Raw genomic sequence first — 46,311 nt, 5'->3', positions numbered from 1 at the left:
ACCCAAATCACCCCACCCCATAACTCAATCACTCAATCACTCCCCACTCTTCACTCTTCACCCTCTACCCTCTACCCAAATTCGCTAAGCTGAACCCATGACCCCCATCCATCCCCTGTCCCCAGAGATCGTCTCCCTCATGGCCGCGGGCGAAGTGATCGACTCTCTAGCGGCGGTGGTGCGAGAGCTAGCCGAGAATGCGCTGGATGCCGGAGCCACCCGAATTGCGATTAGCCTGAACCCAGAACGCTGGCAGGTGCGGGTCGCCGACAACGGCAGCGGGATGACTCAGTCCGATTTGGCCCTGGCCGCAACGGCTCACAGCACTAGCAAAATTCGCACCCGCAGCGACCTAACCCAGGTGCAGAGCCTGGGCTTCCGCGGCGAAGCCCTGCACAGCCTGGCCCAGCTGGCCCAGCTGAGTATCTGTAGCCGCAGCCCGGGAGCGGCAGGATGGCAGGTGACCTACAGCGCCGAGGGGAATGCAGAACAGATGACGTCTGTCGCGATCGCGCCCGGCACCATCGTCACCGTCTCCGACCTGTTCGCCCGCTGGCCCGCCCGCCGCCAGACGCCCGCCCTGACTGCCCAGGTGAAAGTGGTGCAGGCAGTTGTCCAGGCGCTGGCCCTCTGCCACCCGCCGGTCACCTGGACAGTGGAACAGCGAGACCGCCCCTGGTTCACCCTATGGCCTGGAACGACGGCCAAGACGGTTCTGCCACAGCTGCTGCGGGCGGTGGATGAGACGGACTTGCAAGAGCTGCACTGGCCTACCGCACCGCCGCAGTCGTATCTTCTCGTTGGCCTGCCCGACCGCTGTCATCGCCATCGGCCCGACTGGGTGCGCACGGCGATTAACGGACGACCGGTGAATTCAGCTGACCTATCGCAGAGCCTAATCCAATGTTTCCGTCAGACGCTGCCGCGCGATCGCTTTCCGGTTTGCTTTCTGCATCTGACGGTGCCACCCGAGCAAATTGACTGGAATCGCCATCCGGCTAAAACCGAGATTTATTTGCAGGCCCTAGAGCAGTGGCGTCAGCAGATTGCCGCTGCCGTCGAACGCGGCCTACGGCAGTCAGACATCGGCTGGCAGCCCAATGCCCAAACCCAGCAGGCTAGTCAGGTCATTAAGGCGGCCGAGCAGACCGGTGTTTACGCTACCCCTCGGTCGGTAGAACCAGAAGAAACAGATCGCCCTGCTTTGCCCCAAAGCTTGACCGCGATCGCGCAGGTCCACGGCAGGTATATTCTGGCCGAGCACGCCAGCGGCCTCTGCTTAATTGAGCAGCATATCGCCCATGAGCGGGTGCTCTACGAGCAGCTCTGCCAGCGCTGGCAGATGGTCGCTGCCGAACCGCCGATTATTCTTAGCCAGCTTCTAGATGCCCAAGTTGAGCAGCTCCAGCGGCTCACCCTCCAGGTCGAACCCTTTGGTGAGCAGCTTTGGGCCGTTCGCAGCATTCCAGCCCAGCTGCGCGATCGCGCAGACTGTGCCGATGCCCTGCTGGAGCTGAGCCTGGGTGCTGACCTAGAGTCGGCCCTAGTCGCTACGGCCTGCCGCACCGCCCTTCGCAATGGGATGCCCCTGACCCAGCCAGAAATGCAGTCTCTGCTCGACCAGTGGCAGCGATCGCGCCGTCCGCGCACCTGTCCCCACGGGCGACCGATTTGCCTCGTGCTGGAAGAATCCAGCCTCGCGCGCTACTTTCGACGCCACTGGGTAATCGGCAAAAGCCACGGCATTTAATCGAGCTAGCTTTAGGCCATATAGAACAGCGTTGTAGTCCTTACAGTTCGCTGTGATTGTCTGCTGCGGGATGTGATCGCGCCTTCAGCCAATCCAATAGCTCATCAACCGCTGTAAAATCAGCTGCCGCTTCATTTAGCTTAGCCAGCGAGCTTGAGGACAAGGCCTGCACCTGAGCCCCCACTGCTTCATCTAGTTGACCAAACTTATCCGCTAGCTGCTGCAAAACTTCAGCCTGCTGCGCCTCTAGCTGGCTTAGCCATTCATTCAAGTCACTCAGCGCAGCAAAGTCAAGCAGCGCTTCGCTCAGGTCTTCCAGCTGGGACGGTGACAGATTGCTGATCTGAGAACGGGTCTCGACCGGCAGCGTACCCAATTTGCGACTGAGCTGACGCAAAATCAGCTCCCTACGCTCCTCCTTGGCCCCCTGCTGACGACCGCGCGCTTCAGCAAAGCGTTCGATGCTCATCACATACTTCATTCGCCGTTCCTCCTGATAGGACAATAGTGCTTGCCAGAACACCTGCTCTAACGCTTCGGGTAGGTTCACCAGCCAGTCGATGAACCGCAGCAGGTCGATAATCGCCTGGCGGTCATAGCCTTTCTGGTACAGCCCTTTCACCAGCCTCAGCTTCCACTGCCCTTGCTCGGCTGGGTCATTCCGGGTCTCCAGGGTCTTAAAGTTTATTTGTACTATGCTAGCTTGACCGTAAGCTCTAAGGTCAAACCAGCCGCTGTGGGCCATTCGCTTTAAATCGCAGGTTAGAATTTAGGCAATATCAAAACTTGACTTATTGCCTGGGGCCAAACATCCCAGAGCGCAAAACGCTATGAACACCGCTGAACTCCTGATTCGCTGCTTGGAAAACGAGGGCGTGGAGTACATATTTGGCCTGCCGGGCGAAGAGAATATGCAAATTTTGCAGGCGCTGAAGCATTCGTCGATTCAGTTCATCACTACCCGCCACGAGCAAGGCGCGGCGTTTATGGCCGATGTGTATGGGCGACTGACGGGGAAGGCTGGGGTCTGCCTATCGACGCTGGGACCGGGGGCGACCAATCTGATGACAGGCGTTGCCGATGCCAACCTGGATCGAGCGCCGCTGGTGGCGATTACGGGCCAGGTCAGCACCGACCAGATGCACATTGAGTCGCATCAGTATTTAGACCTGGTTGCCATGTTTGCGCCGGTGACCAAGTGGAATACGCAGATTGTACGACCCAGCAATACGCCGGAAATTGTGCGTAAGGCGTTCAAGCTGGCCCAGACGGAGAAGCCCGGCGCGGTACATATTGACCTGCCAGAGAATATTGCCGATATGCCAGCGGAGGGCGTGCCGCTGCGCCGGGACGATAAGCAGCAGACCTTTGCCTCGTTCAAGAGCATTCAACAGGCGGCGGTAGCCCTGTCTCAGGCCAGCCGACCGCTAATTTTGGTCGGCAACGGCGCAATTCGCAACGACGCCAGCGAGGCGATTACCCATTTTGCCCATCAGCTCCAGATTCCGGTGACCAATACCTTCATGGGTAAAGGGGTGATTGACTATGCCGACCCGCTGTCGCTGTGGACCTTTGGCCTGTCGCAGCGAGACTATATCTCCTGCGCGATTGACCAGAGCGACCTGGTGATTGCCATCGGCTACGACCTGATTGAATATTCGCCCAAGCGCTGGAACCCAGACGGCAAAATCCCGATTCTGCATATTGGACTGACGCCAGCCGAAATCGACAGCAGCTATATCCCCGCCGTCGAAGTCGTCGGCAATATTTCCGATTCGCTAAATGAAATTCTGCGTCGGGTCAGTCGGCCCACCTACGAGCACAATCAGTTTGCCTCGCTGCGAGACCAAATCCGAGCCGACTATGAGCAATATACAGACGACTACAGCTTTCCGATTAAGCCCCAAAAGCTGCTATACGATCTGCGGCAGGCCCTTGACCCCAACGACATTATGCTGTCGGATGTGGGCGCTCATAAAATGTGGATCGCCCGTCACTACCACTGCTCGCGGCCCAATACCTGCCTGATTTCCAATGGATTTGCTTCGATGGGGATTGCCATACCGGGCGCGATCGCGGCCAAACTCGTCAACCCGGGCCAATCGGTTGTCGCGGTGACGGGGGACGGCGGCTTCATGATGAACTGCCAGGAGCTGGAAACTGCCCGCCGCATCGGTACGGCCTTTGTCACCATTATTTTTAACGACGGCGGCTACGGCCTGATTGAATGGAAGCAGCAAAGCCACTACGGCGAGTCGGCCTTCATTAAATTCAACAATCCCGACTTTGTTAAATTTGCCGAGAGTATGGGGCTCAAAGGCTATCGGATTGAAACGGCAGAAGACTTCGTGCCCATCCTCAAAGAGGCGCTGGCTCAGTCCGTCCCGACCGTGATCGACTGCCCGGTTGACTATCGCGAAAATTTGTTATTCACTCAGCGCACCAGCGAGCTGAGCTGCCCGCTTCCCGACGCATAGACCGCCTATTGATGGACAGCGCTAACTTTGTTCCAGCCCATTTTGCAGTTCCGGCCCAGCTTGAAACTAATCGGTTTCGGCTACGAATGCTGTCGATCGCCGATGTTGAGAAAGACTATGAGGCCGTGATCGAAAGTGCTGAACGGCTGAGAACAGAATTTCCCCAGTGGGACGGCTGGCCCAGAGAGGGATTTACGATAGAAGAGAATTTGAGGGATCTCCAAAAGCATCAGCGAGAATTCGAGCAGCGAGAGGCGTTTGCCTACACCGTCGTCAGCCTAGACGAAAGCCGAGTGCTCGGCTGCTTGTATCTCTATCCCAGTCCAGAAGAAACGATCGATGCCGAGGTGCTGATGTGGGTAAGGGAACAAGACTATCATCAGGGCCTATCCCTAATCCTCTACTCCACCGTCAGGGATTGGATCTCAGAAGCATGGCCCTTTCAACAGGTCACCTACCCCAACTGGCCAGAGTTGACATAAACCTATCAACTGCTTTGAAACGGAGTCTCGATGGCCATCAAATTTCACCAGCATCTTTGAGGATTCGCTGATAGAGAACAGGACTGACCCAAAAGCCAGCTTGCTCTATAAGCTCGTCCAGGATCGGACGTAGAGCAGATATCATACCAAGGGCTTTGGCATTCGCTAAAATACCTAATATTCCTCGAATCTTAAGCCCGTACTCAATCGCAGTTTGTCTGCCGAGACGCTCATCGATAAGTAGGCGATGAGCTTTGATCTCAATAGCTAAGCTAATTGCAGCCGCCTCTCCCGGATCAAGGCGATTACTGAGAATCTTCAGCATTGCCTGATTTTTAACGGGTAGGACTTTCAACCATCCGCACTGAACCAATGCTGATAGTTCTCCCTGAATAGTAGGAAATTTCGCTAATTCTTTGTAAACAGCAGAAGGAACAATCAGCTTTGGATAGATCTGTCGGAGTAAAGGTAGTTTCCCAATAACGCCCAAATTGCTGAGAGGTGAAGTGTTACTGACAACGAGCTTTACCATCCTTCCGCTTGAATACTTTGCAAATCTGCCTCATAATCTTCTAAGTCGTAATGAACAGGGATATTTCGGCTCGCCAGCAGTTTTTGAAACGCAATTTGGTTCATGTTGCACAAAAGACTAGCTCGTCCCAGAGTGATTCGCTCTTGCTCAAAAAGCGCGATCGCAATTTCTCTTAAAAGTTCAGTTTCCGTAATTTGAGTTGACTGAATCAGTTCATCAGGTAGTTCGATGGTGATTTTCATTGCATATATACTTTATTCTGCTTGAGTATTTAGATTCTAACTTCGTTAACGCTAGCTCGACATAGGTAGCGATACCGTAAAGCAGGTCCGGCCCGGCTCTGAAGATACCATCAGGCTGCCCCCATGACGGTTTTCTACCGTTCGCCGCACCAGGTCGAGCCCTAAGCCCGAGCCTTTGCCCATCGGCTTAGTCGTGAAGAACGGCTCTAGAATTCGATTTTTGACTTCTGGGGGAATGCCCGGGCCGTTATCTTCAATTTCTACCAGCAGGCGATCGCGCTTTTCACAGGTGCGAATGGTGATGGTAGGCGGGGCATCGTCAGGCGGGCCTTCGTTCAGCGCGTCGATGGCGTTGTCGATTAAATTGGTCCAAACCTGGTTCAGCTCACTGCCGTAGGCCATCATCGTCGGCAGATCTGGCCCATATTGTCGCTTCACTTCAATGCCCTGCTTGAGTTTGAAGGCAAATAAGCGCAGGGTATCCTCGATGCCGTCGTGAATCTGGACTTCCTGGAGGACGGCCCGATCCATATAGGAGTAGGACTTCATCGACTGCACTAGGTTAGAAATGCGCTCAGCCCCGTGCAGGCCGCTTTTGAGCATCGACATCACGTCAAAGGAAAGCGCCAGCCAGCGCAGCCCCATATCCCGCAGCTCGGTTGGGTCGTCTCGCCAAGGTGCCATTAGGCGATCCAAGGTGGCTAGTTCGGTTTCACCGGCGGCTAGGGGTTCGGCCAGCTTCCAGGCGTCTGCTACGCCATAGTCTTCTAGCCAGTCGGTGAGCGCATCTTCGCGATCGCCTTGGGCCAGCGGGTTATTTTTGGGATTGGCGATTGCCGCGAAACCGCGATCGCGCTCGTCCAGCCATTGCTGAGTATGCGCCTCGTTGACCTGCTGCTGGCCATAGACTAAGTTCATTCGCTGTAGCTCAAGCACGGCGGGCTGAATATCTTTGAGCACGCGCACCAGCGCAGCGGCAGGATTGTTCAGCTCATGAGCCAGGCCCGCAGAGAGGGTACCCAGAGCGGCCATCTTTTCACGGGTGCGGATGAAGGATTCCAGCCCCCGCAGCCGCTGGCTCACGGTCCGAAAAATATCCTTTTCAAATTCCCGACAGCTGTGAACCAGGTCGAGAAAGTCTGGGCAGCTGAGGCGATAGAGGTCGGTATGGATGTCGGCCACCAGCGTGACCGGAACGACATCTTCGGTCAGGACCTGAACCTCGCCAAAAAAGGAAGGGCTTTCGTGCCGCCCGACGGGCATATCGACGCCGTTGCTGCGTCGATTGACGGTAATCTGACCGCTAATTTGAATAAAGAAACCCTGGGAGGGATCGCCTTCCCGCACCAGAATTTCGCCTGGACTGAGCTGGATATGTTCGGCGCGATCGCAGATCCAGTCCAGCCGCTCGACCGGCAGGGTCTGAAACGGCTTCATCTGGGACAGCGATTCTGCACAAAGCATGGCTAAGCCCTCGGAATAAGCGAATTGGCCAAATTCAGTAATTGGATCGACTAACTCATCAATCAGATCGACTAATATCGTTATCTCGAATCAGCTGCCCTAGTTAGCGCGTTCCTATTTTGGTTAGTCTAAACCTTCCTCCAGATTTAGAAACTGAGCTGTCCATCGAGGCATCAAATCTCAGATTGTCTTTGCCTGAATACATTCTACGGATTCTTTCATTCCGCCCTTACGCACCTAATCTTCCTAAAACCGGCTCTGAGCTAGTTGCTTACTGGGAAAGTATGGGCATTATCGGCTCGCGCCCTGATATCGCTGATAGTCAAATTCACGCTAGGCAGCTGCGTCACCAAGCTGAGATTCGCGAATAGATAAAATAAAGCATGTATTTGCTTAATTGCCGTGGGACGAAATATTACGCTTTGCACATTCAATATTAGGCACTATCAGGTGGTTCCGAATCTGAAAATTGAGCAGCCTTACAGCCGCTAGTCCCATAGCGCTGTCTACGTAGCAGCATCAGGGGATTAGCTTTCGATAAAGCTAATCCCCTGATGCCTCGAATACCATAAAAATGGTGCTTAGCCACTCAGATGGTTTACCGAACCTCGTCAAAGGTTTGGTACAGTCTCTCTTCGTGGTAGAGATGGCAGCGGGTAACAATCTCTTTCATCAGCGCCCAGGAGAACTGGCGTTCTTGTAGATAGCCGCCCCAGTTATCTTTCAGGCTCTGATGGGCCAGGCGAAGATTGTAGGACGGCACAGCGACAGAGATGTGATGGGGGATATGGACGTTGATATCGTGGCAGAGAATTTCAACCCAGCGGGGATAGGTGCAGTGGACGGTGCCCGCCAGCTGCGCTTCGCCTTCGCTCCAGCTGTCTGCCGGGCGAAAGGGAATGTCTGGATCGGTGTGGTGAACGAGGGTGAAGGTGCTCATCCAGAAATGGTAAAACAGCCAGGGCATTAGCCAGAACTTTACCAAACCCCAGAGCCCGGCGGTAGCAATCAGGGTCGGGAAGAAAACCGCCGCGAATAGCGCTACGACGGCGATAGAGAACTTTGCCTTAGGCCGATTGCGGTCCGAAAAGTTGCGCAGGTCAAAATGGAGCAAAATCCAGTGGCCGATCGAGGCCGTCCACCAGAAGCCGCCTCGGGCCGCCTGGTAGAGCCGCTGCAAGATGGGGTTCATTGCGGCGTAGTCTTCGGCATACCAGGGATGCCAGGCATTGTCTACGTCCATCTTATTGGTGTGGAGGTGATGATGGTCGTGCAGCAGTCGCCAGCAGTGGAAGGGATAGATCAGCGGCAGAAAAGCCAGATGGCCGACTAAATCATTCACCCAGCGGCGGCGGGCAAAGGAGCGATGGCCGCAGTCATGGCCGATCACAAACCAGCCGGTGAGGGCCGTGCCGGTCCAAAGCCAGGCGAACGGCAGACAGAACCAGGGGAGAAACGCGATCGCGCCATACCCCACCGCCGCTGCTGCGACGCTGACCAGTACCGATTGCCAGGCGCGCCAGCGATTTTTTTGAAAGCAGTCCTTAGGTAGAGATTTGACAATGGCTTTGAGCTGGAGCTGAGAAGGGGCGATTTCAGTAGACGCGATCGCCAATGGATTAAACGTTGCAGTCAAGAATCAAAACTCCTTAAATATCGGGGATACAGGCTATACCCATACCCAAACGCCCGTCGCTGGAGCACAGCCAAAACGCCGAGCAAAACATCGTTGCGATTGAGGGTTTGCCACCTCAGCTTTTTTTGCTGAAAGCGCTTTATAAACCTTTACATTTATACCATTCCCCCGTCCCCCCTCCGCCTATCGCTCGGCTGACGGTCTTCCCCCGATCTCAGCCTGGCCCCTGATCTCAGCCTGGCCCCTGATCTCAGCCTGGCCCCTGATCTCAGCCTGGAAAGATAGGATAAAGAGCGAAGCTATTAGCCAGCAGTCCAGGCGCATGAGCATTGTCACTCTCCAATCCATTCACAAAGACTTTGGCATCAAGGAAGTGCTGCGCGAAGCCAGCTTCAGCATTGAGCCGGACGATAAGGTCGGTCTGATTGGCGTCAACGGCTCGGGTAAATCGACCCTGCTGAAGATGATTGCCGGGCTAGAGCCGATCGACGGCGGCCAGCGGCTGGTCAAAGCGGGAGCGCGGATCGTCTACCTGCCGCAGCAGCCCGAGATGGAAGACGACCACACCGTCCTCGACCAGGTGTTTGCCGACAGCGGTGAGCAAATGCAGCTGGTGCGGCAGTACGAGGCCCTTTCCCGGCAGATGGCCCAGCCCGGGGCCGACCTGGACCGGCTGATGACGCGGCTGGCCACCGTCAGTGAAAAAATGGAAGCGGCGGGGGCCTGGGAGGTCGAAACCAATGCCAAAATTATTCTGACCAAGCTGGGAATTGAGGACTTTGAGGCGCGGGTCGGCGACCTGTCGGGCGGCTATCGCAAGCGGATTGCCCTGGCTGCGGCTCTGCTGGCCGAGCCCGAACTGCTGCTGATGGATGAGCCGACCAACCACCTCGACGCCGAGTCGGTCGAGTGGCTGCAAGACTATCTCAAAGGCTTTCGCGGGGCGCTGCTGCTGATTACCCACGATCGCTATTTTCTAGACCGGGTGACCAACCGCATTTTTGAAATTGACCGGGCCGATTTCTACACCTACGCCGGAAACTATGCCTACTATTTGGAGAAAAAGGCGCTGCAGGAAGCCTCGGCGGAAAAAAGCCAGCGCAAGCACGCCGGAATTCTGCGGCGCGAGCTGGAATGGCTAAAGCAGGGACCCAAGGCTCGCAGTACCAAGCAAAATGCCCGCATTGACCGGATTCGCGAGATGCAGAATACCACTTTCAAGCAAAGTCAGGGCAAGGTTGCGATCGACACCCCGGGGCGGCGGATTGGCAAAAAGGTGATCGAGCTGGAGGGGGTGTCTAAAAGCTATGGCGATCGCACCCTGATCCAGGACTTCAGCTATGAATTTAGCCCCGAAGACCGGATTGGCATCATCGGTGGCAACGGCGCGGGTAAATCCACCCTGCTGGATATCATCACCGGGCGCTTGGAGCCCGATCAGGGCCGGGTTGAGATCGGCTCGACCATCCACATTGGCTACTTCGACCAGCATTCCGAGGACCTACTGTCGGCACTGGACGAAAATCAGCGGGTGATCGACTACATTCAGGCGGTGGGAAGCTATGTCAAAACCGCCGACGGCAGTCAGATTAGCGCCTCTCAAATGCTGGAGCGCTTTCTCTTTCCCGGCAGCCAGCAGTATGCGCCGATTCACAAGCTTTCCGGTGGTGAAAAGCGGCGGCTGTTTTTACTCAACGTGCTGATGGGCGCGCCTAACGTGCTGATCCTGGACGAGCCGACCAACGACCTAGACGTGCAGACGCTGGCCATTTTGGAAGACTATCTGGAAGAATTTAACGGCTGTGTGATTGCGGTGTCCCACGATCGCTATTTTCTCGACCGCACGGTCAACTTTATCTTTGCGCTAGAGCCGGGCGGCAGGCTGCGGCAGTATCCCGGTAACTATTCAATTTATCTGGACTACAAACGGGCTGAAGCGCAGGCCCAGCAGGTGCAGATCCGCCAGGAGAAAGCTCAGACGCCGGTAAAACCAACGGGACCAACAGCAAAATCACCCAGCGATCGCCCCCGCCGTCTCTCGAATAAAGAAAAGCGCGAGTTTGACCAGCTCGAAGTCAAAATTCCCCAGATGGAGGCGGAAAAAGCCCAGGTCGAGCAGCAGCTCTACCCCGAACCGCCGGACGACTTTGCCGAACTCCAGCAGCTTTCCGAGCGACTCGCCGCCCTCAGTACTGAAATTGACAGCGCCACCGAACGCTGGATGGAGCTGTCCGAGCTGGCTTCATAGATACTTAAAAAAACGTTCTGTCCGCCGATAGACGCTCGAAGTCTGGCGCTAGGTGATTATTGCCGTAGAGGCTCGCGGCTATGGGGCTGCTACAATCGCCCTAGCGGTTTGCAGCAGCCCACATTCCCGTAGTCGCTGGGCTCACCCTCTATCTCAACCATCGCCTGCTGCCCGCCTCGCTGCGGCCTAAGGGAATTTCCTTTTGGGGAACGGTCTTAGCCGCAGGCTTTTTTGCCGTTTTTGCGATTATCTATCTGCTTCAGCTCGCTGGGGTCGTGGGCAGCGGTTCGTAGTCTGTCTAAGCGAAACGGTTAAATCCAGACCAGGTCACCGCCTTAGCCCACGCCGCGCAAAGTCTATGCGGTACGCCGTCGGGTCAGACCCAGAGCCCCTACCAGCAGCGAGGCGCTGATCAGCGACATCGAGATCGGCTCGGGGACATCTGCCGTGCCGTCGTCAGACACCAGCTTCAGTGTGCCAGCCGCGACCGGTGCGGTAATGCGGAACCTTTCTGTTTCAGAAAGGGGTATGCCTAGAGGTGCACCGCTGCCCGCTTCGGTCACGGCAGCGTCGATTGGATCGGAAATACTCGCAGGTAGCGTCAGGCCGTGGAGCACGACCTCCCGCAGATTTAGGGGAGAAAGATTATTGAACTGACGAGCCTGGTCGGGGTCGGTCAGGTCAAAGTCGTAGGTGGTATCGAGGTTGAATTCGCTGCCGGTGGGGAAAAGGTCGGCGGGGCTAATTTCGCCTGCGCCGACTAGTCCTAGAAACTGAGACAGCGGCGGCGTTCCTGACGGTACCGGACCAACGGTATTGCCAGATGCGGTCGTCACTTTTGACAGCTGCTTAGAGGTCAGGTTGAGCACAACTGGCCCGTAGGCCGGTCGGCCTTCAATGAAGTTGAGATAGCCGTCTCCATCCGCATCGTCGTTTTCTAGGGTAGGCACGACTGAGCTGACTGGCGTTCCGCCCGTTCCTTCGAAAAAGGGACCGTTCCCCTGGTCGAATAGGGGTCGGGAGGCATTGCCCGCGAACTGGCCGTGGATGTGGGCGACATGGACACCGCCAAAGCTAGAGACATCTTCCAGACCCGTTGCCTGAATCTGAACGCGGATCGACCGCAGGTTCTCACCGGGCTCGTCAACGGTGACGGTAGCGGCTCCCTTAGCGGTTGAGCCAAAGTCCCCGTTGAGCGTATCGAGGTCGGCGCTATAGACCATGGAGGCCGCCATCGCCGTAGCTGGACACAGGGTGATGCCCGCGATTGCGGCTGTCCCCAGCAGAGTTTTTTGAACGTTCATGCGTTTAAGTCTTCTTTGTAAAGAGCGAGGAAACCCTAAGTGAATTCCCTGTAAGGAATACGCAAAAGGCCGCGTCCAGGATTGCCAAAAAGTCTTTTGGGGCGGTTAAATTCATGCCGACTTGATAAAAGCAGCAAAAATGGATGCAAGCTTCACGGGTACTTCACATCGGGAGCCGTTAGCCTAAGGTCTGACCCATTTGCTCCAAGTGATGACTGTATGTTTTTTCTCAACCGGCTCAGCCAGATTGCGCCACCGCCGTTGAAGCATTTTTTTCAGCCCGGCTATCCCTTTAAGCCAGATCGCCTGCCATTTTTTTACGGTTGGGTGATTTTAGCTGCCAGTACCTTTGGCATCCTCGCCAGCATTCCTGGCCAAACCATTGGGGTCAGCGTCTTCACCGACCATCTGCTAACGGTCACCGGGCTGACTCGGCTAGAGCTGAGCAATGCCTATCTGGTTGGGACGATTACCAGCGGCTGCCTGCTGCCGCTGGGCGGGGCGCTGCTCGACCGGCTCGGGGCGCGGCTGATGATTGTGATGGCGGCGGTGTGGCTGGGGCTGACGCTGGCCTACCTAAGCGTTAGCGATCGCATTGCCCAAGCGCTCAGCGCCCTGCTGTCTCTGGAAAGCTCCTCCCTGATTGCCCTGGCACTGCTAGTACTGGGTTTTGTCAGCCTGCGCTTCAGCGGCCAGGGGATGCTGACGATGACCAGCCGCACCACGCTGGGCAAATGGTTTGACCGCAGGCGGGGGTTTGCGGCAGGGCTGGAAGGAATTTTCGTTTCCTTTGGGTTTGCGATCGCACCCCTGGTCTTCAGCCGGTGGATTGGGGTGCTGGGCTGGCGCTGGACCTGGCTGAGCCTGGCGGGCGTCATTGGCTTTGGGGTAAGCCTGGTGGGCTGGCTGCTGTTTCGTGATAATCCAGAAGAGTGCGGGCTGCGGATGGATGGGGAGGAGCCAGAACCTGTATTAGAATCCAGTTCGACCATCAGTGGGGCAGCGGCCAGGCCGTTCATCCAGGGCGTGACCCGGCGTGAGGCGCTGCGCACCCTGGCCTTTTGGGCGATCACGCTGGCGCTGGCGACTCAGGCCCTGACGATTACTGGCATCACCTTTCATATTGTTGATATTGGTGCTGATGCCGGGCTCGTTGAAGCGCGGACTGTCGCTATCTTTGTGCCAATCGCAGTGGTTTCGACAGCGGTAGGCTATGGGATCGGCGTCGCCTCTGACCGCTTTCAGCTGAAGCCGCTGTTTGGGGTGATGATGGTTTTTGAGGCGGTTGGGGTGGCGGCGATGGCCCACTTGCAGGTTCCCAGCCTGCGCTGGCTGGCAGTCTTGGGCCTGGGTGTGAGCGGTGGCTGCTTTGCTACCCTGACGTCAGTGGCGCTGCCGCGATACTTTGGCCGAGCGCATCTGGGCGCGATCGCGGGTGTCCAAATGATGAGCTTAGTTATCGCCAGCGCTCTGGGGCCGACGATTCTGGCCTGGTTTAAGCAGGTTTTTGGAGCCTATACGCTGGGACTGTATGCCTGTAGCCTGCTGCCGGTGGTGGCGTTGGGGCTAGTGGTGGGAATGGGGAGGCCGGTGGGAGAGTGATCGGGTGATAGGTAGGGGCAGGGTTGCCCTGACCGGGGTGATGGGCGGGAAAGTTGCTTAGAATTAGTTAGGGATAAAGTAGTCTGTATCACTTAGCGAGTTTTTCTAGCGATTTTTTATGGAGTCCGATTCTCTTCCGACGGAGCTTATTCTCAACGGCTCGCGTCAGCCGTTGGGTCAGGTATATCTTGACCACAAGCCTCAGCCCGGGGCCTACCTCGACTACGAGGGGCAGACCTATGCGGTGCTGGAGCGTCGCCACCGCTATCAGCTCAAGGCCAATAAGTATCGCCTGCACAAGGTGGCGCTCTACGTGCAAACGGCGCAGATCCCGGCGGAACGCAGCTTTGTTGAGGGTCGCTGGGTGGTGGGCGATGCTGCCTGCGTTTACAATGCCCGCTCGGAGATTTTACGCTGTGCGGTGAAGCCGGAGGGGCCTTGTGAGGGGTGTCGGTTTTATGAAGGGAAGAGTAAAGAGGGGTGAGGGAAGGGGCAAGGGTTTCCCTGTCCTCGCAGCTAGCCCAGGGTTTCGCCGAGGGTGAGGTGGTGGCCGTTGACGAAGTCCCAGCCGGACTGAGCTTTTTTGCCGGTGGGTTGGACCTGCCGCAGGAGCAGCGGGCCTTGGCCGGTGGAGATGACTGGGCCGAAGCCTTTGAGCAGGGCAGCAATGGTGCCGGGGGGGGTGGGTTCTAGTTCGGCTAGGGCTGAGTAGGCGGCGGCTAGGCCGTCGAGTTCGGGGGGCAGCTGGGATGCGGCGGCGAATTCGAGCGGGAAGGATTCGCTGATTTTGAGCGGCCCATCGCGAAACTGGGTGATGCAGTTGGGATAGAAGCCGCGAATTTGGTTGTGGAGCGCGATCGCGCCGCGTCGCCAGTCCAGCTCATAGTCTGCTTTTTGAATCAGCGGCGCGTAGGAGGCTTCAGCCTCTGGCTGGGGCACACCCCGCAGTTTTTGCTGGTAGAGCTTGATCAGGGTGTCGGCCAGTAAATCAGCGCTGAGGGCAGCGAGCCGGTCGGCGACCTGCCAGGCATTGTCGAGCAGCCCTAAGGGCAGCGCTGACCGCAGCAGCATGGGACCCGTATCCATACCCGCATCCATCTGCATCGTCGTCACGCCGGTTTCGGTCTCGCCGTGGAACAGGCTCCACTGAATCGGCGCAGCCCCGCGATACTTGGGCAGGAGAGAGCCGTGGGCGTTGATACAGCCAAACTTGGGCATCGCCAAAATTTCAGGCGACAGAATCTGGCCGTAGGCGACGACGACAAAGGCATCGGCCTGGAGAATTTGGAGTGCTTGTAAAGTGTCAGGATCTTTTTTAATCCGCTGGGGCTGCCAGATTGGGCAGCCTGCGTCCATGGCTGCCGCTTTCACGGCTGAAGGTGTCACCCGGCCGCCTCGACCGCGGCGCCTGTCAGGCTGGGTGACGACACCAGCTATTTCAAAGTCAGTCTGTAGCAGCAGCCGGTGTAGGCTGGGTACGGCAAAAGCCGGCGTACCAAAGAATACCAGTTTCATAAGCAGCTGCGCTGGACTACGGCCAACCCCGCCAAGGGCTGACCTCAACCACCCCGCGCTCCGTAAACACTAGGCGAAAGTCGAGCTGGGGCTGATCGGTCGGGGCCGCCGCTACCAGATCGGGCAGCGGCGTTTTAGCCGCTGCCGTCCGAGCCGCGTTACCCTCGGGCTCATAGCCCACCACGGTGCCATCGGCGGCAAGCCTGACTCGATAGGTCAGGTCTTCACCCGGCAGCGGCTGCGATCGCTGCTCGACAATCTGCTGCCGCAGCTGCTCATTCAGCGTCATGATTTGCCCCGAATCTTCAATTTCGCTGGCAATGGGCTGGCTCAGGTCTGCATTCGTTGGCGCTGCGGTGGATACCGCTGCCGAGGTGACTGGCGCTGCTGACTCAGCCTGACTGTCGTCCCAAGCGGCAACATCAACGGTTCCCTCAGGGGTAAAGGTAACGCGATACTGGGCGACCGGTTCGGGTTCGACCTCGGCTTCACCCAGCGGAACGTAGGTCAGCTGGGGCAGCGGCGTCTGATCGACATGGCGCAGCGCCGCGTTGTTGTCATAGCGGTAGCCCACGATGTCGCCATTGGCCGTAACGGCAACCCGATAGACCAGCGGCTGGTCAAATTCAGCTTCGACGTCAAAGACCGCTTCTAGCTGGGCAGCGAGCTCAGCTTGCAAATCTGAGACAACGGTCGGATCGGTAATTTCAGGGGGTTCCGTTAGGCGGGCAATGTCCTCAGCTGTGGTCGCTGGTGGCGGCGGTTCAAGCTCAGGCTCGGCTTCGGCCTCCGTTTCGGGCACCGTTGTCGAGTCTAGGCGACGCTCTTCGGCAGGTCGGGGAGCTTCGGGCAGCGGTAGCAAAGCAAAGACCGCAGCCGCGACGGCCAGGCTGCCAATGCCTAGAGTGGCCGGCAGCGTTCGCTGGGCTAGCGGCTCGGTCGGCTTCGTATAGCGCCGGGCCAGCGGTACAATTTCGGGATTCAGCTGGGGTAGGGTCTGCCGATCGTCGCAGAACTGATCGATCGCTTCTACCAGATCAAATAGCTGGACGGTAGACAGCTGAATGACCATAGAATGATGCGCGTCAGCCCGTTGCAAAGCGTTCGCGTCGGCCCCTTCGGGCTGGACCAGGAGGCGATGATAGGGTCCCTCTCCCGGCTGTAGCCGCACGGGGGCGTTCTGGTCCCTTGCCTGGCTGTGGGAATAGCCACTGAGCACTTCTTGGGCGTACTGACTCACCGCTCGCACCAGCGATTCAAAAAACTGCTGTCCGCCGCTCAGCGGTTTCTCAAGGCCGACGATATGGCATTCTGCATTCACCAGCACCGTCATCAGCGGCTGCGCGGTTTCAGTGGCCTCAGTGCTCAACCCTTCTAAAATCAAACTACAGTTCGGTAGCTGATACTGACGTCGAATCGTCATGCCACCTCTCCGTCAAATAGGCTGCTCCAGAGCCGCTGAGCACCCGAGGTGCCGGTACAAAACAGCAGCTGCATGAGCAGATTGAGCGCCAGCTGATTGAGTTTTTCATCGCTGCTGTAGGCCATGACAGAGGCGCGTTTAGCATTCATACGGGCGCGAAAGTGGGCGCGAAAGCGGCTGAGATAGTCCGCTAGTCGCAGGTGATGCTCGACCGATAGCTGCTGATCGCTGAGCTGCTGGTAGCCTAGCAGCAGCTGTCGGATGATCACCGTCAGTCGCCGGGAAAGGTAGCTGGCAATCAGCACCAGCGCTTTGGCCTGATCTAGGCTCAGCGGCCGCCGCTGGTTAAACCGCCGTAGCGGATTGCTGCCGCGCAGCCGCCAGAGCCCAACCCGGCCGCCAATCACGCTTTGTAACTCCAGCTCTCGAGCGGCGGCCAGCATCGCCTCCGAACCACTCAGGTCGAGCGCTTCGATCGCGAGTAAAATTAGATCAATCTGAGTTTTAGCCCGCCGAGGACATTCATCGCGGGCTAGTTTAGGGGCGCTAAGCTGGTCAAGCAGCAGCGGCGCGGAGGGATCGGGTGGACGCTTTACGGTCATTCTCTAGCGGCGATTCGGCAGACTTTCATCAAAACACATTTGTGAATGGATTGGCGCAGTATGCCAAAATCAGGTCGCTAATGCGGCTAGTTAACCTGGGAGAACTGCTGTACCAGCCACCGATCGTCCTGGCGCGTGAGCTGGTATTCCATGGTCAGGGTATCGCTGTAGGAGGCATCCTGGTCAGGCTCGCCATACTGGAAGAAGCGGGCGGCCTCGTTCACCTGTGCCTGTACCGTTAGGCGGCCAGCGCTAGGGTCTTCCGGCGCTACCGAGAGGATCTCCAGGCTGTGCGTATATTCTCCGTACCAGTCCTGCTGCTCAGCGGTCCGGGCCTGTTCCAACCAGCGATCGCGGGCTGGTTCAGCCAGGGCGGCCTCCAGCTGGCTCGTATCGTGGTCCGGGCCAAGGGCCGCCGCCTTAGCCGACAGCCAGCGCTCAATCGTTTGCTCGGCAATGCTGCGGACATCGTCTGCGGCTGCCACCTCGAGCTCGGCGGGGTCAAGCACAGACTCGCCGAGCTCGATAGACAGCGGTTCACCCTGCAATCGCGGCCCTGAGAAGGCTCCCCCCAGCCAGCTCAGCACCTGGGCAAATAGGAAGCCAAGAATACCAATTCCCAACAGCCCTAACAGAACGACTAGGGTCAATCGACCCCAGTGGGGTGAGCGGCGGCTCCGTCGCGTTGAGGGGGTCGTGGTCAGGCTGGATGTCGGGCTGACGGAGGTCTGGGCTGTGCCATTGGTTCCCAGCGGCTGTAGCTGCCCATCTGGAGACATCTGGGCAATCCGCTCGGCCATATCACGGGCCGACTCGCCATAGGCCCGTTCGTCCGTGGCGGTAGCCGCAGCATTGCTGGAATGGGTCGCTGTCGCAGACGAGCGCGATAACCCCAGCGGGAAAGCGGCGGCTCCCCCTGCACTGGCTGCAGTGCTCGCTGAGGCAGCTGCCAGGTTTGGGTCGGACCAGCTCTGCCGCCCGGACCACACTGCCGCAGTCTCTTCCTGCAGCGGCATATTTTCCAAATAGCTCTGGACTGAACGATCGGCAAAATAGTCCTTCAGCGTTGCCGTGACCTGGTCTAAGTCACGAAAGAAGGGAAAAACTTCTTGCTGGAGCCAGCGTTCAGCATATAGGCAGAGCCCCGGCAGCAGGTCGGGCGCACCCTGAGAATGCCGCCGAATAAAGGCCAGCGGCTCATATTCTTGACTCAGGTCTAAGGCTCGGCTGGCGGCTTCGGTCTGGCCTAGTAGCACCGCACAGACGGCCTGCTCTAAATGCACGTCCTGCCGCTCGCTCAGATGCTGCAGCATCTGCTTGGCTCGGCGGACCAAGGCCGGCTGATGGTTGGCAAAGCCCCGGGCAATCAGGGCGTAGACCGCCAGGTAGGTGCCGACCGCCGAGGGCCGCTGCGCTTCGGCTTCAAATAGCTCCTGCTGTTCTGTCGTGGTCAGATAGCCGCGCAGCTGCTGAATAAAGCGCAAAAAATCGTCAACGTCTAGCCCCGAGAGATCGTCTTCCACCCCGTCTACGCCGCGCCGATCTTGCAGCATCGCCTTGAGCAGCGCGATGCCCTGCCGCCGCTCTAGCTTTTTTTCGAGCGGCAGGGCAACCAGCTCGAGGGCGCGATAGGGACGCAGCTTGTAGAGGTCGGCCTGAATTTCGGCCCGCAGCTGGGGAAAGAGATTTTCCTGCATCAGCAGATCGCGGCCAGCCTCCAGAGACTCGGCGGCATTTTCATACTGGTGCTGCTGCCACTGCTCGCGACCCAGCTCCAGATACGCGATCGCGACCGTCAGCACTAGGTCAGATAGCTCGCCGTTAGGGTCTCCCAAGGGCTGATGGGCAGCGGCGAGGCCGGCTTTAGCGCTGGACTGATGGCTGCTAATGAGGGGCCGCCCCTGCCGAATGACGAGCTCATACTCCCCTAGCTCCAGCAGGATCAGCAGCGCCCCCGGCAGCAGCTGCGGCTCAATTTTGATCGTGGGGGCATAGACATCGGCGGCCTTGCCACTGTCAGACTGGAGCAGCCCCACCGATTCAGAGGGCTGCCGCTGTGACCCGGCCAAAAAGTATTTGTCGTACTCAACTCGCTGTTCCGGATTGGACAGAACTGCGTAGGCTTCGTCAATCAGCTGTTTACGGGCTGCTATCGCTTCGTCGGAATATTCGCGACGAGGCAGCTGCAGGATGCGATCGCGGTGCGACTGCTTCAGCTGCTCAGCCGTTGCCTGGATTGGCAATCCCAGAATTCGGTAGTAGTCTAGCGGAATTCGCACAGTCACATCCCTAGCAATTGGGCTAGCTTTCAAGTCCCCTGACTGGGCCAATTTTGGCCAGTCGGCATGGTTAGTCGGTATGGGTTGCCCATATTATCAAGTCAGTCAGCCCAAAAGTGTTCAAATCAGCTCAATCAGCGCTCAGTTCACTAAAAGCTTTTCAGAACAGTCGGCTGGGGTAACAATGGGGGCGGTTACGGCAGAAATGGGATGTGAGGCTCCTAAACCCGCACAGTTGGCCTGGTCTCTATCTGGTCTTTATCTAGTTTACGGCAAAACCCAGATTCGTTCTGCGTCTAGCCTGCCGAAGGGCCATTGGGGCGGCGGCACTGGGTCAGCGGCACTGGGGAAAACCGCTTCGAGCCCTACGGCACCACCCGTTTGAAAACGCACTTTAAAACAGATTAAACGGGTCAAGCCACTTTCAGGTAAATTTTTCTTTATATTTCGCGATATTATTCAGCTTAGTTGTTCCGCTGATTAGGATTTGGGGTCAAGCCCGGTTCGAAAGCGAGGAGAACGTCAGGCATTGCTGCAAGGATAGGCCAGGTCAATGGTTCAGGAAAGGACGCTGCCGACATTTCAGTCGCCCCCGGCTCAGATTTCAGCTGAGGAGGGCCTAATGATCTACGAAGACATGATATTGGGCCGCTATTTCGAAGATAAATGTGCGGAAATGTACTACCGCGGCAAAATGTTTGGCTTTGTGCACCTCTACAACGGGCAGGAAGCGGTTTCTTCCGGCGTGATTAAGGCGCTGCGCGACGATGACTATGTGGGCAGCACCTACCGCGACCACGTCCATGCCCTCAGCGCCGGGGTGCCCGCCCGCAGCGTCATGGCCGAGCTGTTTGGCAAAGAAACGGGCTGTAGTAAGGGCCGCGGCGGCTCAATGCATATGTTTTCGGCCGAGCACAATCTGCTGGGGGGCTATGCCTTCATCGGCGAGGGCATTCCGGTGGCTTTAGGCGCCGCCTTCCAGAGCCGCTACCGGCGCGAGACGATGGGAGACGATGCCGCTGACCAGGTGACCGCGTCTTTCTTTGGCGACGGTACGACCAATAATGGCCAGTTTTTTGAATGTCTAAACATGGCGGCGCTGTGGAAGCTACCGATGCTGTTCGTGGTGGAAAATAATAAGTGGGCGATTGGCATGGCCCACGAGCGGGCTACCTCCCAGCCGGAGATCTATCGCAAGGCCAGCGTCTTTGGCCTGCCGGGGATCGAGGTCGATGGCATGGATGTGCTGGCGGTGCGGGCCGTGGCCCAGGAGGCGATCGCGCGGGCCCGGGCGGGCGAAGGCCCCACCCTGATCGAATGCCTCACCTATCGCTTCCGAGGTCATTCGCTGGCCGACCCAGACGAGCTGCGATCGGCTGACGAAAAAGCCAAATGGCAGTCCCGCGATCCGATTCAGCGATTTGAAGCCTACCTGATAGAGCAGAATCTGGCCGATGACGAAGTGCTGAAGGCAATCCGTCAGAAGATCGAAGGCGTGGTGGAAGACGCCCTCAGCTTTGCCCAGGACAGCCCTGAGCCCGACCCCAGCGAGCTGTATCGCTATATTTTTGCCGAAGACTAGTTTTCTCTCCGTTCTGAACATCTAACCCACTGAAACCATGGCAGAAACTTTTTTGTTTAACGCGCTGCGCCAGGCGATTGACGAAGAGATGGGGCGCGATCAGACCGTCATGGTGCTGGGGGAAGATGTCGGCGTCTACGGCGGCTCTTACAAAGTGACGAAGGACCTCCATGGCAAATACGGCGAGCTGCGGGTGCTCGATACGCCGATTGCCGAGAATAGCTTTACCGGCATGGCGATCGGGGCGGCGATGACCGGGCTACGACCGATTGTGGAAGGCATGAATATGGGCTTTTTGCTACTAGCCTTCAACCAGATTTCAAACAATGCTGGCATGCTGCGCTATACCTCCGGCGGCAATTTTAAGATTCCGCTGGTGATCCGCGGCCCGGGTGGGGTGGGGCGGCAGCTGGGGGCCGAGCATTCCCAGCGGCTGGAGGCCTACTTTCAGGCGGTCCCCGGGCTAAAGATTGTGGCCTGCTCAACGCCATATAACGCCAAAGGGCTGCTCAAGTCAGCGATTCGTGATGACAACCCGGTGCTATTTTTTGAGCATGTGCTGCTGTATAACCTGAAGGAAGATTTGCCGAACGAAGAATATCTGGTACCGCTCGACCGGGCCGAGGTGGTACGACCGGGCCAGGACGTGACGATCATCACCTACTCCCGCATGCGTCACCACGTCATGGCGGCGGTCAAGCCGCTGGAGCGGAAGGGCTTTGACCCCGAGGTGATCGACCTGATTGCGCTCAAGCCGATTGACTACGATACGTTGGGTCAGTCGATTCGTAAGACGCATCGGGTGATTATCGTCGAAGAATGTATGAAAACCGGCGGTATCGCGGCGGAAATTATCGCTTCGATCAACGATCGCTTCTTTGACGAACTCGATGCGCCGGTGCTGCGGCTGTCTTCCCAAGACATCCCTACTCCCTATAACGGACGGCTGGAAAGCCTGACGATCGTCCAGCCTCAGCAGATTGAGGAAGCCGTCGAAAAGATGATGCAGCTTCAGGTTTAGCGCTCTGACCGCCTAGCTCAAGCGTCCCTACGGAGCAAATGGGTGAGCCAGACCGCTAATATAGGTCTGGTAATGTTCGGCGATGGGCTTTGACGCCTATTCGCGTAACCGTCCGTCTAATTTCCTTTGGGCCGCTATGGGTAAACAACGTCTGATATTGGCTGCCGTACTCGCGCTGACGATCGCTGCGGTGGTCGTGATCGTCCAGATTCCCACCCAGCTGGGGCTAGACCTGCGCGGCGGCTCGCAGCTGACGCTCCAGGTGCAGACCAGCGAGCAGGTACCGCAAATCAGCGATCGCGACCTGGCTGCCGTGCAGCGGGTAATCGAAAACCGGGTCAACGGCCTGGGCGTTTCCGAGTCGGTGGTGCAGAGCGTCGGTCAGGACCAGCTGCTGGTGCAGCTGCCCGGCATCAGCGACCCGGAGCAGGCCGAGCGGCTGCTGGGCGGCACTGCCCAGCTGGAGTTTCGCTCCCAGCGGCCCGGTACCGAAGTTGCCCTAGCCGAAATCAAGCGACGGCTACAGGCCCTGCAGGCGCAGCAAACGCTGCTGGAAGGCAGCGACGATCAGGCCGCGATCGCGGCCAACCAAGCGGAAATCGCCAGCACTCGCAGCGCCCTGGCGGAGCTGTTTGAGCCCTCCCAGCTGACCGGCGACGACCTGCGAGACGCGATCGCCCAGCCGGTCGGGGCCGCTAGTAATCAATGGATGGTGGTGATTGAGTTCAATGACGAAGGCGCCGACCTGTTCGCCGACCTCACCCGCAATATCGCCGGCACCGGACGCAGTCTCGGCATTTTTCTCGACAATGTCTTACTCAGCGATCCCGGCGTGGATGTCGAGTACGCCGAGACCGGGATTGTTGGCGGCGGCGCTCAGATTAGCGGCAACTTCACCGCCGAGACGGCGCGCGATTTGGAAATTCAGCTGCGAGGGGGAGCGCTACCCCTGCCGGTAGAAGTGGTTGAAAATCGGACCGTTGGCGCCACCCTGGGCCGTGACAGCGTCCAGCGCAGCCTTTACGCAGCGGCCTTTGGGCTGGTGCTGGTGCTCGTGTTTATGACGGTCTACTACCGGCTGCCAGGGGTTTTAGCCGACCTGGCGCTGCTGGTCTATGCCTTGCTGACCTGGGCCGCCTATAATCTGCTGGGCGTCACCCTGACTCTGCCGGGAATCGCGGGTTTTATTCTCAGTATTGGCATGGCCGTCGATGCGAACGTGCTGATTTTTGAGCGCACCCGCGAGGAGCTGCGGGCTGGGAAAACTCTCTATCGCGCCGTCGAGTCCGGCTTCTATCGGGCCTTTTCGAGCATTCTCGACAGCAACGTGACGACGCTGATTGCCTGTGCCGCGCTTTTCTGGCTGGGGGCTGGGCTAGTTCGGGGCTTTGCCCTGACCCTGGCCATCGGCGTCATAGTCAGCATGTTTACCGCCGTCACCTGTAGCCGGGCACTGCTGTTTTTCACCATCGGTATGCCCCAGTTCCGCCGCCCTGCTCTGTTTTGCCCAGGTCTCTCAACCGTTAATCCACAGCCCACATCGCAGTCATGAAACTTAAGGTTATTCAGCAACGGGGGCTCTGGTGGGTCATCTCTGGCATTCTGATCCTGATTGGGATTGGATCGATGGTGCTGTCCTGGCAGCAGTTCCAGGCCCCAATTCGGCCCGGCCTTGACTTTGTCGGCGGCACTCGCCTGCAGGTGTCGCTGGACTGTAGCGTTCCCGACAACTGTGACGGCCCGATTGATTTAACCGAAGTCCGTCAGGTCTTGGAATCTCAGAATTTGGGCAGTAGCAGCCTCCAGCTGCTAGGCGACGACCGGCAAACGCTGTCTGTGCGGGCAGGCGACCTCGACGTCGGTCAGCGCAGCCAGCTTCAGCAGGCGCTTGAAGCCCAGCTAGGCCAGTTTGATCCGGCCGCTATCCAGATCGATACCGTTGGGCCGGTGCTGGGTCAGCAGCTGTTTACTTCCGGACTGCTGGCGCTGATCGTCGCCTTTGCTGGAATTACGGTCTATCTCAGCGTTCGCTTTCAGCTCGACTATGCCCTCCTGGCCCTAGTGGCGCTGCTGCACGACCTGCTGGTGACGCTGGGCATTTTCTCGATTCTGGGGCTGACGGTGGGCTTTGAGGCCAACAGCCTGTTCATCGTGGCGCTGCTGACGATCGTTGGATTTTCGGTCAACGACACCGTCGTCATCTACGATCGCATTCGCGAAAACCTGAGCCGCACGCCCGATCGGGAAATGAATGACGTAGTGGATGACGCCGTCAACCAGACCCTGGCTCGCTCTATCAATACCACGCTGACAACCACCCTGACCCTGGCCTCGATTGTGCTGTTTGGCGGCGAATCGCTGAAGTTTTTTGCGCTGGCGCTGATTGTGGGCTTTATCGCTGGGGCATATTCCAGTATCTTCATTGCCAGTACGCTGCTGGCCTGGTGGCGATCGCGCGCCGATCGGCCTGGCAGCCCAGCCGCTTCCGATCCTCCTGACTCCTCAGAACCGGTCTGACCTGCCGTGACCGAACCGCCCTCCAATTTAGACGATTTTGAAACCGAGCAGGCGCTGGAAGCGCTCCGCCAGCAGACGATGCGATACTGGTGGGGGTTGAACCTGGGCCTCTGGCTAACGGTGGGCCTCTGGAGCCTCTGGAGCCTGCGGGCAGAATATGCCATCTGGGCGCAGTATTTCACCTGGACGGCGGTGCGTTTTGCGCTGGTCTACCATCGCCTAGCTAGCCTCGGGCTCGGGCTCTGTGCCGGGCTGACCCTGGCCCTGCTGATGAGCGAGAGCCGCCATATTCTCTGGGGTCTGACCCCGGGCGAGCGGACGCGGCTGCTTCAGCAGCTCAGTAGAGTTCAGCAGCAGGGGGCTTCCCATCCCTGGTGGCGGGTGACCCGAAAAAAATCCTAGTTTGGCCCTGCTGACAATTAATTCCCCGGGCGTAATTTGGGGGGCGTAATTTGGGCCGCCGCCGCCGCGTCTAGCAGCAGGATGGCCTGGGGCTGCTGGCGCAGTACTGAGGCCGGGCAGCGGGCAGAGATCGGGGCTTGCAGCAGCGTCTGGACGACCTTCGCCTTGTGTGACCCCGAGGCCAGACAGAGAATCCGCCGGGCGCTGCAGATGGCGGGCAGCGTGAGGGTAAAGGCATATTTCGGCACGTCGGCTAGGCTAGTAAAATGACCTGTTCTGAGCTGCTGCTGGCGGTTGCGGCTGTCGAGCCGCACTAGCTTTACCCAGGCGGCCTCGTCAAAGCGGGCGACGCCGGGGTCGTTAAAGGCCAGATGGCCGTTTTCACCCACGCCTAGACAGCAGAGGTCTATAGGGCGCGATCGCAGCAGCGCCTCATAGCGCTGACATTCCTGAATCGGCTCCAGCGCATCTCCAGCTAGGTAGTGAAAGGTTTGCGGCTGCACCCGGTCGGCCAGCCGCTGGCGCAGATAGCGGCGAAAGCTGGCGGCATGGTCAGCGTCCAGGCCCAGATACTCATCCAGGTGAAAGCAGACGACCCGGGACCAGTCGAGGGCCGAAGGCTGGGTGAGCTGGTCTAAGAATTCCAGCTGCGATCGCCCGGTCGCCCAAACCGCTGTGGCCAAGGTCTGCTTTTCCAGACAGGCGGCCATCTGCTCAGCTGCCAGCCGGGCTGCCGCTGCCGCCAGCGCCGTCGCCGTGGGGTAGACCTGAACGGTCAGCGCCCCAACCTGAAAGCGAGGATGGGTCTGGAGAAGCTCTGCGTCAGTCGAATTCATCGGGATCAGTTCAGATGCCTATCGTACTATTGCACGGTGCTGTAAGGATATGAATAAACAGCATCGCAACACCCTCGATGCCATTTTGCGGAGCTGGTTCGTCGCAATATTAGCTGGAATGAGGCTGTGGGTCTGGTGCAAGCCTTGGGCAGGGTTGAATTCGACGCAGCGGAAACCTAACCACGCAGTAGCGTCAGCAGTGCCAGATGGCCCGGATAGAAGCCATAAAACCAGCGGGCTTGGGGACCGCGCTGTCCGTTGAAGGCCATAAACAGCAGCGGCGCGCCGATGGCAGGCAGCTGAAACGGCCCGGCAATTCCGGTCCAAATGAGATGAAAACTAACCCAGGCTAGCCACCATGGCAGATTGGGACGAAAGTAGCGGGTGAGCAAAATCAGAATTATGCCATAGCCGCCGTAGCTGATGGGCAACGCCTCAGCGATTAGCGCGCCTGTTATCCAGACGGGGGGCATCAGCTCTGGTCGCTGTCGCGCCGCTCGTAAACAGACCAGCCCAATCAGCAGCTGAAACAAAATGTTCAGCTGGGCCGTATCAAATACCATCTGATAAACTGGCTGGGAAACCAGCCCCAGCAGGCCGAGCCGTAGCCCATAGCGACCAATATTTTTGGTGTGGGCTTCTCCCTGCACGAGCAGCCAGACAAACAGCGGAAAACTGACTCGTCCAATCATCCGCAGCCAGACCAGATCGGGATAAAACACCACGCCAATATGGTCTACCAGCATGGTGAGGGCAGCAATGAGCTTGAGGTGATAGCTGGTGAGTCCAGTCATAGCGCAAGCGTGGGGGCTGATGGCATGGCTTTGACCAGGGTAAGCTAAAGGCTTCTAGCCTGTGCTCAGACCGCTGAACAGCCCGACTGAGTTGGGCGCGCAGGCCCTATACTGGGCAGGGTCAACTGGGTTGATGATGGAACTGATTACGCTGCTGCTATCGGGCTTGCTGCTAATTGTCTCGCCGGTGGGGATAGTGCTCGATCAGTTGGCTGAAGATGCCATTCGCGATCGCATCTTCGGAGCCGAAGACCTGGCGGTTCGCATTGACAATGCGCCGCCGCTTCAGGTCTTGCAGGGCAAGGTAGAGCGGGTGCGCATTGCCGGGCGGGGCATCTCGCCGGTGCCAGAGCTGCGGATTGCGGTGGCCGAGCTGGAAACCGACCCGATTGATCTAAACTTTGGCCAGCTGCGGCAGGGTCGGGTCGTACTCGATCGGCCTTTGCAGGGGGCGCTGCGAGTGGTGCTGACGCCTGACGATTTGAATCGATTTCTGGTCTCGCCGCAGACGAGGGAGCGGCTGAGCCAGATTCAGCTGCGGCTTCCGGCGGGGCAGTCGCGCGAAGCCGACCGCTACGAGCTGCGCAACCCGCAAATTACGTTTTTGGAGAATAACCGAATTGCGATCGCGTTCGACCTTCAGGACCAGGTGCTCGATAACCGCCTATCGATTGTTGCAGCAGCCGGGTTAGGCATGACGAACGGCCATCAGCTGGTGCTGACTGAGCCCGCCCTCACCGTCGATGGCGCCGCCGCGCCGCCGCAGCTGGTTGAGCCGCTGCTGAACAGTGTGAATCAGCAGCTCAGCCTAAAAGCACTGGAAACCGCTGGCGTGACCGCGCGGATATTGCAGCTGCAGGTGCAGCCGGAGGCGCTGGAGCTGTCCCTCTGGCTCAGGGTGGAGCCCAGCGTCACCGCATCGCCCTGACCGGGTCTATTCACCCGAGCCATTCAGGCTGAAAGAGCGAAAGTATTGGGCCTGCTCTTCAATCCGACTGGCCATGCGATCGCACACCAGATGGCAAAGCTGAAAGCTGAGGGGATCGGAAACGCCGTAAAAGGCAGAGGTACCCGCAGTCCGACGGGTCAAAATACCGGCTCGCAGCATCACCTTCAGGTGCTTTGAGACATTGGCCTGGCTGGTCTGGGTGGCGAGCACCAGATCCTGAACACATCTTTCGCCATCGCGCAGGAGATTGAGAATCTTTAAGCGCATGGGCTCGCTGAGAATGCTGAAGTAATCCGCAATTTGCTGGACGACTTCAGCCGGAATCGGCTCGGCGGGGGCAGTCGGCATGGGTTTTCCTCGGAGGACCAGGGGCAACGATCCCCGACATTTTATCAATAGAGCACCGGATCGCAATGTAGCGATTGAGGCTACATTTGGAAAATGACTGGGAGAGCATCCCAGTGGTGCAGAACCTGGGTGGCCCTCATCCCCCAGCCCCTTCTCCCAAGTAGGGAGAAGGGGAGCCGGAAGGACTGAAACTTTGTCCCGCTCCCCAGGGAGAGAGATTCAGGGTGAGGACCAATAGGTCTCTGTAACCGTGGACGGCGCTTCACGCCTGAGGTTTGCTCTACAGAGCAGACTGGCTCTCGATGGTGCCTTCGGCCTGGTGGGCCAGACTCCTGAGCTGATCGAGCAGGGCGGCCGGCCCGGTTTTCCAAAGTCCCCGCTGATGGGCTTCGAGTAGGCGTTCGGCCATATCCCGCAGCGCCCAGGGATTCGCCTGCTCCACAAACTGCTGCACCTGGGGATCGAGCAGGTAAGCCTGGGCGACGCCCTCATACATATGGTCGGCGACGCAGCCGGTGGTGGCATCGTAGGCAAACAGGTAGTCCACCGTTGCAGCCATCTCGAATGCGCCCTTGTAGCCGTGGCGCATGACGCCTGCAATCCATTTGGGGTTAATTACCCGAGATCGGTAAACCCGGGCAATCTCGGCGGCTAGCGATCGCACCTGGGGATTTTCTGGCCGCGAGTGATCGCCAAAATAGACCTGGGGCGACTGGCCCGAAGCCGTCCTCACCGCCGCCGTCAGGCCGCCCTGGAACTGGTAGTAGTCATCGGAGTCGAGCAGGTCATGCTCGCGGTTGTCCTGATTGTGGAGGACGACCTGCATTTTTTCGAGCCGCTGCTGGAAGGCTTCGGGTGCAGACCGACCGTTGCCCTGGCGACTGTAGGCATAGCCGCTCCAGTTCAGGTAGGCCCGGGCCAGGTCGGCCTGGTCGGTCCAGTTTTGGGCGTCGATCAGGCCCTGGAGGCCAGCTCCATAGGCCCCAGGCTTGGAGCCAAAAATGCGATAGCGCGATCGCGTTTCGGCCTGCGCTAGGCTTAGCCCCTGGGCCTGCCAGTCGGCGGTTTCCTGCCGCACCTGGGCGGCCAGCGGATTCTGAGCGGGCGGCTCATCCAGCGCGGCGACGGCGGCCACGGCCTGGTCAAACAGGTCGATCAGGTTGGGAAAGGCGTCGCGAAAAAAGCCCGAGATTCTCAGCGTCACGTCTACCCTGGGGCGGCCCAAGACAGCCAGCGGCAGAATCTCAAAGTCCACCACTCGCCGCGAGGGGCCATCCCAGACCGGGCGAACGCCAATCAGGGCCAGCGCCTCAGCCAGGTCGTCGCCGCCGGTGCGCATGGCGGCGGTGCCCCACATCGACAGGCCCAGCGTACGGGGATAGTCGCCCTGGGTTTGGACATAGTCCTCGACCAGCAATTCGGCAGCCCGGCGGCCTACGTCCCAGGCACTTTCGGTAGGAATGGCGCGAATATCGACCGAATAGAAATTTCGTCCCGTCGGCAGCACCTCGGGCCGGTTGCGGGTCGGTGCTCCCGCCGGACCGCTGGGTACGTACTGGCCGTTCAGACCGCGCAGCAGGTGAGCAATTTCGTCCGTAGTTTGCTTCAGCGCGGGTAGGAGGCAGGCGGCAATCCAGTCCAGAACCGGCGGCTGGGGATCCGGCAGCGCCTCAGTCTGATTCTGGAGCAAGGCTTCTACCCAGCGAGCGGCCTCCGCTTCCAGCTGTTCGACCACGTCGCCAACGGTGCGGCAGCTTTGCAGTTTGGGACTTATTTTATCGGTCCATTTATCAGGCCAGGACTGGCCGAGTTCAGCGTTCAGCGGGTCGAGGTCGAGCTGCCAGGCGGCGGCAACGGCTCGGGTGAGGCCGCCATGGGTGCGGCTGGGGGCGCGCGCGATCGCGACCGCTAAATCCCGCAGCTGTCGTCCGCTGGGACATTGACCAAAAATATGCAGCCCGTCGCGGATTTGGGCTTCCTTCAGCTGGCAGAGATAGCCGTCAATTTGGGGCAGCCAGTCTGTCAGCTGCTCGCGGCTGGGCGGTTCCAGGTTCAGGTCCCGCTGGAGCTGAGTCGCCTGAAGCAGCTGGCAGATGCGATCGCCAATCAGCGGCAGCCGAGTTGGGTCCAGGCTCTGGGCTTCGTAATATTCATCGACTAAATTTTCGAGCTGCTGGAGCGGACCGTAAAGCTCGGCCCGGGTGAGCGGCGGCGTCAGATGGTCGAGGATGACGGCCTGGGCTCGTCGCTTGGCCTGGGCGCCCTCGCCGGGATCGTTGACGATGAAGGGATAGAAATGGGGCATCGGTCCCAGCGCCACCTCCGGGTAGCAGCTTTCGGAAAGGGCGATTCCCTTGCCCGGCAGCCATTCTAAATTGCCGTGCTTACCGACATGGACGATGGCGTCGGCCTGAAAGACTGTCCGAATCCAGTGGTAAAAGCCCAGATAGGCGGGCGTTGGCTCCAGGTCCGGCGCGTGATAGCTGAGGCTGGGGTCGGCATCATAGCCCCGGCTGGGCTGAATGCCGACAAAAATATGGCCGAGCTGAATCCCGGGAATCGGCAGATCGGCTGATTCCAGCTGGCGCGGATCGAGCCCCTGCCAGTCGGTCGGAGCGCCCCAGCGCTGGCTGATGCCCTGCTGGACGGCGGCGGGCAGGGTGTCAAAATAGGTCTGGTAGTCCGCGATCGCGAGCTGCTGCCGAGTCGGGCGCAGGCCAAAACCTTCCGGGTCGTTGGTCTGGCCCTGGGTGAGCCAGCGAATTAGCCAGTCACCCGAGGTCGGTAGCGGATCCAGCCGATAGCCGGCCTGCCGCAGCGCTGCCAAAATTTGAACGCAGCTCTCGGGCGTATCCAGGCCGACGCCGTTGGCCAGCCGGCCGTCGCGGTTGGGATAGTTGGCTAGAATCAGGGCGATTTTGCGATCGCGCGGCGGCGTCTGCTTTAGCCGAATCCAGCGGGCCGCTAGCTCAGCCACAAAGGCAACCCGGTCGGGCTGCGGCTGGTAGGTGACGACGTCGGTTTGCAGCTGCGGATGCTGCTGGGCTAGGGCTTTGAAGGACACGGCGCGGGTAATAATCCGACCGTCAATTTCCGGCAGCGCCACGTTCATGGCGATGTCCCGAGGCGAGAGGCCCTGGGGCTGCCGCTGCCACTGATCGAGCGGACCGCCGCTGAGGATGACCTGAAGGACCGGCAAATCCAGGGTCTGCCAGAGGCCGGGGGCGTCCGAGTCCAGCTGTGCGATCGCAAAGCTGGTGGTATTGAGCAGACATTCGACCGCTTCGGACTTGAGCAAATCGATCAGCTCTGCCTGAATATCGGGATCTTTAAGGGAAGACACAAATAGGGGAACGGGCGTGATGCCCCGCTCGGCCAGGGCGTCGCAAAGGGCGTCAATTGCAGCGGTATTGCCCGCTAGATAGTGCGCCCGGTAGAACAGGATGGCAGCTTTAGCGGTAGCCGGCGGCTGAGCGGCGGATCTGTAGGGTCCCAGCCGGGGAACGGGCTGTGGGGATGGGGGATCGTAGTGGGAGTGGAGGGCGCGATCGCTGATAAACATCAGCCCGTGGCGCAAGTTATCGGGGCCACCCTCATTGAAGTAGCACCAGAGCTGATTCACCGCTGTCAGAGGCAGGGTGGAATGGCTGATCAGATCCAGGTCTGGCCGCTCATCGCCAGGCAGCACCACCAGCGCCGCGCCGGTTTCAGCCACGGTTGCCCTAGCTACCTCCAGCCCGTAGGGCCAATAGGCCCTGCCGCCTAAGATGCGCAAAATGATCAGCCGAGCCTGACTTAAAACCGTTTCGGCGTAGGCATCGATGGTCAGCTGCTGCTGGAGCTGGAGCAGGTTAACGACACGCACCGGGCTAAAGTCGGGCGGCAGGTCAGGTAAACCCCGGCTGAGCGCCTGAATCTCGGTATCGGCGGCGGTCAGTAAAACAATCGGGGCGGGGCTTTGCTGGATCACGATGACGCCTTCAGTGGCGCTGTTCCAGCCGCCGGGCGTCGCGGCAATCCGGTGCATAGGGCGAAATCTAAAGGAACTATTGGGTTATCTGAAAACGGCTCAGGGGAGGGGCTACTATGATCCCATAGACTCGTCTGCTGTAGCGACCTTTAGCGAGCCGCGGTGAATGTTCAGCTGTGGCAACTTCTCTGCAATCGTCTCCAGATGACTCTGGAAAAACACTTAATAAAATGCGAATTTTAACCCGGTTCATTCCCGAGTTAGGTGGTTTTAGCTCAAACCATAGCCCAGAACGGGGCCTAACGTGCAATCCAGCCTTCCGCTAGGCATCCAACCTTCCTGAAGGTCTGAACGGCTTTCGACATTTTGGTAATGCAGCCATTTGATTCCATTCCCCATCAGCCCCCCTTCTATCACCAGCTGCTACATCAGATTGTGTCGCAGATTCATCGCGGCCTGGCTCTGCCAACCCTAGTCGAGAAGACGGTGACGGAAGTCAGGTCGATTTTAGCTGCCGATCGGCTCGTGCTCTATCAGCTTCAAGGACCGCTCCAGCAGCAGCCCCCCGAGCAGCTGCACGAACCCGCTGAGGTCATGGCTGCGCTCCCCGCAAAAGCGGCTGACCCGGGTCAGATTACCTACGAAGTCAGAGCCACTGACGCGATTCCCTCCGTGCTTCAGATGACTGAAACCGCCTGTGGTGCCAATTTGCCCCAGCTGGAGCAGCGCTATCGCTCTGGGCAGGCCAGGGCCGTTGACGATGTTGCTCAGACCTACCGGCGGCAGGCCTGCTTGCGCAAACTTTTGCAGCGAGCCGAGGTGAAGTCGCTGCTGATTGCGCCTATGTGGGTTCAAGGACAGCTCTGGGGATTACTGATCGCGCATCAGTGCCAGCAGCGGCAATGGCAGTCCGGAGAGATCGCGTTTTTACAACAGGTGGCAGCGCATCTGGCGATCGCGGTGACCCAAGCCCAGCTCCAACAGCAGCTCCAGCAGCAGACGACAGCGCTCGAAACCGCTGTCACTGAGCGGACCCAAGCGCTGCGTGATGCGCTGATGGCAGCTGAGGCGGCGAGCCTGGCCAAGGGCGAATTTCTCTCGACTATGAGCCACGAGCTGCGATCGCCGCTGACCTGCATCATCGGTATGTCGGCCACCCTGCTGCGCTGGCCGATTGGCGAACTCAGCCCGCGACAGCGCAGCTACCTGACAACAATTAATCGTAGCGGCGAGCAGCTGCTCGACAGCATCAACGACGTTTTAGAAGTTGCGAGAATCGAGTCGGGCCGCACCGTTTTGGAAATGAGTGAGTTTTCTCTGACGGCGCTGGCCCGCAACAGCCTCCGCCGGTTTCAGGAACAGGCTGAACAGCAGCAGGTCAGCCTCAGTCTCGATCTGCGGATCGAACCGTCTCAGGACCCGTTTACCGCTGACCCCAGACGACTCCAGCAAATTCTGTCCTACCTGCTCAGCAATGCCATTAAGTTCACGCCGGCGGCCGGCCGGGCTCAGCTTAGCGTCTGGCGCGAACCCCAGTGCGCCGTATTTCAGCTGAAGGATACCGGCATCGGCATTCCCGAATCGCAGCAGACGCTGCTGTTTGAGCAGTTTAAGCAGCTGGAGTCATCCCTCCAGCGGCAGTACCCGGGGGCGGGCCTGGGGCTGGCGCTGACTAAGCAGCTGGTAGAGCTGCACGGCGGCTCCATTCAGGTCAGTTCGCGGGTGGGGCAGGGGTCTGAATTCACCGTACGAATTCCCGAGTTTCGGCCCCCAGCAGATAGCGACATCTATCGAGAAAAGCTGTCCGCGCCGTCTGCCGGGCGGATTTTGCTGGTTGAAAATGAAGACAGCACGGCCCGGCTAGTCAGCGGCCTCCTCAGTGCAGCCGGCTATCAGGTGATCTGGATGCTGGAAGGCTCTCGCTTGTTTGAGCAGGTTACCCTGCTTCAGCCCCAGGTCCTGATTGCCGACCTCGATCTGGTCAAGGACCGGCAGACGCTGGCCGACTGCGATCGCTATCTCACGACATCTGACCTCAAAATTTTGGTACTGACCCAGCTCGCCCCAGAAGCCATCTCAGCAGCCATCCCAGAACAATTCGACGATGCCATTCACAAGCCCCTCGACCCGCAGCTGCTGCTGCAAAAGGTGCAGGCCCTGACGCCTTTTGCCTGAGATAGGGGGGTCGGTTACTCGATGGGAATAGAAAGCATCACCGTAATAACAGCGACTTCGGCCAAGAAATCCGTTGATGAACAGGGGTGCAGTACAACAGCTGTCAGGGTTCTCTCTGATACAGCCCCGTCAAAGCCTGAACCTTTTGCTTCATCCGCATTCGAACGCTTGCGGGCGAGATAATTTCGCAGTCTTCGCCGTAGCGGCATATTTCACGGAAGAACCAAAAACCACTGGTGATTTGGCGAATGACTCGGCGCACCTGAGGCCTATTAGGGTGCCACTCATTGACGATATCTGCATTTAACTTGGTGCGATAGGCAAAGGCTAATGGACCCATAAAAAGCAACTCCGCCGGAATATGGTCCAGACCCGACTGCCGCCACCGCCCCGCCACTGACGATATGGCCGCATCTTCAGCGATGCGGTCGAGACGAAGGCACCAGTTATGACACAGCTCAGGCAGGTCCTGGTTCCCTGCTGTTTCATCGCACCAGCAGTCGAGATACTGCCGCTCTTCGTGGTGAACAATTTCAGCATAGCGAATAGTAAAGCGCCAGACCTGCCCAGCGGCGTCCTGATAGGCCAGCTGAAACGGCTGCTGACTGCGGATATAGCGCTCAACCTCCAACCGCCAGGGGGCAACGGGCTGCGCCACGAACTGCTCAAGCTCACCGCGCAGCGGCAGGGTAAGCTCACTGTGCTCTAAAAGGAGATTGGCGATCGCGACAGCCCGCTCGACTTGTCCACTATCGATCAAGAGAGTTCTAGCTCGGTTCAGGGCGTCGATAAGCTCGCGGCCCCAGTCGTGACTGGCCGCTAGGCGCAGCTTTCCTTTCGCGATCGCCTTAATCAGTCTTGAAATATTAGGCCGGTCGCCCCAGGTCTGACCGAACTTCAGCGCCAGCTGCTCCAGCTGGGCCTTTTCGCGCGCTTTGACAGAGAGGGTAATGGAGGGACGCCTATTGGACATTTCAAAAGTGTACGTGTACTTTATAGCTACAATGCTTGACGCTCTCTAGTATGGCTGCCATGATGGCCTTATGCAACAGGATGCGTTCATTCTATGCGCTCAATTTGGCTTAAATCTGTCTACTCCTGCCCGGCGAAGAAAATCCCTGAGGGGATCAAGCTGCCTGAAGGCTGGCAGCTATCCTGGCATCAGGTTGAAACGCTCAATGCCCTACGAGACCCCAACATTGATGTCGTCTTCAATACGGGAATGACAGGAGACGGGAAAAGCCTGGCAGCGTACTTAGATACGTTGCAGGGAGGCGGCTACGCGATCGCGCTCTACCCCACCAATGCCCTTGCCCGAGACCAGGAAGCCCAGGTCAAGAACTACATTGAAAAGTTTCAGCCTGCCGGTGCCCCTCGAGTCAGCCGTCTGAGCGGGCCAGAGCTGGAGGTGTATGCGCAACAGGAGGGATTGAGGAAGGGAAGCGCGATCGCGTCTCGTTCAGGCCAGTCCGAAGTTCTCATCACCAACCCCGACATTTTTCACTATCTTCACCGAGGCGCTTATTTAAGCAAGCTAGATACGCCCGATAAGCTGTGGAATCACATCGATAAAGACTTCGGCCTATTTATCTTTGATGAATTCCATGTCTTTGCTGCGCCTCAGGTAGCCAGTGTTCTCAATACGATGCTGCTGATCCGAGCAACAAATCGAGACAAAAAGTTTTTGTTTTTATCGGCTACTCCCAGCGATGCGTTTTTACAGCAGTTAGATAAGGCGGGTTTCCGATGCCGTGTCATTGACCCAGTTGGGGAAGGTAAATACCTATTCCCAGAAACGCAGGCAGAAGCCAATGCTTTAGCTGCGGCGCACTGGCGGCAGGTTGCCCATTCCATCAACCTGACCTTTGTGCCCATGGAGCCTACCGCAAAGGCTTCTGAAACCTGGCTGAAGGAAAATCTCGAACTCATTCTCAGTCAGTTTCGAGAACATCCTGGTAGTAAGGGGGCGGCTATCCTCAACTCGATTGCGGCGGTAAAGCGCCTGATGCCTTTGGCGAGAAATCTCTTGTCCCAGCATGGCCTGACGGTGCGAGAGAATACGGGACTATCCGGCAGTCAGGAAAAGGCGGAATCCCTCGCGGCTGATCTGGTGATTGGCACCAGCACGATCGATGTGGGGGTCGATTTCAAAATCAATTTCCTGCTTTTTGAAGCATCGGATGCCGGTAATTTCATCCAGCGGCTGGGCCGGCTGGGCCGCCATGAGGGCTACTCAAAAAATGGACAGGATATTCGCTTCGACGGCTTTAGGGCCTATGCGCTGGTTCCCAACTTTTTTGTGGAGCGGCTGTTTGTGGGAGAGAACGCGGTTTTGGCTGACGGGGAGGTGTGCGATCGCGTCCATTTCCAAACCCTAATCCGCGAAAAATACCGCCAGATTAATGACTTTGAGGGTTATTACAGGCGCTGGGGCGCAGTCCAGTCCTTCAAGCTGCTGCTCGATCTGAGGCATCCCCAGATTCAGCAGCAGTACGCGGGGTCTCTGCAACGCTTCCAGGCCAGCTGTGAACAGGTGTTCGACACCAGTCTTAGGCAGGTGGCCGGGCGAGTTAGAGGCTGGGCTAACGAATGGCAGCAGCTCTCAGGTAAAAAAGGCAACCCGATTGCCGAAGACGCTAGAAGTTTTCGCGGCTCCAGCCCGTTTCAATGTGGGTTGTATGACCTGACTGAACCGAATGAGTGCGATCGCTTCAAAACCTATGACCTGCCTGGAATCCTTAGCAACCTGGAAATTGAGATGTGGAGCCGGAAAGGTTTCCTGGATGCGCTTCAGGAAACGGCTGAACGTGCAGGCCAGCCAATTGCCAAAGGGCGCTTCAAGCACTGCCTAGGCTTTATGAAACTGCGGGACTATCGCGACGAGCGGCTGAGCTGGAAATTCATCTATGCTGGCGACCTCCAGCCCATCGCCGATGCCTGGAAGGTACAGGTGCTGACGGGGCTGAAAATCTGGCAGCCCGATAGCCCTTGGGTTGGGCAGGTTGACCGATGCTTGCAGCAGCAGGCCATGGTCTGCTACGTGCTGCGAAAGCCGGTGCGGGAGGTGCGGCTAAGATTACAGCTGCCTATGCATTTTCAGATTTATCCGATCAGTGATGAAAACAGCATCCACGACGCAAATGCGCCCTATGCCGTCGCATTCGGTCAGTCAGCCCTGCTGATCGACACCCTGGCTCACCGATTCAGGCGCGACCAAGGTGAAATATGGATTGCATAACAAACAGGAACAGGATTTCCCCGTCAGATAGGGGCGGGGTCTCCCCGCCCGGCGTAACATCCCACACCACCCACAGGTTTTTCCCACCCGGCGCAACATCCCACAAACCCTGCCGATATTTCCCTATCCGGTATTCCTACCTAATCATCAAAATGGTTTTCACATTGCTAATTCCCTGCACAGGGCGAGGAGACTTCGCCCCTACTGTGGTTAACCGGGCGGGCGTGGGCATAATTGACCTGCTATGGCCAACTTCTTTTACTGGGCAGGGAAACCTTTTTCCTATGGATACGAAATATAATCCTGCTATCCATCATCGACGTTCAATTCGATTAAATAATTATGACTACAGCCAGGCTGGTGCATATTTCGTCACTATTTGCACCCAACAGAGAAAATGTTTGCTCGGAACGATCAACCATGCGTCTCTCGAATTGAGTCAATACGGGGTCATTGTGGAGAACGTTTGGCAGCAAATTCCTGATCATTTTCCCTGCGTATCTTTGGATGCAGCAGTAGTCATGCCTAACCACTTTCACGGAATCGTAATCATCTCAAATCAACCTATTGCTGATGATAAGAACCACAACCTCGAAACTTCTGATTTTAAAGCGAAGAAACCTACGTTAGGTCAGGTGGTTGCTTACTTCAAATATCAATCGACAAAGCATGCCAATCTTATTCGAAAGATGGCAGGTGAAAAATTCTGGCAGCGCAACTACCATGAAAGCATTATTCGTAGCGAACATTCCTTAGCCCGCGTGCGTAAGTATGTCGAGAAAAATCCCGAAAAATGGCAATCTGATCGACTCCATCCAAAAAAATGATCTTAAAGCTACAAATTTCGGAGCAAAGAGTTATGAATGACCAAGAGTTACTGAAGCGCATCACTACTGACCCTCAGATCTTCAATGGCAAGCCCATTATTCGGGGACGTCGCCTTGCAGTTGAGCATGTTTTGGGCATGTTGACAGCAGGGGACACTATCGAAACTCTTTTAGAGGGCTACCCTTGGCTAGAACGGGAAGACGTCTTGGCTTGCCTTGCTTATGCTTATCGGCTAGTCGCTCATGAGCGAGTAGAACCGTTGCTGGTAGAGAATCAACAGTGAAAATCCTGTTGGATACCTGTGTTTGGGGTGGTGTGAGATCTGAATTGGAGGCTGCTGGCTATGATGTAATTTGGTCTGGTGAATGGGAGAGAGATCCTGGCGATGAGGAGATTCTATCAATTGCCTATCGCGACGGGCGTGTCCTTATTACGCTCGATAAAGATTTTGGCGAATTGGCTATTGTCAGAAGAATTCCTCACCGTGGCATCATCCGATTAGTTAATCTCAGTGGGAGACAGCAGGCAGCTGTCTGTCTTCGAGTACTTGAAATCTATAGAGGTGAACTGGTTTTGGGTGCCATCATCACCGCCGGACTCAATCGAGTCAGAATTCGCCCCTTTGATGAGGGTTAGAACATTATGACCGTTCAAATTTTGCGGAAGAAATTTACGGTGGAGCAGTATCACCGGATGATCGAGTCTGGCATTTTGACCGAGCGCGATCGCGTTGAGCTACTTCAGGGAGAGATTATCGAAATGTCACCCATTGGCAGACAGCACGCGGCTTGCGTGGATCGCTTAAATGAGCTGTTCGTGATGGGGCTAGCTGCAAAAGCAATCATTCGGGTTCAAAGCTCCATTCGCCTGAACGATAGCTCCGAACCCCAGCCTGATCTAGCGATTCTTCAACGGCGATCAGATTTCTATGCGAATGGTCACCCCCAACCCAAAGATATTTTTGCCCTTGTTGAGGTTTCTGATACGACTGTTGAATTTGACCGTTCTGTGAAAGTACCGCTCTATGCCCAGGACAATATCGCTGAAGTATGGATCATTGATCTCAATGCTCAGCTGATCGAAGTATGCCGGCAGCCCCAGTCTACTGGCTATCAGCGGGTACAAACTTTCCGGCGAGGTCAGTCGCTTGCATTTCAAGCCTTTGCCGAAGTTCAGTTTTTAGCCGATCGGATTTTGGGCTAGACCCTTTTCACATTCATGCAAAAGACTCACTTTCAGGGAGACCCGCTATGGAACACGGTTTAAAGTCTGGCGTCGCTGACCCATCGCTGCTAGACGGCCAAAATGAGGAACAAGCGTTTGAGGCGCTAGACGACTCCTGGCTAGAAGCAGATTATGGACTTGATGAGGAAAGCGATCGCACAGTAGAACCTGCCGCGAGGGAACTGCTGACCCTGAAGCTGTTACGGGAAGCGATCCAGGCGCAAAACCCTGATGATGCGGTAATGCATGACTTCGCAGAGATGGTTTTGCCCAAGCTGCTGAAGTTCACCGTCGGCGTCACAGCCAAAGGCGGAAAGTTTTTCGCAGAATACCTGGATCGCGTGGTTAGCCCCAGACGTATTGCTGCGGGTAAGGAACCCATTCGCCGGGATAATGCGGCTGACCAGTCGCTCAATACTCACCTGCTGAATGGATTGTTTCCAGCCAACTTAATTGAGCAAAGGTTAGAACGGCTCGATACCACTGTCAAGCGCCTGGTCAAAGAGCGGGAACGGCGGCTGCTAGTGGCTGGCTTTATTCTGCACGACTTCGAGAAATTTGACTATGACCTGATTCCTGATCTGCCGGAAGCCTTCAGGGTGATTCGGCGAGACCCGGAGCAGGATATCCGTAAGGGCTCTATTCCCGAGCATCGAGTCCTGATTGCCGGGCTGGTAAAGACATTTGGATTAAATGACTTTCTCTGTCCAGGCGATCCGGATGATTGGGAGCAATATCTCGATGACCTGCTATTTCTGGCCTATAACGCTCAGCGACGAAATGACACTAACCTGAATTTGTCTGACGATGGGCTACAGCCGGTATTGCGCGATCGCACCCTCCGCTGCCTATCCGACCTTACCTGTCTGGCTGACCGCCTTGCCTCTATTGTCAAACATCCCCAGGATGCCGAAAATTCCGGGCTTAGAGAGATAATCCACGGCCTCAGCGGTGGACAGCTGCGGCTGACCTACCACGCCATCTCTGAAAACCGAGGCGTGCTGACCAACGTGGTCAATAACGCCCTGATGGATGCATACACCAGCTTGAATGAGACAGACCAGGAGCATTACACCCCTTTGCTCTATCTGCCGACCGGGGTAATTTACCTAGCCCAGCGAGACGCCCCTGGCATCGACTCTGATACCTTGCCCGAGCGCGTTGTCAGCAGTATAAAGGAGCTCTGTGCCGGACAGCTGCGCCTGCGCCAAACCGGATTCGGGCGCGACGGCAAAGGGATGAAATACGCTGACTACTATAGTTTATTCTTCGACGAGCCGGGGCTGATGCGGGTGGCCCTAGACGCGACACTCCGTATCCTGAACCCCAATAAAGGGTCCGTTGCGGCTAAGCGCAGCGAAAACCTGCTTGCCTTTCAGCAGCGGGGCATCCTGTCGGCTGGCTACAATTTCTCCTTCAGCGACGATATCCGGATTGACCAGCTAGCGGAATTCGGCGACCTGATCAGCCGAAAGATTTGGGGTGAGCGGGTCAAACAGCTGGAGACGACGATCAAGGAGCGGACTAAAGCACGCAAGAAGAATAAAGATCTGCCGGAATTTCCCGAAATTAGGTCCGAGGTTTTACCTGACAACCTGATTCATAGGGTTGCTGAGCTATGGCAGCTCTCTGAATATTTACCCCAGGTTCGAGAGATTCAGCGAATTAACGAAAGGCTGAAAGAACTGAAACTCAAGGGTAATACAGGCGGTGTACCCTACGAGTGGTACTTTCTAGCGGCAAAATTTTTAGAGCACAATCCTGGGATCGAAGACCTGCACGCCACCTGTAGCCGCGCGATTGCCCATATTGTTCAACTGATTCAGCCTGTTGTGGCTCAATACCCGGTCGCTGACGGCTGGGGAGACGTGAGAGAATGGGTCAATAGCGTTGTGATGCTGCCCGGTCAAAGGCCAGCTGCTTCAGGGCTGACGGATGTGTTCTTAAAAGAGCTCGCCTACTACAGCGCCGCCAAGAAACCCGGTCGGGGACGGCAGCTAATCTGCTCAATCTCCCATTCGCCCTATTCCGTCAGCGAACAGATGGAGTCGGCAGTCCTGTTTACGCCCCAGGTTTATACCAACAAGCAGCATCTGGGTGGCTCCAATGCCAAGCGCAACATTTCCAGCATTGCCGGGATTGAGATGATGCTGCGGCAGATTCTGATGAATCAGACTCAGGCGGTGGGCAAGCGGTTTGAGGATGGCAAATATCGGTATCTCTATTTCTATCCCACCTACTATTTCACGCCAGAAACCAACTCCTTTTTGCACAAAGCCTATAGCAGTATCGCCCAGACCCGCTTTGATACCCACATTCGCAACCATTTTATCAGCAAGCAGCTCAAGGCTGACTTCAGCCGCGATCGCTACCAAACCGTCGATGCCTTTTTGATGGCTGAAAATCTGGCCCAGCGTAAGCAGCTGCCCGATGACGACCCTAATTTTAAGCGCGATCGCACCTTCAAGCTATCCTATCCCGAAGACAAGCCCCTGACTTTCTACTTCATGGCCCTGCCGCCGGGTCGCGATAGCACCGATACGGAATCCTGGGTGATGCCGAGCTGGCTAGCGTTTGCCTTCCCGATGATTCTGGATGTCAAAACGGTGGTGTCGGAGTCTCCGATTCCGCCCTTTACCGACGGGGCTGAATTTGAGGAAAGCGTCTTCCTCGACAGTGCGCCCCATGCCTTCCGTACCCTGGTTGGGCAGGATCGGTTTCGGCTCGATGCCATTCTGGAAGGATGGACAGATGACAGCGGCCTCCGGCGCTCTGCCCCGCTGAATACGCTAACCGCCGCCTTCGCCATTCATATGGATGTCAATGCCAGGCAGGGCAAAGGCGGCTATGACGCCAACTGGGGACGTTTCACCGAGCTGGCAAAAGATATGGAAACGAGCCCGCTGCATGTCTTCTCCTATCTCGCCAGATGGAGCCGGGGGCAGCAGGCGGATTCCCCCAGTCCGCAGAAGATCAGGCTCTATGCCCACCACTTTTATCCCTGCTTTGACCCCTATGCTACCTATAATTTTGACCAGGAGGACTGGAGCTTGACCGCTAATTCATCTCTTAACCATCCCAAAAAACTGACCGACCTCTATCGGCAGTTCTACCGCGCCAGCAAACGCTATAACCCGAAAGCCAACGCGGTTCTGAAGCCCGTTGACGTTGCCGCTGATACCATTCTCAAAGCTGAATCCAGCATGTTCCACGATGATGCCCTGACCATGGTCGTGGCGGCTGAGGTGTTCAAATTAATGGATCGGGTTCACGCCTCGACGGCTGAGGGGCGCTGGATCATTAGCGATCGCGAGCAGGAACGCCAGGCCGTTCTAGACTTTGCTCGCTATTTCGTGTTTGACGTATTTGAGCAAGCCTTTGCAGGCGATCGCGCTCGCCTGGCCGGTCGCCAGCTCAATCTAATTCGAGATACCTGCGAATTTCTCTACCGCCTGGAGCAAGACCAAGAAAATCAGAAAACCAATGCTGAGAAGGTTCAAAAAAACAACGCATCGGAGGAAGAAGAATGAAAGTTCTTGAGCCAGGAGGGACTTACACCTTTAGCAAAATTTTTGAACTCAAAATTCCGACGGATGAACTCGCGGATGAGTTTGGCTATACCCTCAGCAAGAAGAAGCTGGAGTTGCGCCAGTATGGCGGTGAGTTAGATCGGTTGGAAGAACTGCGATCGCGGATTGAAGAAGTCCTTCCCTACGTTGATTTGTCTAACGAAGCCTCGCGTCGAGAAATTCTGATTTCCAGAGTGGTCACAGAGCTAGTGCATTACACGAAAGCTCAACTACGAATTGAATACCCCATTAACATCAACCAAAAGCTACAAGGATATCTGGACTACTTAATTAGAAGCCATACCGATCTCCTGATTATTGAGGCGAAGCGTCAAGATTTAGATTATGGAATGACCCAGCTTGTTGCTGAAATGATTGCCCTTGACCAGTGGGAGCGCACACCAGCACAGACCACTTTGTTAGGATCTGTTACCACGGGAAAACTCTGGGAATTTGCCCTACTAGATCGAGCCCAAAAACATATTGATCAGGGGTTGGAAAGCTATCGCGTCCCCGAAGATCTCGAATCCCTCATGCGAATCCTAGTACAGGCCCTAAAAGCCTAGATCCATATCCCCTATCAGTTTCAGAGACAGCCCCCCATGTACGGGCGAGGTCTCCTCGCCCAGTAGTCTCCTCGCCCAACACAAAATTTACTTCGGAGAAAAATCATGACCCTGCTAAAAACCATCGACTCCAAATTCTTCCATACCGAGATCCCCTACAAGCCCATGGGCAAATACGCCCACTTCCTCACCGTGCGCGTCACCGAGTCTTACCCACTCTTTCAAACCGATGGAGAACTTAATAAAGCCCGAGTCCGAGCCGGAGTAGACGACAAAACCACCATTAGCCGTCTCACTATGTTCAAGCGCAAACAGTCCACGCCAGAGCGGCTAGTCGGGCGAGAACTGCTCCGCACCTACGGCTTCGTCAAACCAAAGGAATGCGAGTATAACGTCGCGTTTGGCATGGATAACCCCGACTGCATCATCTATGGATTTGCGATCGGAGATTCCGGGTCTGAAAAGTCCAAAGTCGTCGTCGATACGGCCTTCTCAATTACCGCCTTCGACGAATCCCATGAAACCTTCACCCTGAATGCACCCTACGAAAGCGGTACCATGGCCTCTAAGGGTGAAAAGGATACTAAGCCAGGTGAAGTCACCAGCCGCATCAATCAGCAAGACCACATTCGGCCCCAGGTGTTCTTCCCCAGTATTGTGACGCTCAAAGACCCCACCGAAGCCAGCTTTCTATACGTCTTCAACAACATTCTGAGAACCCGCCACTACGGGGCGCAGACCACCCGCACAGGCCGGGTGCGAAACGAGCTAATCGGAGTCGTATTCGCCGATGGTGAAATCGTTAGCAACCTGCGCTGGACTCAGGCAATCTACGATCAGATGAACGCCAGCGGTACCCTAAAAGCCCCCGACCCACTAGACGAAGACGACGTAACTCAGGCGGCTAGAGGTACGATTCAGTCCCTCATGAGTGAAGAATTTATTGTGCATACCGATTTAATTGGCGAAGATTTTCAATCGCTGCTTGCAGAAGTCAAAGCGCTGACCGCTAATGAGGCCGGTATTCGCTCCGTTTTGAAGCAGGCCGATGATGACGCCAAAACCTACGCTGAGAAGCACATTGGCAAGAAAAAATCTGCTACCACCAGGTCATAGTGATGTCCCACATCTATCGCTGCACGCTGGAACTGCACGACAGCCTCTATTACGCTACGCGGGAAATTGGGCGGCTCTACGAGACCGAACCGGTATTGCACAACTACGCCCTCTGCTATGCCCTGGGGCTGGTAGACAGCGACAGGTACGCTACGGCAGTCTCGGCAGAAAACAGCTACCGCTACTTCTGCCCAGAGCAGGTGCCGATGTATGAGGCACATCTGACGCCCCTCAATCAGCAGGGAATCTACGTCACTCCCGCCAGGGCGGTCTACCATACCGCCGTACTTAACACCTGGAAATATGCAGACAACCGCTATCACGTCGAGATGCAGAAAACCCAGAAGAACATTCCCAGCTTTGGCCGAGCCAAAGAAATTGCCCCCGAGAGCCTGTTTGAGTGCTTTGTCATCGCCCAGCAGCCCCTAATCTTTCCTCGCTGGGTTCGGCTAGGCAAGTGGATGAGCAAGGCAGAAGTTCGCGTGACAGAACTCCCCAAACCCAAGCATAATTCCGCCAGGGAATTTACCTTCGCCTATCCGCTCAATCCGCTCGATGTTATGTTTACCAATCAGGTGCTGAGCTATGACACTACCAATATGCCGCCCGTCAGCCTCATCCGAAATGTGCGCATGGTTGGCGAGTTCTACTCCTTTGAAGGATTGCAAGACCCTTTGAAACTCCCGGCTCAAATGGAATATCGCTTTAGCAGCTAGCCGCTTCAACCATGCCACACAGCCTAGTCCTGAATCTCCTACCCCAATCGCCAATCCCGCCCGGATTTACCTCCGGCAAACATCTCCACGCCCTCTTCCTCAGCCTCGTCAGCACTGTCGAGCCCGAGTTGGCCAACCAGCTCCACGCTAACCAGGGGAATAAGGCATTTACGCTGAGTCCATTGCAAGTGAGTCCACCCCCTCACCCATCCACTCATCCACCCATCCACTGGAACCATCTACAATCCGTCCCCCCCAACACCCCCTGCTGGTGGCGTATCTCCCTGCTCGACGATCGTCTCTTTAGCCGCCTTAACCCGCTATGGCTCAATCTTAATCCCCAACATCCCTGGCATTTGGGACCCGCCGATCTGCACATCACCAGCATCCTCGGCACCCGCCAGAGCACCCAGCCCTGGGCTAATTTCAGCAGCTACGGTCAGCTCTGTGAGCAGGCGTCAGAGCAGGAACGGAAACTTATCCTCCAGTTTTGTACCCCCACCGCGTTTCGCCAGGGCAAATACGACTCTGCCATGCCGACGCCAGAGCGCGTCTTTGGCAGCCTGCTCCGTCGCTGGAACGCTTACAGCGGCCAGGATTTCCCCAAAGCAATCCTGGAATCTCTTCAGCCCAGCTACTTCGAAATTCGCACCCAGCTAGCCACCGACCCCCGCAGCCAGTTTCAGCACACCGGAGCCCAGACTAGCCCCTGCAATCAGTTCATGGGCTGCGTCGGCAAGGTGACCTATCAAATTTTAGGGAGGGTCGATACTGAGGCGGTGAAACAGCTTAACACCCTAGCCAACTATGCGTTCTATGCCGGAGTAGGGCGGAAGACACCGATGGGAATGGGGATGAGTAGGAGGGTGGATGGGTAGGGGGTGGATGGGCTGTCTCTTATACA

40 protein-coding genes are annotated in these 46,311 nt (G+C 57.2%); 24 read left to right on the top strand and 16 right to left on the bottom strand.

The window, feature by feature from the left end; translation table 11 throughout:
• The first annotated feature begins 97 nt into the window (after positions 1 to 97).
• Positions 98 to 1,750 carry a DNA mismatch repair endonuclease MutL gene (gene mutL, locus IQ241_RS17130; protein WP_193909461.1) on the top strand — a complete coding sequence of 551 codons (1,653 nt, stop codon included), beginning with the start codon at positions 98 to 100 and terminating at the stop codon, positions 1,748 to 1,750.
• 40 nt (positions 1,751 to 1,790) lie between these two features.
• Here mutL and IQ241_RS17125 read toward each other — a convergent pair whose 3' ends face one another.
• Positions 1,791 to 2,372, bottom strand: a complete 582-nt coding sequence (locus IQ241_RS17125) for a DUF4351 domain-containing protein (protein WP_193909458.1) — start codon at positions 2,370 to 2,372, stop codon at positions 1,791 to 1,793.
• A 208-nt stretch (positions 2,373 to 2,580) separates the two neighbouring features.
• Here IQ241_RS17125 and IQ241_RS17120 point away from each other — a divergent pair, with 208 nt between their 5' ends.
• Together IQ241_RS17120 and IQ241_RS17115 are read left to right on the top strand one after the other, a co-directional pair.
• A complete protein-coding gene (locus tag IQ241_RS17120; RefSeq protein ID WP_193909455.1) occupies positions 2,581 to 4,227 on the top strand; it encodes an acetolactate synthase large subunit in 1,647 nt (548 codons plus the stop codon).
• 11 nt (positions 4,228 to 4,238) lie between these two features.
• Positions 4,239 to 4,709 (top strand): GNAT family N-acetyltransferase, encoded by a 471-nt coding sequence (locus IQ241_RS17115; RefSeq protein ID WP_193909453.1) that lies wholly within the window; start codon positions 4,239 to 4,241, stop codon positions 4,707 to 4,709.
• Positions 4,710 to 4,746: 37 nt separating this feature from the next.
• Here the strand turns inward: IQ241_RS17115 and IQ241_RS17110 are convergent, their stop codons facing one another.
• The 3 genes from IQ241_RS17110 to IQ241_RS17100 are packed head-to-tail and all read right to left on the bottom strand — an operon-like array spanning position 4,747 to position 6,947.
• The gene (locus IQ241_RS17110) at positions 4,747 to 5,241 is read right to left on the bottom strand and encodes a DUF3368 domain-containing protein (protein WP_193909451.1); all 495 of its coding nucleotides are present in this window, start codon (positions 5,239 to 5,241) and stop codon (positions 4,747 to 4,749) included.
• On the bottom strand, positions 5,235 to 5,483 hold the full coding sequence (locus IQ241_RS17105; protein ID WP_193909449.1) for a UPF0175 family protein: 249 nt from the start codon (positions 5,481 to 5,483) through the stop codon (positions 5,235 to 5,237). The genes IQ241_RS17110 and IQ241_RS17105 overlap by 7 nt, the downstream gene beginning before the upstream one ends.
• A 51-nt stretch (positions 5,484 to 5,534) precedes the next feature.
• Positions 5,535 to 6,947, bottom strand: a complete 1,413-nt coding sequence (locus IQ241_RS17100) for a sensor histidine kinase (protein ID WP_193909446.1) — start codon at positions 6,945 to 6,947, stop codon at positions 5,535 to 5,537.
• A 116-nt stretch (positions 6,948 to 7,063) separates the two neighbouring features.
• Between IQ241_RS17100 and IQ241_RS26630 the strand changes: the two genes are divergently transcribed.
• Positions 7,064 to 7,318 (top strand): hypothetical protein, encoded by a 255-nt coding sequence (locus IQ241_RS26630; RefSeq protein WP_390622469.1) that lies wholly within the window; start codon positions 7,064 to 7,066, stop codon positions 7,316 to 7,318.
• Between the two features lie 227 nt (positions 7,319 to 7,545).
• Here IQ241_RS26630 and IQ241_RS17095 read toward each other — a convergent pair whose 3' ends face one another.
• Positions 7,546 to 8,583: a fatty acid desaturase gene (locus tag IQ241_RS17095; RefSeq protein ID WP_193909444.1), complete on the bottom strand. Its 1,038-nt coding sequence runs from the start codon at positions 8,581 to 8,583 to the stop codon at positions 7,546 to 7,548.
• Between the two features lie 322 nt (positions 8,584 to 8,905).
• Between IQ241_RS17095 and IQ241_RS17090 the strand changes: the two genes are divergently transcribed.
• A complete protein-coding gene (locus tag IQ241_RS17090; protein ID WP_193909433.1) occupies positions 8,906 to 10,831 on the top strand; it encodes an ABC-F family ATP-binding cassette domain-containing protein in 1,926 nt (641 codons plus the stop codon).
• 356 nt (positions 10,832 to 11,187) lie between these two features.
• Here the strand turns inward: IQ241_RS17090 and IQ241_RS17085 are convergent, their stop codons facing one another.
• The gene (locus IQ241_RS17085) at positions 11,188 to 12,135 is read right to left on the bottom strand and encodes a hypothetical protein (protein ID WP_193909431.1); all 948 of its coding nucleotides are present in this window, start codon (positions 12,133 to 12,135) and stop codon (positions 11,188 to 11,190) included.
• A 219-nt stretch (positions 12,136 to 12,354) separates the two neighbouring features.
• On the opposite strand from IQ241_RS17085, the gene IQ241_RS17080 reads away from it, so the two are divergent.
• On the top strand, positions 12,355 to 13,737 hold the full coding sequence (locus IQ241_RS17080) for an MFS transporter (RefSeq protein WP_193909429.1): 1,383 nt from the start codon (positions 12,355 to 12,357) through the stop codon (positions 13,735 to 13,737).
• A 118-nt stretch (positions 13,738 to 13,855) separates the two neighbouring features.
• Positions 13,856 to 14,221 carry a DUF6464 family protein gene (locus IQ241_RS17075; protein ID WP_193909427.1) on the top strand — a complete coding sequence of 122 codons (366 nt, stop codon included), beginning with the start codon at positions 13,856 to 13,858 and terminating at the stop codon, positions 14,219 to 14,221.
• A 32-nt stretch (positions 14,222 to 14,253) separates the two neighbouring features.
• Here the strand turns inward: IQ241_RS17075 and fmt are convergent, their stop codons facing one another.
• From fmt to IQ241_RS26025, 5 genes are all read right to left on the bottom strand, one after another.
• Positions 14,254 to 15,252 (bottom strand): methionyl-tRNA formyltransferase, encoded by a 999-nt coding sequence (gene fmt / locus IQ241_RS17070; protein WP_193909425.1) that lies wholly within the window; start codon positions 15,250 to 15,252, stop codon positions 14,254 to 14,256.
• A 16-nt stretch (positions 15,253 to 15,268) separates the two neighbouring features.
• Entirely contained in the window at positions 15,269 to 16,675 is a 1,407-nt protein-coding gene (locus IQ241_RS17065) for a DUF4335 domain-containing protein (RefSeq protein WP_193909423.1), read from the bottom strand.
• Positions 16,672 to 17,277: a DUF3038 domain-containing protein gene (locus IQ241_RS17060; protein ID WP_193909421.1), complete on the bottom strand. Its 606-nt coding sequence runs from the start codon at positions 17,275 to 17,277 to the stop codon at positions 16,672 to 16,674. The genes IQ241_RS17065 and IQ241_RS17060 overlap by 4 nt, the downstream gene beginning before the upstream one ends.
• Before the next feature lie 86 nt (positions 17,278 to 17,363).
• Complete coding sequence (locus IQ241_RS17055; RefSeq protein WP_193909419.1) at positions 17,364 to 19,556, bottom strand: IMS domain-containing protein; 2,193 nt, start codon at positions 19,554 to 19,556, stop codon at positions 17,364 to 17,366.
• A 267-nt stretch (positions 19,557 to 19,823) separates the two neighbouring features.
• Positions 19,824 to 19,949, bottom strand: coding sequence for a hypothetical protein (locus IQ241_RS26025; protein WP_265579909.1), 126 nt, complete (start codon positions 19,947 to 19,949; stop codon positions 19,824 to 19,826).
• A gap of 160 nt (positions 19,950 to 20,109) precedes the next feature.
• Here IQ241_RS26025 and pdhA point away from each other — a divergent pair, with 160 nt between their 5' ends.
• From pdhA to IQ241_RS17030, 5 genes are all read left to right on the top strand, one after another.
• The gene (gene pdhA, locus IQ241_RS17050; RefSeq protein WP_193909417.1) at positions 20,110 to 21,138 is read left to right on the top strand and encodes a pyruvate dehydrogenase (acetyl-transferring) E1 component subunit alpha; all 1,029 of its coding nucleotides are present in this window, start codon (positions 20,110 to 20,112) and stop codon (positions 21,136 to 21,138) included.
• A 37-nt stretch (positions 21,139 to 21,175) separates the two neighbouring features.
• Positions 21,176 to 22,159: an alpha-ketoacid dehydrogenase subunit beta gene (locus IQ241_RS17045; protein ID WP_193909415.1), complete on the top strand. Its 984-nt coding sequence runs from the start codon at positions 21,176 to 21,178 to the stop codon at positions 22,157 to 22,159.
• 136 nt (positions 22,160 to 22,295) lie between these two features.
• Positions 22,296 to 23,711: a protein translocase subunit SecD gene (gene secD / locus IQ241_RS17040; RefSeq protein ID WP_193909413.1), complete on the top strand. Its 1,416-nt coding sequence runs from the start codon at positions 22,296 to 22,298 to the stop codon at positions 23,709 to 23,711.
• Positions 23,708 to 24,676 carry a protein translocase subunit SecF gene (secF, locus tag IQ241_RS17035; protein WP_193909411.1) on the top strand — a complete coding sequence of 323 codons (969 nt, stop codon included), beginning with the start codon at positions 23,708 to 23,710 and terminating at the stop codon, positions 24,674 to 24,676. Before secD ends, secF begins: the two co-directional genes overlap by 4 nt.
• Positions 24,677 to 24,682: 6 nt before the next feature.
• Positions 24,683 to 25,078, top strand: coding sequence for a hypothetical protein (locus IQ241_RS17030; RefSeq protein ID WP_193909409.1), 396 nt, complete (start codon positions 24,683 to 24,685; stop codon positions 25,076 to 25,078).
• Positions 25,079 to 25,095: 17 nt separating this feature from the next.
• Here IQ241_RS17030 and IQ241_RS17025 read toward each other — a convergent pair whose 3' ends face one another.
• Both IQ241_RS17025 and IQ241_RS17020 read right to left on the bottom strand, forming a co-directional pair.
• Positions 25,096 to 25,914, bottom strand: coding sequence for a glucosamine-6-phosphate deaminase (locus IQ241_RS17025; protein ID WP_193909407.1), 819 nt, complete (start codon positions 25,912 to 25,914; stop codon positions 25,096 to 25,098).
• Between the two features lie 176 nt (positions 25,915 to 26,090).
• Positions 26,091 to 26,708 carry a TraX family protein gene (locus IQ241_RS17020; RefSeq protein ID WP_193909405.1) on the bottom strand — a complete coding sequence of 206 codons (618 nt, stop codon included), beginning with the start codon at positions 26,706 to 26,708 and terminating at the stop codon, positions 26,091 to 26,093.
• 61 nt (positions 26,709 to 26,769) lie between these two features.
• Between IQ241_RS17020 and IQ241_RS17015 the strand changes: the two genes are divergently transcribed.
• Complete coding sequence (locus IQ241_RS17015) at positions 26,770 to 27,636, top strand: LmeA family phospholipid-binding protein (RefSeq protein WP_322743686.1); 867 nt, start codon at positions 26,770 to 26,772, stop codon at positions 27,634 to 27,636.
• 6 nt (positions 27,637 to 27,642) lie between these two features.
• Here the strand turns inward: IQ241_RS17015 and IQ241_RS17010 are convergent, their stop codons facing one another.
• Together IQ241_RS17010 and cobN are read right to left on the bottom strand one after the other, a co-directional pair.
• A complete protein-coding gene (locus IQ241_RS17010; protein WP_193909403.1) occupies positions 27,643 to 28,005 on the bottom strand; it encodes an ArsR/SmtB family transcription factor in 363 nt (120 codons plus the stop codon).
• A 280-nt stretch (positions 28,006 to 28,285) separates the two neighbouring features.
• Entirely contained in the window at positions 28,286 to 32,032 is a 3,747-nt protein-coding gene (gene cobN / locus IQ241_RS17005; protein WP_193909401.1) for a cobaltochelatase subunit CobN, read from the bottom strand.
• 315 nt (positions 32,033 to 32,347) lie between these two features.
• Between cobN and IQ241_RS17000 the strand changes: the two genes are divergently transcribed.
• The gene (locus IQ241_RS17000) at positions 32,348 to 34,150 is read left to right on the top strand and encodes a hybrid sensor histidine kinase/response regulator (RefSeq protein WP_193909399.1); all 1,803 of its coding nucleotides are present in this window, start codon (positions 32,348 to 32,350) and stop codon (positions 34,148 to 34,150) included.
• 103 nt (positions 34,151 to 34,253) lie between these two features.
• Here IQ241_RS17000 and IQ241_RS16995 read toward each other — a convergent pair whose 3' ends face one another.
• Entirely contained in the window at positions 34,254 to 35,123 is an 870-nt protein-coding gene (locus tag IQ241_RS16995; protein ID WP_193909388.1) for a WYL domain-containing protein, read from the bottom strand.
• Between the two features lie 93 nt (positions 35,124 to 35,216).
• On the opposite strand from IQ241_RS16995, the gene cas3 reads away from it, so the two are divergent.
• The 10 genes from cas3 (at position 35,217) to cas6 (ending at position 46,285) form a co-directional block, all read left to right on the top strand.
• On the top strand, positions 35,217 to 37,388 hold the full coding sequence (gene cas3, locus IQ241_RS16990) for a type I-D CRISPR-associated helicase Cas3' (RefSeq protein WP_193909386.1): 2,172 nt from the start codon (positions 35,217 to 35,219) through the stop codon (positions 37,386 to 37,388).
• 284 nt (positions 37,389 to 37,672) lie between these two features.
• Complete coding sequence (locus tag IQ241_RS16985) at positions 37,673 to 38,215, top strand: transposase (RefSeq protein ID WP_193909384.1); 543 nt, start codon at positions 37,673 to 37,675, stop codon at positions 38,213 to 38,215.
• Between the two features lie 32 nt (positions 38,216 to 38,247).
• A complete protein-coding gene (locus tag IQ241_RS16980; protein ID WP_193909381.1) occupies positions 38,248 to 38,499 on the top strand; it encodes a DUF433 domain-containing protein in 252 nt (83 codons plus the stop codon).
• Positions 38,496 to 38,852 (top strand): DUF5615 family PIN-like protein, encoded by a 357-nt coding sequence (locus IQ241_RS16975; protein WP_193909378.1) that lies wholly within the window; start codon positions 38,496 to 38,498, stop codon positions 38,850 to 38,852. Before IQ241_RS16980 ends, IQ241_RS16975 begins: the two co-directional genes overlap by 4 nt.
• Positions 38,853 to 38,858: 6 nt before the next feature.
• Positions 38,859 to 39,419: a Uma2 family endonuclease gene (locus IQ241_RS16970; protein WP_193909376.1), complete on the top strand. Its 561-nt coding sequence runs from the start codon at positions 38,859 to 38,861 to the stop codon at positions 39,417 to 39,419.
• 47 nt (positions 39,420 to 39,466) lie between these two features.
• The gene (gene cas10d / locus IQ241_RS16965) at positions 39,467 to 42,970 is read left to right on the top strand and encodes a type I-D CRISPR-associated protein Cas10d/Csc3 (protein ID WP_193909374.1); all 3,504 of its coding nucleotides are present in this window, start codon (positions 39,467 to 39,469) and stop codon (positions 42,968 to 42,970) included.
• Entirely contained in the window at positions 42,967 to 43,575 is a 609-nt protein-coding gene (locus IQ241_RS16960) for a hypothetical protein (RefSeq protein ID WP_193909372.1), read from the top strand. The genes cas10d and IQ241_RS16960 overlap by 4 nt, the downstream gene beginning before the upstream one ends.
• Before the next feature lie 105 nt (positions 43,576 to 43,680).
• On the top strand, positions 43,681 to 44,691 hold the full coding sequence (gene cas7d, locus IQ241_RS16955; RefSeq protein WP_193909370.1) for a type I-D CRISPR-associated protein Cas7/Csc2: 1,011 nt from the start codon (positions 43,681 to 43,683) through the stop codon (positions 44,689 to 44,691).
• 2 nt (positions 44,692 to 44,693) lie between these two features.
• Positions 44,694 to 45,407, top strand: coding sequence for a type I-D CRISPR-associated protein Cas5/Csc1 (gene cas5d / locus IQ241_RS16950; protein ID WP_193909368.1), 714 nt, complete (start codon positions 44,694 to 44,696; stop codon positions 45,405 to 45,407).
• A gap of 11 nt (positions 45,408 to 45,418) precedes the next feature.
• Entirely contained in the window at positions 45,419 to 46,285 is an 867-nt protein-coding gene (gene cas6 / locus IQ241_RS16945) for a CRISPR-associated endoribonuclease Cas6 (RefSeq protein WP_193909366.1), read from the top strand.
• Positions 46,286 to 46,311: the final 26 nt, after the last annotated feature.

It is taken from the genome of Vasconcelosia minhoensis LEGE 07310, from assembly GCF_015207255.1.
Classification (GTDB): Bacteria; Cyanobacteriota; Cyanobacteriia; order Phormidesmidales; family Phormidesmidaceae; genus Vasconcelosia; species Vasconcelosia minhoensis.
This window is presented reverse-complemented; position numbering and strand designations above follow the sequence as displayed.

Bases quoted from the DNA above. Each gene is read 5' to 3' on its own strand.
- IQ241_RS16970 (WP_193909376.1), top strand. From the start codon at position 38,859: ATGACCGTTCAAATTTTGCGGAAGAAATTTACGGTGGAGCAGTATCAC.
- IQ241_RS17080 (WP_193909429.1), top strand. From the start codon at position 12,355: ATGTTTTTTCTCAACCGGCTCAGCCAGATTGCGCCACCGCCGTTGAAG.
- mutL (WP_193909461.1), top strand. From the start codon at position 98: ATGACCCCCATCCATCCCCTGTCCCCAGAGATCGTCTCCCTCATGGCC.
- cobN (WP_193909401.1), bottom strand. From the start codon at position 32,032: ATGCACCGGATTGCCGCGACGCCCGGCGGCTGGAACAGCGCCACTGAA.
- cas7d (WP_193909370.1), top strand. From the start codon at position 43,681: ATGACCCTGCTAAAAACCATCGACTCCAAATTCTTCCATACCGAGATC.
- IQ241_RS17075 (WP_193909427.1), top strand. From the start codon at position 13,856: ATGGAGTCCGATTCTCTTCCGACGGAGCTTATTCTCAACGGCTCGCGT.
- IQ241_RS16985 (WP_193909384.1), top strand. From the start codon at position 37,673: ATGGATACGAAATATAATCCTGCTATCCATCATCGACGTTCAATTCGA.
- cas3 (WP_193909386.1), top strand. From the start codon at position 35,217: ATGCGCTCAATTTGGCTTAAATCTGTCTACTCCTGCCCGGCGAAGAAA.
- IQ241_RS16995 (WP_193909388.1), bottom strand. From the start codon at position 35,123: ATGTCCAATAGGCGTCCCTCCATTACCCTCTCTGTCAAAGCGCGCGAA.
- IQ241_RS17120 (WP_193909455.1), top strand. From the start codon at position 2,581: ATGAACACCGCTGAACTCCTGATTCGCTGCTTGGAAAACGAGGGCGTG.
- fmt (WP_193909425.1), bottom strand. From the start codon at position 15,252: ATGAAACTGGTATTCTTTGGTACGCCGGCTTTTGCCGTACCCAGCCTA.
- IQ241_RS17110 (WP_193909451.1), bottom strand. From the start codon at position 5,241: ATGGTAAAGCTCGTTGTCAGTAACACTTCACCTCTCAGCAATTTGGGC.
- IQ241_RS17045 (WP_193909415.1), top strand. From the start codon at position 21,176: ATGGCAGAAACTTTTTTGTTTAACGCGCTGCGCCAGGCGATTGACGAA.
- IQ241_RS17085 (WP_193909431.1), bottom strand. From the start codon at position 12,135: ATGAACGTTCAAAAAACTCTGCTGGGGACAGCCGCAATCGCGGGCATC.
- IQ241_RS17010 (WP_193909403.1), bottom strand. From the start codon at position 28,005: ATGCCGACTGCCCCCGCCGAGCCGATTCCGGCTGAAGTCGTCCAGCAA.
- IQ241_RS17100 (WP_193909446.1), bottom strand. From the start codon at position 6,947: ATGCTTTGTGCAGAATCGCTGTCCCAGATGAAGCCGTTTCAGACCCTG.
- IQ241_RS17020 (WP_193909405.1), bottom strand. From the start codon at position 26,708: ATGACTGGACTCACCAGCTATCACCTCAAGCTCATTGCTGCCCTCACC.
- cas6 (WP_193909366.1), top strand. From the start codon at position 45,419: ATGCCACACAGCCTAGTCCTGAATCTCCTACCCCAATCGCCAATCCCG.
- secF (WP_193909411.1), top strand. From the start codon at position 23,708: ATGAAACTTAAGGTTATTCAGCAACGGGGGCTCTGGTGGGTCATCTCT.
- IQ241_RS17060 (WP_193909421.1), bottom strand. From the start codon at position 17,277: ATGACCGTAAAGCGTCCACCCGATCCCTCCGCGCCGCTGCTGCTTGAC.
- pdhA (WP_193909417.1), top strand. From the start codon at position 20,110: ATGGTTCAGGAAAGGACGCTGCCGACATTTCAGTCGCCCCCGGCTCAG.
- cas10d (WP_193909374.1), top strand. From the start codon at position 39,467: ATGGAACACGGTTTAAAGTCTGGCGTCGCTGACCCATCGCTGCTAGAC.
- IQ241_RS17025 (WP_193909407.1), bottom strand. From the start codon at position 25,914: ATGAATTCGACTGACGCAGAGCTTCTCCAGACCCATCCTCGCTTTCAG.
- IQ241_RS17115 (WP_193909453.1), top strand. From the start codon at position 4,239: ATGGACAGCGCTAACTTTGTTCCAGCCCATTTTGCAGTTCCGGCCCAG.
- IQ241_RS17105 (WP_193909449.1), bottom strand. From the start codon at position 5,483: ATGAAAATCACCATCGAACTACCTGATGAACTGATTCAGTCAACTCAA.
- secD (WP_193909413.1), top strand. From the start codon at position 22,296: ATGGGTAAACAACGTCTGATATTGGCTGCCGTACTCGCGCTGACGATC.
- IQ241_RS16980 (WP_193909381.1), top strand. From the start codon at position 38,248: ATGAATGACCAAGAGTTACTGAAGCGCATCACTACTGACCCTCAGATC.
- cas5d (WP_193909368.1), top strand. From the start codon at position 44,694: ATGTCCCACATCTATCGCTGCACGCTGGAACTGCACGACAGCCTCTAT.
- IQ241_RS17000 (WP_193909399.1), top strand. From the start codon at position 32,348: ATGCAGCCATTTGATTCCATTCCCCATCAGCCCCCCTTCTATCACCAG.
- IQ241_RS17090 (WP_193909433.1), top strand. From the start codon at position 8,906: ATGAGCATTGTCACTCTCCAATCCATTCACAAAGACTTTGGCATCAAG.
- IQ241_RS16960 (WP_193909372.1), top strand. From the start codon at position 42,967: ATGAAAGTTCTTGAGCCAGGAGGGACTTACACCTTTAGCAAAATTTTT.
- IQ241_RS17065 (WP_193909423.1), bottom strand. From the start codon at position 16,675: ATGACGATTCGACGTCAGTATCAGCTACCGAACTGTAGTTTGATTTTA.